The following is a 44,512-nucleotide window of genomic DNA, read 5'->3' on the forward strand; positions in this document are numbered from 1 at the left end:
CCGATGCCCGAAAGTCTTTCTGTCCGAAATCGCCCTCGCGGCTCTCGTCATCTACTGGCTATGAGTCCTGAGCGTAGACATCGGGGTCTTTGATGAAGCTACGAAAAGTTCTGTTTACGCAGCACAGACCCAAGCTGCGAAGGCCAGGGGCATTTCAAACTGTCCGCTGTGCGCAGTTGGCCATGATTCTAACAAAGCGAAGATTTGGGCGATCAAAGAGATGGAGGCAGATCATGTTTCCGTTTGGAGCAAAGGCGGCGCGACCGCTGCGTCGAATTGCGAGATGCTCTGCAGGACGCACAATCGCGCCAAGGGTAATCGGTGAGGCTTTCTGGAAGCCGATGGGGTCGCTCTAAATCGCGTGAAACAGAGGTGACAATCGGATTCATTCTGCTTCGCGAAATACTCGTGATCGCTGCGTTGTAAAAAAACGGTAGTTAACCAGTGGCTTCTTTGGGCCGGTCACATCCCGAAGGCGCACCGGTGTTTGCAGATTCGCAGCGTCCGCTTTCCTGCGCACAGTTGTCATTTGTGGTGCTTGGAGATGCAAACGAAGCGAAGGTCCGGCTTGGTGGCCTGTCCCGAATATTGTGGCCCTACGTCCCGGAGGTCGCGTCCGGCTCTAGTCATCGCCAATAACCGTGGCGCTGTCTGCCAATAGCCTCGCCGCACTACAGTGATCCAATAGGCACACTTCAATCTTTGTCACAGTGCTTCCATATTGCTTCCGGCCAGAAGAAGGTCTCGAACGACGCTCAACGCACACGCTTATACCTTCTTGTTCTTACTTAATAAAGTGGTGAGCCGTGCAGGATTCGAACCTGCGACCCACTGATTAAAAGTCTTATTAGCCCCTTTTTGATAGCATTATAGCCAAATCGATTGGACAGTATATTCTCTTAAATAACAAAAGTTTTAGCGTGCAGAGGTTTCTATAAGACCCTTCCCAACTCTCCACACTTTGCTTACCTTGTGCTTACCCAAGCCGTCCGAGACCAATATGCCCAACGTCAGATTAACAAAATCAAGTGTCGATCGCCTTTCAGCAACAAACCGGGACACGATATATTGGGACGACGGTCTGCCGGGTTTTGGACTTCGCGTGAAAACGACCGGCGTCAAAAGCTTCTTAGTTCAATATCGCAACAAACAAACCGGTCGGTCGAAACGCAAGACACTTGGGCGATATGGACCGACCTTGTCTTTGGGCGCCGCCCGCGAAATAGCACGCGCGCTTCTTGCTGACGTGGTACGTGGCGCAGATCCTGTCGCCGAAGCTCAAAGCCTAAGGCATTCACCAACGGTGAATTCACTTGCCACGCAATACATGACCGAACATGCGGAACCGAAGAAACGTCCCGGTAGCGTTCGGAATGATCGGTCAATGCTGGACAGATACATTCTCCCCAAGCTTGGGGATCTTAAAGTCATTGAAGTGACGCATCAGCATGTTCAGAAGCTTCACAATCAAATGCGTGATACGCCCTATCAAGCCAATCGCACTCTGGCGCTCATGTCGAAAATGTTTGAACTGTCTGTGCGCTGGGGTCAGCGTTCTGACAATCCGGCGCGCGGCATAGAAAAGTTCCCCGAGGAAAAGCGGGACCGCTGGTTGTCAGACGGTGAGCTGCAAAGACTTTTGGTGGCTCTGTCAGAGCATCCAAATCAGGTTGCAGCGAACGCTATTCGCCTGCAGCTCCTGACAGGCGCACGGATCGGCGAAGTGCTGAAGGCAAAATGGGAAGACTTCGATTTGGACCGCGCGGTCTGGACAAAGCCGTCGCACCACACAAAGCAAAAGCGACGAGAGCACCTGCCGATTTCGTCAGCAACCTGTGACTTGCTTACGGCAATGAAAGCAGGGGCATCTCCTGAAAGTCGTTGGTTGTTTCCGGGACGCTCTCCGGACCAACCGTACAAAGATCTGAAGAAGTTTTGGAGCTCGGTCACCAAATCAGCAGGTCTTCAAGACTACCGTATCCACGACAATCGGCATACGCATGCGTCGCATCTCGTTTCCAGCGGTCTGAGTCTGCCTATAGTCGGTCGATTGCTTGGACACACGAACCCGTCTACCACGCAACGCTACGCGCACCTCGCAGATGACCCGTTGCGGCAGGCAGCGGATGTGATGGGTAAGAAGATCAGCGGTGGCAGTTCCTGAAACCTGAGAATTTCCTGTGCTGAAGACACGCGAGCGGCAATTAGACTGCAGCTGTCGGCACAGTGTCGATGTTTGGAACGGAAGGGAATGGACGGAGATATAAGATGTCCAAATCTCTACTTCCCGTTGTCACAACGCGTCGTCCGCCTTGGAACAAAGGCAGACTAGTCGGACAGAAGCGGCCATTGCAGTCAAAGCAAGTCTGGGCCATTCGCGCTCGGCTCGAACTTGCAAACAAGCTGAGAGACCTAGCATTGTTCAATCTTGCCATCGATAGCAAGTTGCGCGGGTGCGATCTCGTCCGCCTGAGGGTTAACGATCTCGCCGTCGGCAATTCTGTTCGGGATCGGGTATCCGTTGTTCAACGTAAAACTGCGAAGCCAGTGCAATTTGAAGTGACGGAGAATACACGTGAAGTCGTGTCGCAATGGGTCTCTTCTCAATACATGCATGGACAACGGTATCTGTTTCCAAGTCGTATGCATGCTTTGCCGCATCTTTCGACCCGGCAATACGCTAGGCTTTTCCGGGAATGGGTGTCAGCGATTGGTCTCGATCCGTCCAGTTACGGCACGCATTCGCTTAGGCGCACCAAAGCGGCTTTGATATACAGAAAGACCGGAAACCTACGTGCCGTTCAACTTCTGCTCGGTCACAGCAAAGTGGACAGTACGGTGCGTTACCTTGGCGTCGAGCTTGAAGACGCGCTTAGTATTGCCGAACGTATCAATCTTTAACGATTTAGGCGGGCGGGATCGTCCGCTCGCCGCTCCCAAGCAGACTTTCGGAATCTCCCGTTAATCTTCCGCTTCGAGCCCAAAGCGATCATTGAATATTTACGAAATCCGGACGACTGTGGGATAGGATACCGCGAGAAGCGCTGCAATTTCGCACAGCTTTCGGCAGTAAAAATTTGGCGCCGACAGATGGCCATGGTCTTTCGCGCTGATTGGCGTTTATCGGCTCAAGACTTTGAAAACGGCTTGTTTGTCCAGAAATCAAACAACATTTTCGCTATCTCGGTCTGGTGATGTGCATAGACCACCACATCGAGCTTTTCCTTGCCCAGTTGGTTGCGTAGCGAGATCAATTCACCACTCTCAATTTCCTTGTGCACCATGCTGAACGGCAACCAACCAACACCGAGACCGTTCAGGATCATTTCTTTTGCCCCACTTGAAAAGGCCGTCTGGCAAACGGGGTTTTTGCTGAAATCCGCGGTTCCGAAAGGGAGTTTGCTCTTGTTCAATGCTTCGCCAAAGTAGCTGTTTTCGGGATAGACAATGGCCGGCGTATCCAAAGGTACGTCACCGGTTCCGTGCACTGCGTACCGCAATCCGCCACCGATGACCGGAATGAGGTAGTCGTGACCCCAAGCGCCGCGAAGAATGCCTGCTCCGAACGGCATTGGGGCGACGGTTTGCGTCTCATAGCATAGCAGCATGTTGGTATCGCCGCGCAAGAACAGTGTGACACAATCGTTCAGATTGGCAGTTCTGAGACGAAAACGGAGCCCCTTGAACGTGGCACGCGCACGCAGCGCCATATCGGGGAAGGTGGAGACGACCGATGCATGTGTCGCGGCGATCGTCACAATCGAAACGGTGGGGCCGTGTTGCGCAATTTTTGTGCGCAGGTCATTTAGCCTAACGATCAAAGAGCGGATTTCGGCTTCGTTCGAGGCCAGTGCCGGACTGATCTCTATTCGGTTCGATTTGCGATTGAGAACGTCAATCCCCAGCCACTCCTCAAAACTGCGAATACGCCTTGAGAACGCTGGTTGCGTAATGTTTCTGCGGGCCGCGGCCCGCGTCATGCTCCGCTCTTCCAGAAGGGCCAAAACATCATCAAACCACAGCATATTCATCCGCATCTCCCTAACACCCTAAGAAAATGTATGAGCAGCCTGCAAAATATGCACTGTTTTTCCGCTTTTTCTTTTGAAAGTGTTTGGCTGTAGGCAAAAGCAGGGAGAGTGTAGTGGCTGAGACAATTCAGATGAACGGCGGTGACGCGATAGTCGCGCCGGAGATGGTTTTGAGCTTGTGCAAGGAGCTATCGCTGACGCTGGCGAAATTTCCCCGGGTATCGCTTGGTCATCTTCCTACGCCGTTGGAGCCGATGGATCGCCTGAGCGAGGCTTTGGGTGGTCCTCGGTTTTGGGTCAAACGGGATGATTGCACTGGCCTCTCGTCGGGTGGGAACAAGACCCGTAAGCTGGAATTTCTGATGGCTGACGCAGTCCAGAAAGGCGCAGATACAATCATCACGCAAGGGGCGACGCAATCTAATCACGCGCGCCAGACAGCAGCGGCGGCCGCAAAACTTGGCCTTGCGTGCCATATCCTGCTTGAGGATCGTACGGGTTCCAATGACCCGAACTATATTCTGAATGGAAACGTCCTGTTGGATCGATTGCATGGTGCCAGTGTCTCCAAGCGTCCCGGTGGCGCAGACATGAACGCCGAGATGGAAGCCTGCGCTGCGCAGATGAAGACAGAAGGCAAAAACCCTTACATCATCCCGGGCGGTGGATCAAACCCGATCGGGGCATTGGGCTACGTAAACTGCGCGCGCGAGTTATGCGAACAGGCCGCCAATGCCGGGTTGAAAATTGATGCGCTGGTACATGCGACCGGCAGCTCGGGCACACAAGCCGGATTAGTCGCCGGTCTTGCCGCCCTAGAAAGTGACATTCACCTTTTGGGCATCGGCGTGCGGGCCCCGCAAGACAAACAGGAAGGCATGGTCCATGATCTGGCCGTACGTACTGTCGAGTATATGGAGACGGGTACGCCCATTGCGCGCGAAAATGTGCGCGCAAACTGCGACTACGTCGGTGCAGGATATGGTCTTCCGACCAAAGGGATGATTGACGCGCTCAAGCTGTTGGCCCGCACCGAAGGGCTTCTGTTCGACCCGGTCTATTCCGGTAAAGGGTTGGATGGTCTCATCGACCAAACCCGCAAAGGCTATTTCGACGGCATGGACAATGTCGTCTTTCTGCACACCGGCGGAAGTGCAGCCCTGTTTGGCTATCCCGAAACTTTCGAACTTCCTGGCTACGTGGCCTGAAAATAAACAACAAACCAACAAGGAGATATCAAATGACACTAAAAAAATACTTGATCAGCGCGGCTTTGGTTTCAGCTCTCGGCGCACCACTCGCCGCTGAAGAGGTTAAGATCGGTGTTCCCACTTGGACCGGAGCACAGGCTATTGCCCATGTCTTGGGTGAGATCGTGACCACCCGCATTGGCGGCACAGTGGAGTATGTGCCGGGCAACAATGCCACGATTTTTCAAGCGATGGATCAGGGTAAGGGTGACATCGACGTTCACCCTGATGTATGGCTGCCAAATCAGGAAGCGTTCACCAAGCAATACGTTGATGGTGCCGGCACCGTGACGTTGTCATCGAACCCCTACCAGGGCAACCAGGGTTTCTGCGTCTCCAAAGACTTTGCCGCAGAGATGAACATCACCGACATCGCGGATCTTGGACGCCCCGATGTGGCGGCTGCGATGGACAGCGATGGCAATGGTAAGGGTGAGATGTGGATCGGTGCGCCCGGCTGGGCCTCGGCCAATGTCAACGAGGTGAAGGTTCGCGACTATGGCCTGTTGGATTTCATCGATCCGATCCGCGCCGAGGAAGCTGTGAAGACCGCGCGCATCAAGGACAGTATTGCCAAAAAAGAAGGATATGCCTTCTACTGCTATGAGCCGCATGCTGTTTGGTACATGTTTGACGTAGTGATGCTGACCGAACCGACTTATGACCCTGAAAAATACGTGATGGTGCAACCCTCCGACGACCCTGACTGGTACAACAAGTCGATGGTAGCCAGTAAGGACGCTCTGAAGGAAGTTCAGATCGCCTGGTCCAACTCGCTTGCGGATCGCTCGCCGGCGATTGCGGAATTCTTCGCCAACTTCTCCCTGACCGCCGATGACGTGAGCTCGCTGGCCTTCGAGATCAGTGCCAATGGGCGCGATGCTGAGGAAGTTGCGGCCGAATGGGTTAACGCCAATTCCGAGCGCGTAGATTCGATGCTGGGTCTCTGAGCCAGGCCAAAAAAACAACGGGCAGCACCTAGCGGTGCCGCCCCACTTGAAGGCACGCACGGGTGGGCGGATGAGCGACGAGACTGTAATCGAAATTTCCAACATCTGGAAAATCTTCGGGGCAAAACCCGAGGCCGCTCTTGAAGCCATTCGTGCGCGGGGGCTGACCAAGGCTGAAGTCCTTGCTGAATTCAACGCGGTGGTGGGCGTGGCCGATGTCAGCCTCAACGTCAAACGCGGTGAGATCTTCTGTATCATGGGCCTATCAGGGAGCGGCAAATCCACACTCGTACGCCATTTCAATCGCCTGCTCGAACCAACGGCCGGCAAGATCGAGATCGAGGGCACGGACGTCATGGCACTCGGCACAAAGGAACTTCAGGCTTTCCGCAACCGGAAAATCGGGATGGTCTTCCAGAATTTTGCGCTGATGCCCCACCGTTCAGTCCTTGATAACGTAGCAATGCCCCTGGAAATCCGCCAGGTCGCCAAGAACGAGCGTATGCGGCAGGCAGCCGCCATTCTCGACATTGTCGAATTGGGGGCTTGGGGGTCGAAATTCGCTCACGAACTCTCTGGCGGCATGCAGCAACGTGTGGGGCTTGCCCGTGCGCTCGCGGCCAACCCTGATGTTCTACTGATGGATGAGCCCTTCTCCGCACTTGATCCCCTGATCCGGCGGCAGTTGCAGGATGAGTTCATCCGGCTGTCCAAAATCCTCAAAAAGACCACGATCTTCATCACTCATGATCTGGATGAGGCCGTCCGTATAGGAGATCGGATTGCCATCATGCGTGACGGCAAGATGGTGCAGATCGGCTCGGCAGAGGACATTGTCATGCATCCCGCTGATGACTACGTTGCTGATTTCGTGGCCGGGATATCGCGCCTGAAGGTGGTGCATGCTCATGCGGCGATGCAGCCCTTGGACAGCTACTTCGCCACGCACGGCCCGCTGCCCGCTGACATCGACCGGGTGGACCACAATGAGACACTTTCCGCTTTAATTACGCGAGCCATCGACGATGAACGGCCGGTTCTGGTGTCCGAAGGCGGCGAAGATAGAGGTGTCATCACTCGCGCAGATCTGTTGCGCACCGTGATTGAAGGGACGGAAATGTCATGAGCGAAGATCTTGGTGTGAACCCCCTTGAAGACACAGAAAGCGAAGCCGCGCAGGCCTACGCCGAGGAACGCCGCGAGAATATCCGCACCTTTGTGCGCACAAGTCCCGACTACTACATCCGCAACTTCGACAAGATCGGATCGTCCGCGCGCTTTACGGCAACCTTCAATGTGATGGCCGGGCTTTTTGGTCCGATCTGGTTCGGCGCACGCGGACTTTGGTCATGGGCATTGGCCTTTCTTGTCGTCGAGGCAATCGGCTTTGTGCAGATAGCGCGGGGCCTATTCGGAGATCTGGGAGCGGATGCGCTGGCCCGTGTGACCTCGATCGAAGGTACGCTCGATTTGCGCTACCAGCAGCTTGCTGCAGCTCAAGAAAGCGGCTCGGATCGAGCCGCCGCCATCCAGCGCCAGATCGAAGGGCTGGAGGCCAACATTGAAGGTTTCCGCGCCGAGGCAGAGCTGCTCGCCGCGCAAGGTCCGTCGATTGCACTCACCGGGGTTATCATCTTGCTTGTGGCTAAGCTCATACAGGCTGTGGTCGCCAACTGGGCACTGGAGGCCCGGTTTTCTGACTGGCTCTCAGATCGCGCCATTCGCTCTGGCATGCCGGTCAGTCAGATTGTTTTTAGCGCGGGTTTCATGATCTTGTTGGTCGCGACCGCAATGATCCACTACAGTTTCCCCGGCCGTTTTTCATTTCTTAGCGAGTTTCCGACGGATAACTCAATCCGCCTGGCCAGTATTGACAGCGTAGAGGGTTTTATCGCCTGGTGCGTCGCCAACAGTGTGGCGTTCTTTGACGGTCTCACCGCGGCCATTCGCTGGTTGCTGGATGCCATGGAGGTTGCGTTAGTTCAAACCCCTTGGATAGTGGTGGCCGCGCTGATCGTTCTGTTGACCTGGCTCACGGCTGGGTTGCGCATGGCTATATGGTCTGGTGCCTTTCTGGCCTACATGGGCCTTCTCGGCTTCTGGGAAAAAGCTATGACCACTTTGGCGCTTCTCGGCACTGCGGCACTGCTTTCCATCGTGATTGGCATTCCTTTGGGCATGTTCTCTGCTCGCCGACCGCGGTTCTACGCTGTCATCCAGCCGATCATGGATTTCATGCAGACCATGCCTGCCTTTGTCTTCATGGTGCCTGTGATTGCCTTTTTTGGTGTTGGCAAGCCAGCGGCAGTCATTGTCACTATGATCTTCGGTGGGACACCCGTGGTACGCCTTACAGTTTTGGGTCTGCGTGGTGTTCCTGAGAGCGTGCGTGAAGCCGCGATCAGTTTTGGCGCCAACAAGTGGTACCTTCTCACCAAAGTTGATCTACCGCTCGCCAGCCCCTCCATTCGCGCAGGCATCAACCAGACAATCATGCTGTCATTGGCCATGGTCGTGGTGGCTTCTCTTATTGGCGCGAAAGGGCTGGGCGAAGACGTTCTCGAGGCGCTGCAATACGCCAATGTGGGCCAGGGTATCCTCGCAGGCTTTGCCATTCTCTTCTGCGCGATGATCCTTGATCGGATCGTTCAAGGTCAGCGAAAGTGACCCCCCTTGTCCTTGTTCATGGTTTCATGGGGGGCAGCGCACAATGGGATGGGTGTCGCGATACACTGCGGCAGCATGCAGATGTGATTGCCGTCGACCTGCCCGGATTTGGAGCAAATGCGCATCTGCCGCCAATTGACAGTATTGGCGGATATGCGGATTGGGTCGTCCAGTACCTCCGCAGCCTCGGAGTGGAGAGTTATCATCTGCTGGGTCACTCCATGGGCGGCATGATCGCTCAGGAAATCGCTTTGCGAGATCGTGAGAGGATTAACCGCCTTGTGCTTTACGCAACTGGCGCGGTCGGTGTTTTGCCAGGCAGGTTCGAGACCATTAAACAGAGTAAACAGCGCGCTTCGGAAGACGGCCCGGCGGCCACCGCACGTCGAATCGCAGCGACTTGGTTTCTGCATTGCGAAGCGGCACCGGGATATGAAGACTGCGCCGGGATCGCCGCTCAAGCCAAGCTGTCGGCCCTGGAGGCGGGCCTAGACGCGATGCAAGCCTGGTCAGGGGAACAGAACCTCTGCCAAATCCAGCAGGAGACACTCGTCCTTTGGGGCGATCAAGATCGGACATATCCCTGGAGCCAAATTCAATTGCTTTGGGAAACAATTCCCAATACATCACTAGCAGTTGTGCCAGGTTGCGCTCACGCTCTACATGCCGAGAGACCTGAATTTTTCACACGTTTAATCTCCGACTTTTTGGACCGCTGAGCAATCCCAACAACTTGGACGTTTGCAGGGCGGCAGCCAAGATCAGCTTTGTCCGCGGAGCGGTCATTCAGAAAAATTCGCCCAATGCCTGCTCTGCGGACTTTGCCGACCTTCGCGTAGGTCAAACTAACCGCTGGTTCCGGCCCACTCCCGACCTTCAAAGCTTGGGTAAATGCCGCAACACAGCTTCGCCGAAGCAGCCGTTCGTACAAGTCGCAGCATCTCCCCGACAAAAAGTCCTAGATGCGAACAATGCAGACTTCTGCTTGCGCAAATGTCAACTCCGATCTGCTTGGAGTTAGCCGGTACCAATGGTGTCCAAGAAGAGAGAAAAGAGCTCGCCCTGCGAGTTGATCCTCAGCTTCGAGTAAACGTTGCGGCGGTGAATGCGCACGGTTCCTGGCGAGATGGAGAGCATCTTCCCGATCGCCTCGGAAGAATGGCCTCGAAGGGTCAGTTCAACGATCTGACCCTCCCTTTCAGTGAGAGCGCCATCGCCGATCGTATTAAAGGCGTCTGCAACCCTCTGGTTCAGGATGTCCGATGTCTTCTTGCTGGGGCCCGACCTGTCGACATTCGACCAGTGCCGGCGACAGAGGGCTTCGACGATCGGGTGGATCTCGGACAGCACGCGCATCTCAGTCTTGCTGAACTTCTTTTCTGTCCGCATCAGTGAGACGACGATCTGAAGTTCCTTATCCACATCAATCAGAAACCCGACCTCTTCCGCCAGGCCCGTCTGTGCGTAATAGCTTCGGTAGTACTCACCTTGATAGAAACGATCCGGCGCGATTTCCTTCAGACGCCAGATGCCCGGTGGGGTATCGCCGATGCTCGCCAGAAAAAATGGATCGATGAGGTAAGGGCCCTCAAGGTAATCGTCGACATGGAGCTTTCGCCGTACAGGGGTGAAATCGTCAAATAGGGCAAGCGGCCGCTCTTTCCCGATATATCCGAATATCACTGTAAACTCGTAAGGCATCACGCTGCGCAAGCCTTCGGTGAGCGTTCCGGCAAAGGTCGGACAACCCAGAGCCTCGAGGCATAGCGCGGCTTGGCGGTTCCAATCTGTCGGCATCCTGATCCTCAACTTAAACAAAATGTATATAACAAAATGCATATTTACACAAACGTGCATTTTCCGACAAACTAGTTAAAACGCGTTATAGGCGTGGCCCCGCTTTTCTGCTCAGGTAAGCCATTGTTGGATCACGATCAGCCCACTGAAGGGATCGATACGCCCATCGCCGAGTTGCGCGGCGTCACCAAAAGGTTCGGTTCGCTTGTTGCGGTGGATGACATCGACCTCAGCATAGGGTCGGGCGAATTCCTGTCCTTCCTTGGTCCTTCAGGGTGTGGCAAGACAACCGCGCTCCGAATGCTGGCAGGCTTTGAAACCCCGAGCGAAGGGCAGGTGTTGATCGGAAACGAGGATGTTTCAAACCTCGAGCCGTATCGGCGACCCGTGAACATGGTTTTTCAGAGCTATGCGCTTTTTCCGCATATGACTGTCTCTCAGAACATCGCGTATGGGCTGGATCAGAGGCGGCCAAGATTGCCAAAGTCCGAAATCGCCGACCGGGTCCAGCGCGTGCTCGACACCGTCCGACTGGGCGAGTTCGGCACGCGGCGCATTTGGGAGATGTCGGGCGGACAACAGCAGCGTGTCGCCCTTGCACGCGCCATCGTCAACGAACCCAAGCTGCTTTTGCTGGACGAACCTCTTGCAGCACTTGACCGCAAGCTGCGCAAGGAAATGCAGATCGAATTGCAGGATATCCAGCGTCAACTGGGGATCACCTTCATCCTGGTCACACATGATCAGGAAGAGGCGCTCTCGCTATCCGACCGCATCTGCGTGATGCGCGCGGGCGGGATTGTGCAGGCCGGCAGCCCACAGGACCTCTACGATCGCCCGACAACGCGATACGTAGCTGACTTCGTTGGTACATCCAACTTCTTCGATGGTGCGGTCGAGAGAGCCGCTAATGGTGAAAGCGCGATTAAGCTGGGCAACGACCTGACCTATTCCGGTGCACTTGGCAGTGACATTGCTTCCGGCCAGCCGGGATGCCTCAGCATCCGTCCAGAGCAAATCCGACTGAGCCGTACCGAAGTGCCGGGTAGTCTCTCGGCGACGGTGCAGAACCGCATCTTCTTGGGCGAACACACCGAGTACGTTGTCCGTCACGAACATCTTGGAAACATTACCGCACTTGCGCCCCGTCAGGTGGACGCGGGATTATCAGCACTTGGGAAAGGCGACGCGGTCTGGGTCCATTGGACCCCGGATGCAGCCCTAATCCTGAGGCCTGAATGAAGGTCAAAGAGCAGCAACCATCCAACTGGGAGACACGACATGAGAGACAATTCATACATCTCAAAACGGAAATTCATGGAAGAGCTGCGGCGCTATGAAAAGGGCTCAGTCACGCGGCGACATTTCCTTGGCGTCACGGGGCTTGGCACCGCGACGGCAGTGATGGCGAGCGCCTTGCCTGGTCTCAGCCCATCACGCGCGCTGGCCGGTAGCCATATCGGCGACCGGGTCGTTCTTGCGACTTGGCCGAACTATCACGACCCTGAGAACTTCGAGATCTTCACCGATCAGACTGGAGCGTTCACGCAGGTAAACGTTTTCGGGTCGAATGAAGAAATGCTGGCCAAACTTCAGGCAGGCGGCAGCGGCTGGGATGTGTACGTGCCCACGAACTACACGATCACGACCTATGTTGAGGAAGACCTGATCGAGCCGCTCGATCTATCGAAACTTCCAAACTACGACCCCGATGCCTTCGACTCTCGCTTTGCCGATGCGGGGATCGTCGACGGGGTGGTCTATGCCGTGCCGAAGAACTGGGGTACCACCGGAATCGCTAGCAACACATCGCATTCGGGTGGTGCAGCCATTGACAGCTGGAAGGCGTTTTTTGACCGCACAATGGATGACTTCTCAGGTCGCACGATGGTGCACGACTACCAGTTGACCACGATCGGTGCGGCGCTGAACTATCACGGATATTCGTTCAACTCCGTCGACGAGGTAGAACTTGCCGATGCCGAAAAACTGCTGATTGACGTCAAGCCGCATCTCTTTGCGATCACGTCGGATTACCAGCCGGCAATGCGGTCTGGCGATGCCTGGCTCACCATCTGCTGGACGGGCGACGGCAAGCAATTGAACACCGACATCCCTGAGATCGCCTTTGCCCTCGGCAAAGAGGGCGGCGAATTGTGGAGCGACTATTACGCCATCCCGAAAGGTGCCCCGCACATGGAAGCGGCCTATGCGCTTATCAACTTCATGCTCGACCCCGAGGTCAACGCGCGCGAAGTCTTGGCCCACGGCTATCCAGTCGCGGACAGCCGCACCAACGCGTTGTTGCCGGAAGAGATCCTAAACGATCCGATCCTTTACCCGGCGGCCGAGCGCCTCAATGCGCTCGAATTCGGGGCGGCGGCAACCCTGACCGACCCGAACCGCGCCGAGTTGCTCGCGCGCTTCAAGTCGGCCTGATCGGACGACGGGGATGACGGAGCGCGAGAGAAACTGGCTTCTGGTCGCACCTGCGGGTGCCTGGCTGCTGGTGATGCTCGTGCTGCCGCTCTCTGTTGTGCTGATCTTCAGCTTTGGAGAGCGGGCGCCTGCCGGTGGATGGGTGCCCGCTTTCACGTTCGAGCAATATGCGAACCTGCCGGCGCGCCTTACCGCGTTCAAGAACACCCTTACACTCGCTCCATTGGGAACTCTCGCCGCGCTGATCATCGCCTATCCGCTGGCCTATCAGCTTGCAGTGCGAACAGATCCCAGATGGAAGACAATCCTGCTTGTTTTGGTGATTGTTCCGTTCTGGACCTCGATCCTTATCCGCAGCTATGCATGGATTTTCATTTTGGGCGGACAGGGACTGCCCGCGCTATTGGAAGTCTTCGGGATCGAAGGGATGCGGCTGATCTACACGCCCTTCGCGGTCACGGTCGGCATCGTCTACGGTTACCTGCCGCTGATGGTCTTTCCGATCTATGTGGCGCTGGACCGTCTTGACAAACGGCTTTTGGAAGCCTCGTCCGATCTTGGGGCGAGGCCGCTCACGACCTTTCTCAGGGTCACGCTGCCGATGTCAATCTCGGGCATCGCAACCGGGTGTATGTTGGTTTTTATTCTGCTGATGGGCGAGTTCCTGATCCCCGCGCTGCTTGGCGGAGGCAAGGTCTTCTTCGTCGGCAACGCGCTGGTCGATCTCTTCCTGCAATCTAGGAACTGGGCCTTTGGCTCCGCAGTGGCGGTCATGCTCATTCTCGTCATGCTGGTGACGGTCACGGTCTACATGCGTCTTATCGCCCGCCTGAGCGCCACGCGTGAAGACGTGTCAATCATGTGAGGCCCTGATCGATGCGCGTCTACTCCCTTTTCGTCTACGTGTTCCTCTACACACCGATCGCCATCATTGCGCTCTTCAGTTTCAGCGCCGGCCGCAGTGCCAGTCAGTTCGAAGGGTTTTCCCTCAAGTGGTATGGACGGGCCCTCAACAATCCGTTCGTGATGGACGCGCTTGGTAATAGCCTCATTGTGGCCTTCGTGTCCGCAACACTAGCCAGCATTCTGGGCACACTGGCGGCCGTCGGTCTGCAAGGAATCAAAGGACCCGCACGCGCATTCTTCGACGCGATCATATACATTGCGGTGATGATCCCGGGCATCGTGATCGGGATTGCGACGCTCATAGCTCTGGTGACGGTTTTCGATGTGGTCAACCCATGGCTGGCCAGCGTCTGGCCGGAAGGCCGCGAGCCGCCGGCCCTGTCGATGGGCATGCCCTCGCTCATTGCCGCCCATACCATGTTCACACTGGCGCTGGTCGTCCTGATTGTGCGCGCCCGGCTGCAGGGACTCGAGGGCGCGTTGTCTGAAGCCTCTGCCGACCTCTATGCACCACCCTTGCGGACGTTTCGGCTGATTACGCTTCCGCTGATCGCACCGGCGATCCTGGCCGGGTTTCTGCTGAGCTTCACCTTCAGCTTCGATGACTTCATTATTGCTTTTTTCGTGGCCGGTTCTGAGACGACGCTACCCATCTACATCTTTTCCTCGATCCGGCGTGGCGTGACGCCTGAGGTGAATGCCATCGGAACCATGGTGATGCTCGCATCCCTTGTCCTTTTGGTGATCGCACAACTCATTCTCCGGCGCAGTGACAAGCGCTAAGTGCCAAATATTGGGAGGTTTGAATGCTGCTTAAGGATCGCGTTGCTTTCGTAACAGGTGCGGGTTCGGGAATTGGCGCTGCAGGAGCTGAGGCGTTGGCACGTGCAGGCGCTTTTGTCGCTGTTACCGACAAGGATGGCGCAGCCGCCGCAGAGGTTGCGTTGCGCATCACAAACGCGGGAAACAAGGCCAAGGCGCTCGAGGTTGATGTCACCAATGATGCTGAACTCGTCTCGGCGATTGCCGATTTGGCGCGGGTCGAGGGACGGCTGGATATCCTTCATTCCCACGCGGGCGTGCAGATCGAAGGCAAGCTGGAACAGGTGGCGGTCGCGGACATGGACCTGTCGTGGAGGCTCAATGTCCGCTCCCATTTCGTTGCCGCCCAAGCGGCGCTAGCGCCGATGCGTCGCCAGGGCAAGGGAAGCATCATCATCACATCTTCGAATTCCGGCGTTCAGTACGACCGCGAGATGATTGCCTATGCCACGACAAAGCACGCGGTTCTCGCGATGACGCGCCAGATGGCCGCCGATTACGCAAAGGAAAACATACGATTCAATGCGCTCTGTCCCGGGTTTATCGACACGCCCTTCAACCTCGGTTTCGAAGTCCAGATGGGAGGACGCGACAAGCTGGAGGAATACATCCGCGATGCTATCCCGATGGGCCGCTTCGGTACTGTCGACGAAATCGCGGATGCCATCGTATTCTTGGCGTCGGACAAATCGTCATTCATGACTGGTCACGCCTTTGTGGTCGATGGTGGCGAATGCATCTGAGTACGCAGTAAGGGAGACGAAAATGACCGGAAGACTGGTTGGAAAGACGGCGGTGATATCGGGTGGAGCCGCAGGCATGGGGCGCGTCACGTCTCTTCTGTTCGCCAAGGAGGGCGCGCGTGTTGCCATCATCGACATTCAGGAAGAGGCGGGCCGTGAAACCGTCAAGATGATCCACGACGCCGGCGGAGAGGCCTGGTTCTATCAGGCCGATGTCGCCAGATCTGCGGACGTCGACCGCGCCTTTGACGCAATCAAGACAGAGATCGGCTCCTACAATGTGCTCTTCAATCACGCTGGCACGATCATCGTGAAACCACTCCACGAGTCCACCGAAGATGATTATGATCGCCTGATGGATATCAATGTCCGGTCCGCGTTTTTGGTCTGCCGGCGCGCCTTACCGGAAATGGCCGCCAACGGTGGGGGATCCGTTGTGATAACCGCCTCGATCGCCTCTGAATTGGGGTATGCTCTCGAGTCGCTCTACTGCATGACGAAAGGCGCTGTGTTACAACTCTCGCGCGCCATCGCCGTTGAGTATCGCGAGCGGGGCATTCGGTGCAACGCTGTCTGTCCGGGTTTCGTGAAGACCGCGCATGGGCTGCGAGAGATCGCCGAACTGGATGCGCAGGGGCAGCACTGGGAAGACGGCGATCTTGCCGCGACCCAGGGGCGCATTTGCGAACCCGAAGAGGTCGCGAACGCCGTCCTGTTCCTTTCATCGGACGAAGCGAGTTTCGTGAACGGGACGGCGCTCTACGTTGATAACGGTTGGTACACGCGCGGCTAAAGAAGCGCATCTCTAAGGCCTGTGAGGTTAAAGAAACTCCACTTCGACAGCACCTAGTAACTGCGGTCTTAGTCATATCTTGCTATAGCAACTTGCGTTTCTGATTTGATCGCCTCCGGCCTCTAAGCGGCCTCACTGCAATGCAGATGAATTCCCGGGTTCAAGGTCAATTGAATGTCGGCTTTCACTGAAGCCACTTGGCCTGTTCGCATATGCAGATAATGACCGGTAACCGCCCTTCATTGCCGTTTATGACGTTTGCCGCAATTGTCACTTTGGGCTCGAAGCCGTCTTCCAAGCATTTTTGATTAACGTCAGCTTTCGGGTCATTTGCAGCCGCTGACTCCCTGCGATTTGGATGGCAAGGTCACGCATTTTGCGGATGGGTCACACCTTTCTGATTCAAGTCACATAATATCAATTATTTAACCCTGGCATGTGTCACGCCTTTATTGGCGGCGGCCACAGATTTTAGAGATCCGAATCCTCACTTTGTTCAACAGAAGCGGACCGAACTTACTCGTGCCGCAGTGAGCAATTGAGGTTGATATGCCCAAGTTGACACAAGATCAGCTGGCGGAGCGGTGGCACATGTCGCCGCGGACGCTGGAGCAGTGGCGCTGGCTCGGAAAGGGCCCCAGGTTTTTGAAGATCGGCGCGCGCGTTTTATACGATGAAGGCGTGATCGAAGCCTTTGAGGAGGCGCAGGTCTGCCAGAATACATGCGGACCGATTTCCGGGGAGGGTGTGTAATGGCAAAGTCCTTCCCCTCACACAAAGTCAAATCGCACCTTGTCTACACAGTCTGGGAGGTGGCGGACGTTTTGGGCTGTCATCGCCAGACCGTCATTCGCTGGATTGGGAACAACGGACTTGCGGCTGATACCAGCAGCAAGCCTTGGTTGATCGAAGGACATGTGCTCAAGGACTTCCTCGGACAAAGACAACGCAAGGCGCGGTGCAAGTTGGCATTGCATCACTGCTACTGCCTCAGCTGCAGAGGTCCGCGCGAACCCGACGGCAAGATCGCTGACTATGTTCAGGAAACAGCTTCCAGCGGCCGCCTAACAGCCCTCTGTCCGACGTGTGGTGCGGTCATGAACAAGATCATTCGCCGTTCAGATCTGGAAGCCATTCAGGCCAAACTGGAGGTCACACTTCAACAAGCCTCCCCAAGATTAGTGTCCTGTACCGAACCCCATTCAAAAGTGACCTTGAAAGAGGAGCCCGAGACCCATGCCAAAACACACCTCGGATAACCTGCGCATCAAGCGCAAACACCTTGTCTGGCTGAAGGACGCAAAGGGGCTGTCGCAATCTTCGATCGACAAAGCCGCAGCATCGATTGCCATCTATGATAAATGGCTCAAAGGTAAGGACTACAGGGCGTTCCATTCAGAAAGGGCGCGCGCGTTCAAACGCCATCTGCAAGGTCTGCGCAATGAACGAACGGGCGCGCCACTGTCAGCAGCTACGATCAACGGAGTGTTGCGCGATGTCATGAAGCTTTTTGACTGGATGGCGGACCAACCGGGGTACAAGTCCAGGATCTCGCGCGCAGACATTGCCTATCTCACGCCGGATCACAAATCGGAACAAGCTCGACGCGCAAATCTTTGGAAGCCCCATCCGTCTCCCGAACAGGTAAAACACCTGTTGTCGGTCATGCCTGTAGATACTGTGATCCGGCGCCGCGACCGCGCGCTGATCGCCTTCCTTTTCCTGAGTGGCTCACGTGAGGGCGCGGCCATCACCGTGCAAATACGGCATGTCGACCTTTCCAATAAATGTGTACAGTTTGACGGGCGCTCCGTAGATACCAAGTTCGGAAAGTCATTTACGACCAGCTTCTTTCCCCTCAGTGATGATGTCGAAAGGATTCTGCGAGACTTGGTAATGGAACTTCGTCAAGACCATCTTTTCCCGAACACGAATCCTCTGGAACTAATGAACCGATTTCGCGAACGCAGGAGGCTGCCTATCGAAATACAAAAAGCGACAGCGACACGCTGCTCAAGTGAATTTCTGAAACACGTTTTGCAACAATGTCTCGATATGTGCCGCTGACTTGTTCGCGCTGACTTTCAGTGAATTTGGGCGCCCGCAGCCATTGCGGAGATCGAGCGCCGCTTTCAGTTGTGCCTTTGCGTTTTTGCCGATGATCGACAAGCCTTCGAGCCGGTCCAAGAAATCGCTCTCTCCCATCTTGCCAATGTCGTCGGTCGACTTCGCAGCTCTCCACTTCTTGCCTATGATGCGCGTCGCTTCCGCGTTGAACGAGGCGAGGTGATGGGCATGGACGTGCTTGTGCAACACGTCAACGGCGCCAAGCCATGACATGACGATTGCTGAGCGATATAGCTCTGCCTCATGGCACCTGATTGCTTCTTCAACGAAGTTCCGAGTGTCGGGATCGGTCACACCGTCCAGATGCGCGCGAAGGTCAACGGCGACCTGCATCGCGGCAGAACTAACCTTTGCGACGCCAAGATTGCGGAGATGTAGCTTTCCCGCGTCTGTCAGTTCCCAACCATCAGAGGTGCGGATCGCGCGGCCTTTGCTGCCACCGAGAGTGTGAGAGATATTCCAGTTTCGATTCTTTGGTTCTCGGAAACCTGCCGAGGCGGCTCGGTCCTTGATATGAGACACGGACAGCGGATCATCTGACGACGCGAGGACCAGCAACAGCTTGTCCAAACGAGAAAGGTCTCGGTGGAGCCAGTCTTTCAGTTCATCCGATTTCAGCAACCTTGGCCTCAATGCTTTGCCGTTCCGAGGCGCTCAGCGCGTAGCGATCTCCAGAAAGATGGTTAAGGCGTTTCGCCTTGGTCAGGGTTGCAAGGCTTTTGCTGAGGTTGCCGCCCATGCTCTTATTGTAGTATGACGAAGCGCCTTTCATTTCATCGAGAATTTCAGAACGGTTCACGCCTGCTTTCTTCTGCACAAGTTCGAGTTGCGCCACCGCACACATGACCAAATCCGAGCCCGTTTTGGCTTTAAGATGAGCGGCTATGGTATTGGTCGATGCATCAACGCCGTTGTTTTCCGATGCCGGTTCAGCAGCCATACTTGGTGTCGGGCTTTCATCAACGGGTTCATCCGGTACGCGCCCGGCAAGTTCGCCCATGGTAGTGAGCAAGTCTTCGATCCCGCCGGTTAAAAACGACGGGTCGCCTTCATACTCAAGTTCCATGGACCCACCCTTGATCCGAATCTTTGAACTGCTTATAGTGACCTCAACAAATGCGACATTTCTACCTTACTACTACTAGATGTAGTTGTCGGCGAGATTTCGCCATCATGTTTATTTTCTGGTATAAGATTGAGATATACAATTCCATTCTCATGGAATGATACCCGGCCGAGCTTGAACGCCGTTGCAGTGATCGACCCAAGTACCGCGAACAAGAATGAGCGTGTGCGATGCGTTCTTTCCGCAGTCGATCGGCCCTTCAACCGGGCGGTCATGGGAATGTGACGGCACTTTTCCGGTCCGTACCGTTTGCTCAACGCTGAGATCAGCCGTTTCTGGACCGGCGCTATTTTCGTGGACGAGGCATGACTGACCAAAGCAACCCGATGCTTCTGTTCCACGATTTCTTCCACAGCGCCCGCAAAGGAATCGAGCCCGCCGGAAAACATCAAGACACGGTGGGGCTTCCATGAACTATTTCGGCCGAATTTGAAGAAGCGCGATCGCTCTGCATCCGGTTCGTCTTTGGTCGAAAAAGAAAATTCAAAGCGGTCGCCGGATAGAAACATCAACGTTTCTTCCAGAACCTGTATTACGCTCTCACGTTGCCAGAAATCCAGATCGCGTACCGGCATGGTGGCTACGAACCGTCTGTGCCACTTCTCACCCATCTTCTGATCCGCCAGGCCACCACGGCTGACTGCCGCGTCCGCACAATAGACAAGCGCGGCAATCTCCAGCAAATCGAGCGCACGATCCTGCAATCCCTCGACCAATTGACGGTTCAATTGTCCAATCCGTAGCGTCATTGCGACTTCGCGGCCAGCAATGTCGAGACGCAGGACTTCATCACCGCCGCTTTTTGTCAGGGGCGGCAACCATCTGACTTCAACTTCAGGCAACGGCGCGACGGCGCCCAAACTCCGAGCGCATCTTTTTGAACGCGTAAGCTGTGAACTTGTCTATTGCACCGCGATCAAGCGCCTGCTTCTGCCAGACGGTTTTGCCATACCAGCCGCCCGCATATTCTTCGACAATTCTAGACACTTCAAATGTGTGCTGGGCGAGGGCTTGTTGAAATGCCACTCGCTGTGCATCGGTGGAAAAGCGTCGATCCTCGCCAGTGTGATTGGCGAGTTCCCGGCTCAGATAGTAGTCTAGAGAGCGGTATGTCAGCCGGGCAAAGAAATCCCGCGCGAGTCTTGCAAAAGCATCGCCCGAGGCGAAACTCGCGAGTGCTTGGCGAATTTCTTGCGGTGTCGGTTCAAACAGGGATGGCAACCGGTCGTGCAGCTGAACGGAAAGGCTTTCCAAGAGCGCGGCCTTCGCCAATTCTCCTGCATCTGAGGAACTTCGGAGATCGAAGCTCCTGCCATCAACGGCACGATCCAAACCGGCCAGCAAGCCGGTCACTGAACCGAGTTCCGACGTCGCAATGCCCAAGTCAGCCAAAGCGTCTTCGAAGCCCGGAGCCCTTGCAAGCAAAGGCAGCCTCACGAGGAGATCACTTACAAACTGAAACCTGGGGTCACGACTCGCCCGTGCGAGATCGCTCTCAGATGCATCCGCTGCGGCCTCGGCGATCTCTTCGACTGACGCATCGGTTGCGATCAGATCAACGACCTCGCGCCACTTCCTGGACCGAGGCAAAGTGCCAAGCCTGATGTGTCCCATCAGTTCCTCCCTTGTCTGCAGAGTCATGCAACCCTCGGGCGAATGTAAAGGGAAAAATCGGCATCTACGCTTACCCTACGCTTACCCGAAGGGAGTGTTAGGCATGAGATCGCCTCGTAAGTCTTTGAAAACAGTGGTGAGCCGTGCAGGATTCGAACCTGCGACCCACTGATTAAAAGTCAGTTGCTCTACCAACTGAGCTAACGGCCCACTCTATGTTTGATCTTTCGATCTTGCGCGCTCACTAGGACAATTTGCCAACTGGGTTCAAGCCCTAAATTTGCGCATCGTTTTGCCGTTACACAGCGTGTATCCGGCGTCCCGATAGGCGGCCTAATTAGGCAGGTGGCGCGGGGGGGTCAACCCCTTTTTTCAGGAATCTTCACCGCAGGGTGGATTCCTTTCTGGCGCAAGGTTATATGCGCGCCATGCAAGGAATATTCACCTCTGGTTTGCCATTCATGAAAATGCACGGGCTGGGCAACGACTTTGTTCTCGTGGATGCGCGTGCGCAAGCGGTTGAGATCACGCCCGCAATCGCTCAGGCGGTCGGGCACCGGCATTTTGGCGTTGGCTTCGATCAGCTGGCCGTAATCGAAAACGGCGCTGCGGATGCGCATTTGGTGTTTTTCAATGCAGACGGGTCCACCTCTGCCGCTTGCGGGAATGCGACCCGCTGTATCGCCCGCTTCCTGATGGAGGAAACAGGCAGGTCGGAACTAACCCTGACCACCGAGCGCGGCACGCTTCATGCGCGCGATGCGGGGGATGGTCTGACCTCGGTCAACATGGGGCAGCCGCAACTGGACTGGCACGAAATTCCCCTGGCTGAAGAGACCGACACGCTGGAACTGCCGATTGAAGGCGCGCCAACTGCCACTGGTATGGGCAACCCCCACTGCACTTTCTTTGTGGAAGACGCCGAGGCGATCCCCCTGGCTGAGTTTGGGTCGCGATATGAGCATCACCCGCTTTACCCCGAACGTACTAATGTTCAGGTGGCGCAGATCATCGGGCCGGATCACATCCGCATGCGCGTATGGGAACGTGGCGTCGGGATCACGCTGGCCTCTGGGTCATCGTCCTGCGCGACGGCTGTTGCTGCCGCTCGGCGTGGTCTGACCGGGCGCAAGGTGCAGATTGATCTGGATGGCGGCACCATCTGGGTCGACTGGCGCGACGATGGCGTTTGGATGACCGGGCCCACCTGTCATGTCTTCTCGGGTACGCTGACGCCTGAGTTTCTGAGGACACTGGGATGAGTGTTCCGAAATTCACCACTCTGGGCTGCCGTCTGAACGCCTATGAAACTGAGGCGATGAAAGAGCTGTCGCAGCAAGCGGGTCTGTCCAACGCGGTTGTGGTGAACACCTGCGCAGTAACCGCCGAGGCCGTGCGGAAAGCCCGGCAAGAAATCCGCAAACTGCGCCGCGAAAACCCCGATGCCCGGCTGATCGTGACCGGCTGTGCCGCACAGACCGAGCCTGAGACGTTTTCAGCGATGACAGAGGTCGACGCCGTCATCGGCAATACCGAAAAGATGCAGCCTGACACCTGGAAAGGCATGGCTGCGGATTTCATTGGCGAGACTGAGGCCGTGCAGGTCGATGACATCATGTCGGTCACTGAAACTGCCGGTCATCTGATTGACGGGTTTGGAACGCGGTCTCGGGCCTATGTGCAGGTCCAGAATGGATGTGATCACCGCTGCACCTTCTGTATCATCCCTTATGGCCGTGGCAACTCGCGCAGCGTCCCTGCGGGCGTGGTGGTGGACCAAATCAAACGGTTGGTGGACAAGGGGTACAACGAGGTCGTTCTGACCGGTGTGGACCTGACCTCATGGGGTGCTGACCTGCCCGCGCAGCCCAAGCTGGGCGATCTGGTAATGCGGATTCTCAGGCTTGTACCCGACCTGCCGCGCCTGCGGATCAGCTCGATCGACTCGATCGAAGTGGACGAGAACCTGATGCAGGCCATCGCGACCGAGCCGCGCCTGATGCCGCATTTACACCTGTCACTGCAGCATGGTGACGACTTAATCCTCAAGCGGATGAAACGCCGCCATTTGCGCGACGACGCCATCCGCTTCACCGAAGAGGCGCGCAAGCTGCGCCCCGGGATGACCTTTGGCGCCGATATCATCGCAGGCTTCCCGACCGAGTCAGAGGCGCATTTTGAGAATTCACTAAAACTGGTCAGCGAATGTAATCTGACCTGGTTGCATGTCTTCCCCTACTCTAAGCGTGCAGGCACCCCGGCCGCCCGCATCCCGCAGCAGATCAACGGCAAGACTATCAAGGACCGGGCAGCCCGCCTGCGCAAAGCCGGTGAGGCGCAGGTTGCCAAACACCTGGCCGCTCAGATCGGGAAAACCCATCACATCCTGATGGAGAACCCGCATATGGGCCGGACTGAGCAGTTCACCGAAGTGGCGTTTGCATCGCCTCAGCACGAGGGGCAAATCGTGGCTGCCAAAGTGCTGGGCTTAACCAAAACACAGCTTATTGCCTGAAGCAGCCTTATTCAGCTCATGGCGGCGGATACCGCAGCCGTATCGTAGAATTCATCATACTCGCAGATCAGACCATCGTGGAACCTGCATATAATCACGATGGGCGTTTCCATCGTCTTACGGGTGCCTCTATGCCTCCAGGCGCAGACACCGATACCAACGACGCGGTCGTCCTGTGCGATGGTGTCTTTTAGCGTCCAGTGCTGCATCTCAAATGCTGTTGTCAGCTCTGTAAGGTATTCCAGCATCTGAGTCTGACCATCGCGTGCGCGGCTGAAATCCAGTCGGTTTTGCCCCTGACCCAAGGAGCGCAATCTCAGATCCGTGGTCGTGTATTTTTTCCACATCCTGATATCCGACGCCTTGCAGTCATTCCATTCTGTGAAGGCTTTCCGCATCGTTTCAACATTGCTTTGCGTGCTCATGATCAATCCTCCCAATGAATACAACTGAAATGCGCTTGCCCCAAAATACGAAAGGGCCGGGCAAGTATAGCACCGGGAAACGGGGAAACAAAAAAGGCCCGGTGCTGTGCACCGGGCCAATTGGGATTTATCGGGCTTTCCGATCAGCTGATCTTTTTGCCTTTGTGCGGTGCCCACAGGCGCTTGTTTACAAGATACAGCAGCACCGACAGCACCGACAGAAAGATCACGCCGACAAAGCCCGAATACTTACGCTCCATCATCTTTGGCTCGGCTGTCCACATCAGGAACGCAGCGATATCCTCGGACATGGCTTCTACGGTGGCTGGATGACCATCGGCGAATTCCACCTGATCTTCAGCCAGCGGCGGCGCCATCGATATCCATCCACCGGGGAAGGCTTTGTTTTCGTACAGGATGGTGCCTGCCTCTTCCTTTTCCTCACCGGTATAGCCATCCAGCAATGAGGCGATGTATTCCGCACCACCCATGCCTTTAAGCAACTGATTGATGCCCAGTCCGTACGGACCGTGGAAACCGGCGCGAGCCTTGGCCATCAGGCTTAGATCAGGTGCGCCCACCGCATCGTTTGCCGGAAAGTGATCCGTCGGAATCGCAGGGCGGAAATCATCCAACTCGGGGTCGAAAACTTCGAAGTTTTCCGCCGAGTAGGCAATGACTTCTTCTTCCGAATAGCCCAACGCTTCCAAGTCGCGTAGCGGAACGTATCTCAGGCCGTGGCAGGCTGCGCAAACCTCGGTATAGACCTGAAGGCCACGCTGCAACTGGTTCTGATCCCAGGTGCCGAACGGTCCTTCGAAGGAGAAATCGAAATCCTCGATATGGGTGTCTTCGGCCCCTGCCGCGAAGGACGCAGCAGGAGTAAAGGCCAGAGCAAACGCGGCGCCGATTGCAAGTTTCTTGAACATGTTTCCGGTCCCTCTTGTCATTCGGCCGGGGCCGCTGCGGGTGTGGCATCGGCATCAGCCTTGCCATAATGCGCGTTGAAGTCTTCTTCGATGGTCTCGGGCTGCGGCAGCGGCTTCTCGATGACGCCAAGGATCGGCAGGATCACCAGGAAGTAGGCGAACCAGTATGCCGAAGCGATGAGCGAGAAGGTCGCATAAGGTTCTTCCGCGGGCATGGCGCCCAGCCACATCAGCGCAAAGAAGTCGATGACCAGCAGGTAGAACCACCATTTGAACATCGGACGATACTTGCCCGAACGCACGGTCGATGTGTCCAGCCAGGGTGCCAGAGCCATCGCCAGGATCGCACCAAACATCGCCAGAACACCAAAGAACTTAGCGTCGATGATGCCGCCGGTGATGAAGCTGGCGAACTGCACAACCCAAACCTCGGATGTGAAGGCACGCAAGATGGCGTAGAACGGCAAGAAGTACCATTCGGGCACGATATGTGCGGGCGTAACCAGCGGATTGGCCTCAATATAGTTGTCCGGGTGGCCCAGATAGTTCGGCATAAAGCCGACAATGGCCCAAAACACGACCAGGATTACGGCAAGCGCAAACAGGTCCTTGATCACGAAGTACGGCCAAAACGGCAATGTGTCCTTCTCGGCCTCGGCTTTGGAAGTCCGACGCACTTCAACACCAGTTGGGTTGTTATTGCCGGTGGTGTGGAAGGCCCAAATATGCACAATTACCAGTCCGGCAATGATGAACGGCAGCAGGTAGTGCAGCGAGAAAAAGCGGTTCAGCGTCGCGTTGTCCACGGCGGGTCCGCCCAACAGCCAAGTCTGGATCGCCTCGCCAACAAAGGGGATCGCGCCAAACAGGCCGGTGATCACGGTCGCACCCCAGAAGGACATCTGACCCCAGGGCAGTACGTAGCCCATGAAGGCGGTGCCCATCATCATCAGGTAGATCAGCATGCCGATAATCCACGTGACCTCGCGCGGGGCTTTGTAAGATCCGTAGAACAGGCCGCGGAAGATGTGGATATACACTGCGACAAAGAACAGAGACGCACCGTTTTGGTGCAGATAGCGGATCATATAGCCGCCATTCACGTTTCGCATGATGTGTTCGACGCTGGCAAAAGCCAGGTCAACATGCGGCGTGTAGTGCATCACCAGGACGATACCGGTGATGATTTGCAACGCCAGACAGAATGTTAGGACGATGCCCCAGATCCACATCCAGTTCAGGTTTTTGGGCGTGGGAATCATCAGGGTGTCATAAAGAAGGCCGACGATTGGCAAGCGGCTGTGCAACCACTTTTCGCCGTTTGTCTTCGGCTCGTAATGATCGTGGGGAATTCCGGACATGAGTTGGGTCTCCCTTAGCCGAGTCTGATTGTGGTTGAGTCAGTCCATTCCGCAGGCGGAACAGGCAGGTTCTCAGGGGCGGGGCCTTTGCGGATCCGGCCAGCAAGATCGTAGTGCGATCCGTGGCAGGGGCAGAACCAGCCACCAAATTCACCGGCATCGCCAAGTGGGACGCAGCCAAGGTGGGTGCAGACGCCCATCTGGACCAGCCACGCACCAGGCGCTTCGCCTTCGGGCGACGGCATTACGCGGTTCGCATCGGTCGCGGGTGCATCTGCGGGCAGGTTCACATTACGTGCCAGCGGGTCAGGCAGCGCCTCTACACCGTCGGCGTCTTGCTCTTGCGCCGCCTGAATCTCGGCTTCGGTGCGGTGACGAATGAATACAGGTTTCCCCAACCATTTCACCGTCAGCTGCGTACCCTGTTCGACGCCGCTGACATCCACGCGGATCGAGGACAGCGCCTGAACGTCTGCCGAGGGATTCATTTGGTTGATCAGGGGCCATACGGCTGCACCCGTGGCAACGACACCTGCGCCGCCAGCGACGTAGTAGAGGAAATCTCTGCGGGTGCCTTCGTTGTCTTCTGCGTGGGACACGAGGTTCTCTCCGATTTGTAGCGCCCGAGCACGGGCATATAGCTCGCGCACCGCACGAATGCGGTGTCTCAAGCCGCGTATCTAGCCGGGAGAAATCGGTTCGTCCAGCGGTCATAGGCGCGCACTACGCCGCATCTGGGCATTCATTTCAGTATCGAGGGCAAAATTTTCAATGCCTGGCCCGGTTTATGGGCAAAAATCCGGGGTTCAACCGGATTTTGGCCAATGTGATTCGGTGAAATAATTCGTTGCCACAAGCGCCTGAATCGGAACCTGTCGCCAAGGCTGAGTGTTGGGTTTGAAAAGCCTGCCGCGCGGCGGCGCGATTTCACGCATCGCCACATTTAGCCGCCATACGAAATCTTTCGGCTTGTTGCCTAACTTGGCGGACGGGTGGCGACCATGCTGGGTCGTTCGCTGAATGCGGTATACCAAGCCGCCAGCGCATCATTGCCGGCGCGCCAACCACGTGCATCATGGCGCAGGTCCAGATAGCCCAGCGCACAAGCCACAGCGATCTGACCCATATCCAGCGACCCTGACAAATGCGCCATCCAGCGCTGGTTCAGCGCAGCACAGGCGCGTTCAATCTTGACCCACTGCGCCTCGACCCACTCATCCCATTGCTTGTCCTCAGGGCGCAAGCGGGCTTCGTATGTCATCAACAAAGCAGCATCCAAGATGCCATCAGCCAATGCTTCAAGCGTCAGAACGTCCCAACGCCGCGCGCCTTCAGGAAAAAACCCCGCTTCGGCACGTGCGTCGAAGAACGCGCAGATCACGCGGCTGTCAAACAGGGTTGGGCCGTCCGGGCGTTCCAACGCTGGAACTTTCGTTAACGGGTTCTTACCTTCCAGAGGCGCAGCAGGCGAGAGCGGCGTTCCCGCAACCGTTTCCAGCTCAACATCTTGCAACTGGTTGGTTTCGTGCAGCAACACCATGACCTTGCGCACATAAGGTGACGTCTGGCTGTGATAGAGTTTCATTCGCGCTCTCCTTGGATGGGCCGACCTTACAGCACGGTGGCTGAAACGAAACCCGCCATTTTCGCGCTGCACGCCTCTTGCAGAGACACGCGTACCTTGGCAAAGTCGCCGCGTTCTCAGGGCGGGGCGGAATTCCCCACCGGCGGTATGCGGGCGATGATCCGTAAGCCCGCGAGCGGCCTCGGACTTGTTCGGGGTGTCAGCAGATCTGGTGAGAGGCCAGAGCCGACGGTTACAGTCCGGATGAAAGAGAACGCGCAACGCGCCATGGATGCGGCGTGTCTGCTCGTGATCGCCTTGGGTGAAGTGTCTGTTTTGCTAAGGAGATCATGATGACACACACCCGCTATGCCTTCGTCAAAGCCAACTGGCATTCTGATATTGTCGACCGCGCGCTCGATGGGTTTCTGCAACTCATCCCCGCCGGGCACGTCGATGTGTTTGACGTCCCCGGCGCGTTCGAGATGCCCCTGCTGGCGCGCGACCTGGCCCAAACCGGGCGCTACGCGGCTGTTGCTTGCGCTGCCTTCGTGGTGGACGGCGGTATTTACCGGCACGATTTTGTGGCGCAGGCCGTGGTTGACGGTCTGATGCGGGCCGGATTGGATACAGGCATACCGGTGCTGTCAGTGTCTTTGACCCCGCACCAGTATCAGGAAACCGACCACCACAACGCCATTTACCGCGATCACTTTGTGCAAAAAGGTCGCGAAGCGGCCCAGGCGGCGCTGCAAATCACCAAGACGCGCGCCGGATTAGCCGTCGCCGCGTGACGTGACCAAAGGTTGAGGCTGTAACGCCTCAACCGCAAATCCCCTTGAGGCCGCGGGCCTTGCCCGCTAATCACGACGCGCAAAGGAGCATGCCCCATGTCGATGAACAGTTTTGGACATCTTTTCCGCGTCACCACTTGGGGCGAAAGCCACGGACCCGCCTTGGGCGCCACGGTGGACGGCTGCCCGCCGGGTGTGGAAATTGAAGAAAGCATGATCCAACACTGGCTGGATAAACGCAAACCGGGGCAAAACAAATTCACGACGCAGCGGCGAGAGCCCGATCAGGTGAAAATCCTGTCCGGCGTGTTTGAGGGGCAGACCACCGGAACACCCATCCAGCTGATGATCGAGAACACCGATCAGCGCTCGAAAGACTACGGCGATATCATGGACAAGTTCCGACCGGGCCATGCCGATATCACCTATTGGCAGAAATACGGCATCCGGGATTATCGCGGCGGCGGGCGCAGTTCGGCCCGCGAGACTGCGTCGCGGGTGGCGGCTGGTGGGCTGGCACGCGAGGCCATCAAACAGATCGCGCCAAATGTTCAAATCACCGGCTATATGACGCAAATCGGACCAAACAGGATCGACCGGACAAATTTCGACTGGTCCCAGATCGAACAGAACCCGTTCTGGACACCTGATGCGCAGGCGGCCGCGGATTGGGCGACCTATTTGGACGAACTGCGCAAATCCGGCAACTCGGTCGGCGCGGTCATCGAAGTCGTCGCGCGCGGTGTACCTGCTGGGATCGGAGCGCCCGTTTACGCCAAGTTAGACACTGATCTGGCCGCTGCAATGATGTCGATCAACGCCGTCAAAGGTGTTGAGATCGGCGAAGGCATGGCCGCCGCCGAACTGACGGGTGAGGCCAACGCAGACGAGATTTTCATGGGTCAGGACGGCCCGCAATACAGCTCGAACCACTCCGGCGGTATTCTGGGCGGGATATCGACCGGGCAGGACATCGTGGTGCGGTTCGCGGTAAAACCGACCTCGTCCATCCTGACCACCCGCAAGACGATCACGAAATCCGGCGAGGAAACCGAAATCATCACCAAGGGCCGCCACGATCCTTGCGTGGGCATCCGTGCGGTGCCGGTTGGCGAAGCAATGATGGCCTGCGTGATCCTGGATCACCTGCTGCTGCACCGTGGTCAGATCGGAGAGAACCGTGGACGGATCGGCTGATCTGCGTTCGCGCCTGCGTGCTGTAGTTGCGCAGCGGATGGAGACCGATCCAGCGCATGATCTGGCGCATTTGGACAGGGTTTGGGTGAATGCTCAGGCCATTGCAGACGCGCAGACCAATCTGCCGGTTTTGCTGGCGGCCAGCTATCTGCACGATCTGGTGAACCTGCCCAAGGATGACCCCCAGCGGCAACTGGCCTCTCGGCGCTCGGCTGTGGAGTCAAAGCCGATATTAGGCAAACTTGGCTATAGCGCGGATCAAATCCACGCCATTCAGCACGCAATCGAAGCGCATAGCTTTTCCGCGAATATCACACCTTTGTCACCTGAGGCCTGTATCCTGCGCGACGCGGACAGGCTGGATGCGCTGGGTGCGATTGGCATTGCGCGAAACTTTTCCGTCTCGGGCGCACTGGGGCGGGCGTTGTACGACCCGGCCGATCCGTTTGCTGCGAATCGCGGCCTGGATGACCTGACCTACTCTCTGGACCATTGGAAGGTAAAGCTGTTGGCGCTGCCCGGCGACATGCTGACAGACGGTGGCCGCGCAATCGCTCAGAGGCGTGTTCAACGCATGATCCGCTTTTTAGAGGAGTTTTCCGAGGAAATCGGCGCCGCACTGCCCGCCGATTGGATCACGCGCTGAACCCGCTGACTTGCCGTTGATCTTTCCTGCGTAAAAGCGCAGGGTCGCGCGCATGGTGAAATCGTTAACATCGCATCGACCTCTGCTGGCCGTCGCTCTTAAGGTGGGCGCGGTGTTTCTGTTCACCGTCATGGCCGCGCTGATCAAGGCGCAGTCCGATCACTTCCCACCGGGTGAGATGGTGTTTTTCCGGTCGCTGTTTGCCATTCCAGTCATCGTGATCTGGCTGGTCGCGCGCGGAGAATTGGCGCAAGGCTTTGTCGTGCGCAAACCGATGGGGCATTTCTGGCGCGGTGTTCTTGGGACAACGGCGATGGGTCTGACATTCACCGGCTTAGGTCTAATTCCCTTGCCGGAAGCCACTGCCATTAGCTATGCAACGCCGATTATTACCCTTGTCCTGGCTGCGATCATGCTGGGTGAGAGTATTCGTGCAATTCGGATCGCCGCAGTCTCAATCGGGTTGCTTGGGGTTCTGATCATGATCTGGCCCCGTTTGGATGGTGACACGATGCAGGCGGCAGCCACACTGGGTGCCCTGTGTATTTTGGGTGCGACCGTCGCCCGTGCCTTTGTTCAGATTCATATCCGGCAACTGGTGCAGGTCGACCATCCCGCCGCGATCGTATTCTATTTTTCGATGACGGCGACCATCCTGTCGGGGATGACCGTGTTCTGGGGTTGGGTGCTGCCGACGTGGGACCAAGCCGCTATACTGGTTCTGGCCGGCCTCATCGGGGGCGTTGCGCAAATCCTTGTCACATCGTCCTATCGATTTGGTCAGGCGTCTATGCTGGCGCCTTATGACTATACCTCGATGCTTTTCGCCATTGTTATCGGCTATGTCTGGTTCAGCGAGCTGCCAACACTGGTGATGCTGGCTGGTGCAGCGCTGGTAATTGCTGGCAATATCGTGGTGATCTGGCGCGAACATCAGTTGGGGCTTGAACGCGGCAAGGCCCGCGCCGTGACCGACCCCAAAGCATGATCTTTAGCCGTGCCGAACATGCCATGGAATGTGACCAGCACAAGTTCAGGGTTTATCACCAGCGACGCGCAGGATGTTTAAAACTGTGCAAAATCAACATCGCAATGCGCTACGAATATCGATTAGGTTATCGGCGGGTTGAATGTACGGTCGGACAAGATCAGCGTTCTCCAGACGGGGCGTGATGCCCCGCAAGCGCGGTGGGGATATCCAGGATTTAAACCCAAGCGGCCCTTGACCGGATCCGTTAGCGGAACGCGTGTTCGAATAGATGACGAACTGACCCGCGACGACTGGCAGCGCGTTCGGGCAGGTGTTCTGCCTCGTCTGTTTTTTCAAGTGTTTTCTTCTTTTCGACATAGGCGCAGAAGTCGTCATCACAGCAGCATCCGCAAGCTCTTGCGGCTTCGTACATTGCCAAGATTTCGTCCAGCTTTTCGTCCATGTCAGTAATCTAACCGTGCCAAGCGGTGATCGTTTCCAAGGCGGCGAAACGTTGTCACCAAGTTTTGCGCTACGTACGCAAACCACATCGAAGCCCTGTGCCGTGTTGCTACGCATCCGGCACTGGCTATTATCTGATTTTTTTTGTCGGACAAGGCAAGAGGAAAAGTAATCGCGCCATTGCAACGTATGCGTGAGCTTTACGTGATCAGAGATCGCGCAATTGCGGGTCGAGCGTGACTGACCACAGCTCGGTATCGGCCCGGTCCATCAGGCGCACCGTCATCTGCTGCGTCTCCCCGTCGATATCGACAAGGCCGAAAAATTGCAGCCCGGCGTTTGGTGGTAAATTAGGGCCCTGCTCTTTGCTCGGGGCTTTGAAAAATTTTGCTTCGGGCCCAAAGGTTCCATCCAGCACCCGAGGCCCAAATGTCCCGGCGTGCAGCGGGCCCGAGACAAATTCCCAGAAAGGCTCAAAATCCTGAAATTGGGCTTTGTTAGGGTCGTAGTAGTGCGCCGCGGTGTAGTGAACATCCGCTGTGACCCAGACAGTGTTTACGATACTCTCAGCCTTGATAAACCGCAGCAGGTCCGCGATCTCAAGCTCGCGCCCCTTCGGCGGACCGCTATCTCCGTTCGATATCGCCTCAACCCATTTTTGGCCTTTCCAGCGATCCCAAATGATCAATCCGATCGGCATGTTTGAGGCGATCACCTTCCAGGTTGCCGGCGACGTGGCCAACGCACTTTTCAACCAAGCCAGTTGTTCCGCCCCAAGAATACGGGACTGATCCGTAATCTCTGCTTCCATCGACGGCCCATTCGGCCCGCGATAGCTACGCAGGTCCAGAAAGAACACATCGAGCATCGGACCGTACGAAATTTTGCGGTAAACCCGACCCGGTTCGACTGGGGTGAACCGCAAGGGTGTCATTTCATGGAATGCCCGGCTTGCGCGAGATTGCAGCACGTGAACCGATTTCTCGGTGTATCTCTCATCCTCTGTCAGATCCTTGGAGCCGGACCAATTGTTGACCACCTCGTGATCGTCCCACTGGAAAAAGGTTGGGCAGACAGCATTCATCGCGCGCACATGCTGGTCCATCATGTTGTATTTCCACTGGGCACGGAATTCGGGCAGCGTCTCGGCCACCTTGCGTTTCTCGTCGATCAGGGTGGTGTTTTTCCAGATCAGTTGCCCGTCTTTTTCGACCTCGTCTTGCATAGGGTTGTCGGCATAGACAGTATCGCCGGAGTGAATGAAGAAATCCGGCCTGTGCTGCGACATGGTGGCGTAGGTGCGCATCCCATCGTCATCGATGCCCCAGCCCTGACCCGCCGTGTCGCCTGACCAGACGAAACGGATGTTTCTGCGGCTGGTGGGCGCGGTACGGAATTGGCCTGTAATAGGCTCTGACAGAACGTTTATGTCGCTCAGGTCCGCTGCAACGAACCGATAGAAGATATCCTGACCCGAGGGCAGCCCTTCGATCAGCCGTTTGACGGCAAAATCGCTGTTTGGGATAGCATCTATAGGGGTCAGCTTGCGGGCATTGGCAAAGCTTTCGGTGGTCGACACCTCCATCATCACGCGCGCAGGCCGGTCTGTTCGGGTCCAGATCATGCCGGTTGTAGTGTCAACATCCCCGGATTGTACGCCATGCGTAACCACCGGTCGCGCGCTGGCGCGACTGATCGCAGGCATCGACAATGACACCGCAAAGGCAACGCTGCCAGTCAAGAGTGCACGGCGGTTGGGGCGAAGAATTCGGGTCATTACTGCGCTCCTGTCTGGCGACCGTTTCAAGGCCCCGCGATTGGTGAGCGGCAGTAAGCCGCCTGTCAGACAACAGGCGGCTCATAATCATGAAAGTATCACGACGGTGAGGTGATACTGCTTGAAAAAATCGCTCAAGCAGTTGCCCTTTGTTCCGGCGCGCTGAGCGAGATAACGGCGACCACCGCCGCGCCGTTCAGCCAGTAGTATATCGCATCAATGCCCGAAAACCCAAACAGGCTGGGTGCGGCCAAGAATGTAAGCCCAACCAGAAGATCGACAGCCAGGTGGAATTTATAGGGCAGCACCCGCCACATTCCCAGGTGGTGATCGGTCAGAACGGTCAGTACAAACGCCGCCACACCGGTGACAACCGACAACCAGAAAGCCATCGGGTTCGAGTCCCCAAGACCCAGAACAAAAGGCAGCGCCATCAGCGCCACGGCCACTGGATAGTCCAGATAGGCGTGAATGGTGCGGGTAACGAAACGAACGGACATTAAGATTTCCTTTCCTTGCTTGGCATGGCTTCAAGCTAGGTTAGGGGTTCCGTACGTTTAAGTCTGGATCGTCCAGAAAACATTGCAGATCGTTCAGAGTTGAGTCCGATCAGTACATTGACCGGTATGCCGCCGGTGACAGGCCGATCTGTTTCTTGAAAACGCGGGAAAAGGCGGCCTCGGACGCATAGCCCACCTCTGCTGCGGCGTCGGCCACGTTCCAGCGATTTTCGGTCAACCCGTGACAGGCGATCTGCATCCGCCAGTCGGTCAGGTATTGCATTGGCGTGGTTCCGATCTTCTCGGCAAACAACTGCGCGAAAGCGGTACGCGACATGCCGGCCTCACGCGCCAACGATTCGACGCTCCATTCTTGCGCCGGAGATTGATGAAACGCAGTCAGCGCCCGTGAGACCCGGGGATCGGCAAAGCCAGCAAGGGCAGTATCACTGGGACATTGACGCTCAAGATGCGCGCGGATGGCTTGCGCGAAAAGCACCTCGGACATTTTCATCGCAATAAGGTCACCACCGATCCGCGCGCCGTTGATCTCCGACCCGATCATCCGCAGGGTGGCCTCAATCCAAATGCCCGCATCTTCACCATAATTTTCGATCAGGATGTAAGGCGGCAGGCGGTCGATCAGCATATGACCGGTGCCTTGCCGGCCGGGCGGGCTGGTAAACGAGAAATGACCGCAAATCAGTTGCGTATCCCGATCTTCGTCCCCACCACCGTGAATCAGGACGCCGTCACCCTTGTAGCCCGCATCTTCCAAAACCTGCTCTAACGGCAAAGCGTCCAGCGGCGTGACCTCATTGCACAGCAATGCATGAGCCGATCCGTGCGGTATCAGAATCAGGTCTCCTTGCTTCAGACGCAGAGTTTCCCCAGCGTTAGAGACGTGAACCTTCAGCTCACCGCGTTGTACAAAATGGAAACGCGCAACGTTCTGAAAGGCCGGAACCTGAATACCAAAAGGCGGCGTAAAGGACGTTCGAAAATAGAACGTCCCACGTAGAGACAGGCGAGTCAGGATATCGCTGAGCAGGTCCAACATGAGAGTAACGTACACGCGGCTGCCCATTCGTCCAGCCGTTTGAACCATCTGCACAAAAGCTTGAACGGCTGGCAAGGAAAAACCCCCGCGAACAACGGGGGTTTTGAGAAATTGCGGATAGCGCGGATCAGGAGCGGACCAGCGCCTCGTAATCTGCGGCGATCTCGCGAGTAATATCACCCACCTCGAACGTGTAATCACCAATCTGGCCGACGGGCGTGACTTCGGCTGCAGTGCCCGTCAGCCAGCATTGTTCAAAGTCAGCCATCTCTTCGGGTTGGATGTGACGCTCGATCACGGTGATGCCCTTGTCTTTCAGCATCTGGATCACTGTCTGGCGCGTGATGCCGTTCAGGAAGCAATCCGCCAGGGGTGTGTGAACGTCACCATTCTTGACAAAAAACACGTTGGCGCCCGTCGCCTCGGCCACATAGCCGCGGTAGTCCATGAACAGAGCATCCGAGCAGCCTTTGGCCTCGGCCTTATGTTTGGAGATCGTGCAGATCATGTAAAGACCCGCCGCCTTGGCATGGACCGGGATGGTTTCGGGGCTTGGGCGCTTCCATTCGGCGATGTCAAGCTTGGCACCCTGCATCTTGGCGTCACCGTAATAGGCACCCCAAGGCCAGACCGCGATGGCCATGTGCACCGGGTTACGGGCAGAGGCTACGCCCATATCCTCACCCGATCCGCGCCAGACCAGAGCGCGAACATACGCATCCTGCAAGCCACTGGCTTCCAAAGCCTCTTTCTTGGCGGCTTCGATCTGATCAACGGTGTAGGGCATCGGCATGTCCAGTGCCTCGGCCGATGCAATCAGGCGTTCGGAATGCTCACGGCTTTTGAAGATCTTGCCGTTATATGCGCGCTCACCCTCGAAAACCGAGGATGCATAGTGCATTGCGTGGGTCAGGATGTGAACATTGGCGTCACGCCACGGCACCAGCTTACCATCCATCCAGATCACGCCATCACGATCATCATACCCCGCCATCCGAAACCTCCTGAACCGGGTTGAATTTTTCAATTGTTGCGTCATTTTACACGTTTGCGGAAGCAAAGTTGCGCAAAAACTTCGGCTCGATACCTGTCCGCTCTTGGAATGTCAATAACGCTGACATAAAGTCGACTTATGTAACGAATGAGGCAAACTATGTCGGATACTCGCCCCGCCCAAGTCTTTGGCGGAGAAAGCCTTTTGTTTTTGACTGACGAACAGTTGCGGCAAGGGATCGAGGCGATGTTTTTCGCTTACCGCGGGTTCACTGCCGACCCCGATCGCATTCTGACGCAGATGGCCTATGGCAGGGCGCATCACAGGGCCGTCCATTTCATCAACCGCGCACCGGGCACAACGGTCAACAACTTGCTGGCCATTCTTGGGGTTACGAAACAGTCGCTGAACCGCGTTCTGCGAACCTTGATCGAAGATGGCCTTGTCGAAAGCCGCGTGGGCACCACTGACAAGCGCGAGCGGCACCTGTTTCTGACTGAAAAGGGGAAGGCGCTTGAGGCTCGGCTGTCCGAAGCCCAGCGTGTACGGATGCGTGCCGCTTACAAGGAAGCTGGCCCCGAGGCAGTATCAGGATTTCGCAAAGTGCTTGAAGCAATGATGGATGCTGATATGCGTCATGCCTATACAAAACTGCGGGACACGACCTCATGAGCGATATGGACGCCCACCTGCTGATCGTCGACGACGATGAGCGTATCCGTGATCTGCTCAAGAAATTCCTGATGAAAAACGGATTTCTGGTGACGGCTGCCCGTGATGCGGCCCATGCGCGGCGGGTCTTGTCCGGACTGGATTTCGACATGATCGTTTTGGACGTGATGATGCCCGGCGAAGATGGCGTAAGTCTGACCAGAACGCTGCGCGACACCCATACGACGCCGATCCTTCTTTTGACCGCGCGCGGCGAGACCGAGCATCGTATCTCCGGGCTTGAGGCGGGGGCAGATGATTACCTTGCCAAACCGTTCGAGCCAAAAGAACTGTTGCTGCGGATCAACGCGATCCTGAGGCGCATGCCGGAAACGCCTGCGCAGGATACTGCAAGCAAGATCCTGAACCTCGGCCCAATCCGCTATGATGTTGAGCGCGGCGAGATGTGGCAGGGCGAAGAACCCGTGCGCCTGACCGCAACAGAAAGCCAGTTGATGAAGATTTTCTCGACTCAACCCGGCGAGCCGATCAGCCGGGCCAAGCTTGTCGAGGATCTGGGGCGCGACAAGGGTCAGGCGCAGGAACGTGCTGTCGATGTGCAGATCACTCGCCTGCGCCGCAAGATCGAACAGGACCCGAAACAACCGCGATACCTGCAAACGGTGCGCGGCGCCGGATATATGCTGGCACCGGATTGATTTTGCTACCAAAGACGGTTTTATGTCCTCTGCATGAGTATTTTAGCCGAATGAACAGGGGATCGTGATGAAGACCGCGCTGTTAACCCATGCGGATTGCCTCAGGCATGTCACGCCGGACGGGCATCCTGAACGGGTGGCGCGGCTGGAGCATGTTTTGCATGCGTTGGAACCGCTGGACCTTCGCCGGACAACTGCACCTTTGGCAGCCGATGACGATCTCTTGCGGATTCACCCGGAAAGCTACATCCGGGATATTCGCGATTCTTGCCCCATTGATGGTTTTGCGCAAATTGACGGCGATACATTCATGTCTGCCGGTTCTGTCGATGCCGCGTATCGTGCAGCAGGGGCTGTGGTACGCGCAGTGGATATGGTGTTGGGCGGAGAGGCTCCGAATGCGTTTTGTGCGATCCGGCCTCCGGGGCACCACGCTGAATCAGAGACTGCAATGGGTTTCTGCCTGTTCGGCAATGCAGCGCTGGCGGCCAAGCATGCGCTGGACCATCACGGGTTGAACCGGGTCGCGGTGGTTGATTTTGACGTGCACCACGGCAACGGCACGCAGGATTTACTGTGGGATGAAGGGCGCGCGCTGTTGATCACCAGCCAACAGATGCCGCTTTGGCCCGGTTCCGGGCGAGCGGATGAGACAGGCGCGTATGAGACCGTTCTCAACATACCGCTATCACCGGGAACCGGCGGGGCCGAGATGCGCGCGGCCTATGAAAATCAGGCCTTCCCCCGCCTGCGCGCTTTCAAGCCCGAACTAATCATCATCTCTGCCGGATTCGACGCGCATCAGGACGATCCGCTGGCTAATCTGAACTGGTCTACTGGCGATTTCGCTTGGATCACGGCTGAGTTGTGCAAGATAGCCGATGAGATGTGCGACGGACGTATCGTCTCGACTCTGGAAGGCGGGTATGATCTGAACGCACTGGCCGAGGCCACACGCGCCCATGTGGAAGAATTGATGAAGGCAGCCCGATGACCGATACCCCCGTAGACCAGATGACATTCGAACAGGCTATGAAAGAGCTTGAGGCCGTGGTTGGCCAGCTTGAGCGCGGCGACGTGGCGCTGGATCAGTCGATCGCTCTTTACGAACGCGGTGCTGCGCTGAAAAAGCGCTGCGAGGATGAGCTGAAACGGGCCGAGGAAAAGGTCGCCGCGATCACCCTGGACGCCAACGGTCAGCCAACCGGGACAACGCCTGTCGAAGGTCAGTAATGTTTCGCGAAAGACTGGCGCAGGATGCGGCGCGGATTCAGAAGCAGTTTGATCTGGTTCTGGGCGCGCTGAGCGACGTGGATGTCACGCAGGCGATGAGCTATGCCACGCAAGGGGGTAAGCGGTTGCGCGGCTTTCTAGTGCTTGAAAGTGCACGTGTGCATCAGGTGGACATTGACCGCGCAATCTGGCCCGCAACGGGGATTGAAGCGTTACACGCCTATTCGCTTGTACATGACGATCTGCCCTGCATGGATGACGATGACCTGCGTCGTGGTCGCCCGACCGTGCATATGAAATGGGATGAGGGCACGGCTGTTCTGGCAGGTGACGCGTTGCACACGCTGGCATTCGAACTTTGTACGCGGCCCGAGGTTGGCTCAGCCGACGTGCGCGCTGATCTGGCCCTGACACTTGCCCAGGCCAGCGGCGCTCAGGGGATGGTGTTGGGGCAAGCCTTGGATATTGCCGCTGAGACGGCTGCATCCCCGCTTACGCTGAGCGAGATCACGCGTTTGCAGGCCGGCAAGACCGGCGCATTGATCGAGTGGTCAGGCTGCGCAGGCGCTCGGCTGGCGCAGGCTGACCCCGCGCCGTTGCGCCAATATGCCCGGGCGCTTGGTCTTGCCTTTCAGATCGCAGACGACATCTTGGATGTCGAAGGTGATACCGAAAAAGCCGGAAAACGCCTGCAAAAAGACGCCAGGGCCGGTAAAGCCACCTTTGTTTCGTTACTGGGCTTGGATGCAGCCAAGGCCCGGGCTTCGGAGCTTGTGGAACAAGCCTGCGCCGCCCTTACAGGCTATGGCGCATCGGCTGAAACCTTGAAGGATGCTGCCCGCTTCGTTATTGCCCGGGACAGCTAAGCCAGGATCGCCAATGACTGACCGCCCGAAAACGCCTCTGCTGGACCTTGTAAACCGCCCTGCGGATCTCAAACAGTTTTCAGATGCGCAACTGACCCAGCTTGCACAGGAATTACGGTCCGAGACGATCTCGGCCGTTTCGGTCACAGGTGGGCATCTGGGTGCCGGGCTTGGCGTGGTGGAACTGACGACTGCGCTGCATGCCGTTTTTGATACCCCGCGTGACAAGATCATCTGGGATGTGGGGCACCAATGCTACCCCCACAAAATCCTGACCGGGCGGCGCGATCGTATTCGCACCCTGCGCATGAAAGACGGCCTGAGCGGTTTCACCAAACGCAGCGAAAGCCCCTATGACCCGTTCGGCGCGGCACATAGCTCAACCTCGATCAGCGCAGCGCTTGGGTTTGCGGTTGCCCGCGATCTGGGCGGTGTCACACCGGAAGGGCTGGGTGACGCGATTGCCGTGATTGGCGATGGCTCAATGTCGGCGGGCATGGCTTTTGAAGCGATGAACAACGCGGGCCATCTGAAAAAGCGCCTGATCGTGATCCTGAACGACAACGACATGAGCATCGCGCCACCTGTTGGCGCGCTGTCGAACTATCTGTCGCGTATCTACACCGAAGCCCCGTTCCACGAGTTGAAAGCCGCCGCCAAGGGCGCGGTCTCGCTGCTGCCCGAACCGTTCCGCGAGGGCGCCAAGCGCGCCAAGGAAATGCTGAAAGGTATGGCCGTGGGCGGCACTTTGTTCGAAGAGTTGGGGTTTTCCTACATCGGCCCGCTTGACGGGCATGATATGGACCAGCTTCTGCCGGTGCTGCGCACGGTAAAGGCACGGGCGACCGGCCCGATTCTGATCCACGTGCTGACCAAAAAGGGCAAGGGCTATGCCCCAGCTGAGCAGGCCCGCGACAAGGGCCATGCCACCGCGAAATTCGACGTGGTGACGGGTGAACAGAAAAAGACGCCGTCCAACGCACCATCTTATACCTCGGTCTTTGGCAAGACGCTGGTGGACGAGGCCGGGCGCGACGACAAGATCGTCGCTGTCACCGCCGCGATGCCGGACGGAACCGGCCTGAATCTGTTTGCCGAACGCTATCCTTCGCGCTGTTTCGACGTTGCGATTGCCGAACAGCATGGCGTGACTTTCGCCGCAGCGCTGGCTGCCGGAGGGATGAAACCGTTCTGCGCAATGTACTCTACGTTTTTGCAGCGCGGGTATGATCAGGTGGTGCATGATGTAGCGATCCAGCGCCTGCCGGTACGCTTTGCCATTGACCGCGCCGGTCTGGTCGGCGCCGATGGCGCAACCCATGCGGGGTCGTTCGATATCGCCTACCTGTCCAACCTGCCCGGTATGACAGTCATGGCGGCTGCGGATGAAGCCGAACTGATGCACATGGTCGCCACTGCGGCGGCTCATGATGAAGGCCCTATTGCCTTCCGCTACCCGAGGGGTGAAGGCGTGGGCGTCGATCTGCCCGAACGTGGTGAAGTTCTTGAGATCGGCAAAGGCCGCCTGATCCAACAAGGCGCACGCGTGGCGATACTTTCGTTCGGAACCCGTCTGGCAGAAGTTCAGAAAGCAGCAGAGGCTCTCTCGGCCCGGGGCATTACCCCAACCATTGCCGATGCTCGGTTTGCCAAACCACTGGACCGAGATTTGATCCTTGAACTGGCCGCGAACCACGAGGCTCTGATAACCATCGAAGAAGGTGCCATTGGCGGTTTCGGCAGTCACGTGGCGCAGCTTTTGGCGGATGAGGGCGTGTTCGATCACGGGTTGAAGTACCGCTCAATGGTGCTACCGGATACATTTATTGATCAGGCCAGCCCATCCGACATGTACACTGTTGCGGGCCTGAACGCCCAACAGATCGAGGCCAAGGTTCTGTCGGTCTTGGGCGTTGCGTCCCTTGGTGAAAAACGCGCGTGACGCGTCGGAACTATCAGACATCAAAACGCAACCTCTAATGAGAATTCCTTTTCGGCTGCACCTCAGGTTGAATGCCTGCCTTTGAAACCCAACGCGCCGCTACGGCCCCGTTTACGGAGGCAGGCTGATTCACTTCGGGTGAGTTATTGAGAACACAGGATTCTCTCATATTCTTCCGCAATATTTTTGCGCATATGTTTTTCTGCTACAGGTAGTCAAAACAAAAAACCACCCTTGAGCAGGCGGGCGGATGAGAAACATGATTGCGGCGCTGGTGGCACTCTTTCTGACGAGCGTGCCAGCGGCGTCAAAAGATATACAGGTCGGCAACGATTCTGGCGGGCGTATCTTGGACCGTTTGATCCAGATTGAAATCGCCAACCGGACCAATACACAGTTCTGGATAACCGGGGACTTTTGTCATTCCAGTTGCACTATGCTTCTGGGTGCGGATGATGTCTGCATTTCTCGCAAAACAGTATTTGGTTTTCACGGCCCCTACCGGGTGAATCGCACGGAAATGACGGCCAGTGAATTCGAAAGAAAAAGCGCATCTCTATCCAGCTACTACCCGACTCCGGTCAAAAACTGGTTTATGTCCAAAGCCAGATACGCCGGACCCAGCGAACTTTTTCTTGTTTCCGGTGACTATCTCATACGCCTTGGCGTGCAGGAATGTCTTTAGCCGCTGATGCGCTTTGAGCCTTGGCAGACTGTCACCCAACGTGAATTTTTCACAGACTTGGGAAAATGGTGCCTAAAGAGGGCACTGAATTCCAATATGTAGATGTCTCGAAAAATCTCAGATAGAGATTAAGTATATGAAAAAATTTAATTTATCTCTATCAACTCGCCTCAATTGATCTCGACTAGTGGCAGCACGTACCATACCTAGGGGTGGACCAATAGGTGGACTGGTAGAGAGAGATATATAGCGAAAAACAAATTGAGCGCGCGTGGCGTCATTGCGCTTGAGGCTGGAAAGCACTGCGATGGCGCTGGGCTCTGGCTTGTGAAGGCAGATTCCAAAAGCGGTAAATGGGTTCTTAGACTGACGGTTTTCGGCAAGCGACGGGAGTTGGGCCTCGGGAGGTGGCCGGATGTTGGCTTGGCGGAGGCGCGGGAAACAGCTGACGCAGCCCGGCGCCAACTGCGGGAAGGCCGAGATCCGATCAGAGAGCGGCAGAAACGACGTGTTGAAGCCCAGCGCAATTTGCATCTGTTTAGAGACATCGCTCGGGATGCGTTTGAAGCTCGGAAGTCCGAGTTGCGGAGTGGCGGAAAAGCGGGGCGTTGGTTTAACCCGCTGGAGTTACACGTTATACCCAAACTTGGTCATGTGCCCGTTGCTAAAATTACTCAGATCGATCTGCGGGATTGCCTTGCGCCTATCTGGAATGAGAAAGCCGAGACGGCTTGAAAGGCGCTGACGCGGACATCTATTTGTCTGGAGCATGCAGCCGCGCTGGGCATTGATGTAGACTTGCAGGCCCCCAGGAAGGCGCGTGCATTGCTTGGCAAACCGCGTAAGGCCACCACCAACATTCCGTCGCTTGCCTGGAGTGAAGTGCCCGAGTTCTACAAAAGTTTGGACGAAGGTACAGTCACCCACCTTGCTCTGAAACTTCTGATTTTGACCGGGGTACGGTCACGGCCAATACGGTACTTGAGGGAAGAGCAGGTCGATGGTGATGTCTGGACTATTCCGGCAGAACAGATGAAAGGGCGTGAGGGCGCTACCGCTGAGTTCCGTGTTCCGCTTTCGAATGAAGCGCTTCATGTTCTTGGAGACGCGTGGCGACATGCTCGCGACGGCTATCTGTTTCCGAGTATTCGGAAAGGGGTGATCTCAGACGCCACGATGTCGAGATTGATGGAGCGTCGTGGCATGAGCGCCCGTCCGCATGGATTTCGTTCAAATCTCCGCGTGTGGTTGGCGGAGGCAACCGATGCACGTCATGAAGTTGCAAAAACCATGCTTGGCCACGTTGTTGGCAGCTCTGTCGAACGCGCATACCGCCGAACCGACTTCCTGGACCAACGTCGTGTATTGCTGGAGCGCTGGGCGTCCCATCTCCTCGGCAACACCGATACCGTCGTAAAACTGGCCACCGCATGAAACAGGATCGTCGTTATCTTCCCTTGTTCAACGAAGACGGCAGCTGGATAGCCCGCCCAGATCTTTATGTTTTGGTTCGAATGGGCGCTCCAGACAACGAAAAAGAGAGCACCATCTGGGAGGCCTACCGACACATGTCAGAGATCTCAGATAACAGTAGCGTTGAATTGAACCCGTTAGACGCAATACTCGAAAGAAAGTTCGTAAGGTCTAACATGTCCGAACGTAGATACGCTGCAATGGTGGTGCACGAGGTCGCGCGACTTTATTTCAACGGCGTAACGCCAACTTTGGGCAAAGCAGTAAAGCTGGTTACACGGCCATTGCTGGAGGAACAAAGCGCCAGATTAGAAAGTTCGGTCTCTGAGCAAGTGAGAAAGGCGTTCAGTCGGTTTCGCAATACTTGCCACTTGGAAGCTGTTTTTCGATCAGACGCTTCAAGGCCAAGGCTCAGGACCCATTGATTTCCGGCCAATGTCGTGATTCACGGCTTAAACAAACGAGCGGTGACATGTCTGATCTT

Annotated in this window: 49 protein-coding genes, 1 tRNA gene and 1 riboswitch; of the genes, 33 read left to right on the forward strand and 17 right to left on the reverse strand. The window is 56.5% G+C overall.

Going from position 1 to position 44,512, the window contains the following annotated elements:
• Positions 1-220 precede the first annotated feature (220 nt).
• The 3 genes from AC2FIT_RS20315 to AC2FIT_RS20325 all read left to right on the forward strand — a co-directional run bounded on the left by AC2FIT_RS20315 (position 221) and on the right by AC2FIT_RS20325 (position 2,901).
• Positions 221-325, forward strand: a complete 105-nt coding sequence (locus AC2FIT_RS20315) for an HNH endonuclease (protein ID WP_496831949.1) — start codon at positions 221-223, stop codon at positions 323-325.
• A gap of 675 nt (positions 326-1,000) precedes the next feature.
• Positions 1,001-2,164, forward strand: a complete 1,164-nt coding sequence (locus tag AC2FIT_RS20320) for a tyrosine-type recombinase/integrase (RefSeq protein WP_496831951.1) — start codon at positions 1,001-1,003, stop codon at positions 2,162-2,164.
• Positions 2,165-2,268: 104 nt separating this feature from the next.
• On the forward strand, positions 2,269-2,901 hold the full coding sequence (locus AC2FIT_RS20325) for a tyrosine-type recombinase/integrase (protein ID WP_496831953.1): 633 nt from the start codon (positions 2,269-2,271) through the stop codon (positions 2,899-2,901).
• Positions 2,902-3,128: 227 nt separating this feature from the next.
• On the opposite strand, the gene AC2FIT_RS20330 is transcribed toward AC2FIT_RS20325, so the two are convergent.
• Positions 3,129-4,031 carry a LysR family transcriptional regulator gene (locus AC2FIT_RS20330; RefSeq protein WP_496831954.1) on the reverse strand — a complete coding sequence of 301 codons (903 nt, stop codon included), beginning with the start codon at positions 4,029-4,031 and terminating at the stop codon, positions 3,129-3,131.
• Between the two features lie 194 nt (positions 4,032-4,225).
• Between AC2FIT_RS20330 and cuyA the strand changes: the two genes are divergently transcribed.
• The 5 genes from cuyA (at position 4,226) to AC2FIT_RS20355 (ending at position 9,617) form a co-directional block, all read left to right on the forward strand.
• The gene (cuyA, locus tag AC2FIT_RS20335; RefSeq protein ID WP_496832025.1) at positions 4,226-5,239 is read left to right on the forward strand and encodes a D-cysteate sulfo-lyase; all 1,014 of its coding nucleotides are present in this window, start codon (positions 4,226-4,228) and stop codon (positions 5,237-5,239) included.
• A 32-nt stretch (positions 5,240-5,271) separates the two neighbouring features.
• Positions 5,272-6,231 (forward strand): ABC transporter substrate-binding protein, encoded by a 960-nt coding sequence (locus tag AC2FIT_RS20340; protein WP_496831955.1) that lies wholly within the window; start codon positions 5,272-5,274, stop codon positions 6,229-6,231.
• Positions 6,232-6,301: 70 nt separating this feature from the next.
• The gene (locus AC2FIT_RS20345) at positions 6,302-7,357 is read left to right on the forward strand and encodes a quaternary amine ABC transporter ATP-binding protein (RefSeq protein WP_496831957.1); all 1,056 of its coding nucleotides are present in this window, start codon (positions 6,302-6,304) and stop codon (positions 7,355-7,357) included.
• A complete protein-coding gene (locus tag AC2FIT_RS20350; RefSeq protein ID WP_496831959.1) occupies positions 7,354-8,898 on the forward strand; it encodes an ABC transporter permease subunit in 1,545 nt (514 codons plus the stop codon). The genes AC2FIT_RS20345 and AC2FIT_RS20350 overlap by 4 nt, the downstream gene beginning before the upstream one ends.
• A complete protein-coding gene (locus AC2FIT_RS20355; RefSeq protein WP_496831960.1) occupies positions 8,895-9,617 on the forward strand; it encodes an alpha/beta fold hydrolase in 723 nt (240 codons plus the stop codon). Before AC2FIT_RS20350 ends, AC2FIT_RS20355 begins: the two co-directional genes overlap by 4 nt.
• Before the next feature lie 298 nt (positions 9,618-9,915).
• Here AC2FIT_RS20355 and AC2FIT_RS20360 read toward each other — a convergent pair whose 3' ends face one another.
• Positions 9,916-10,695: a helix-turn-helix transcriptional regulator gene (locus AC2FIT_RS20360; protein ID WP_496831962.1), complete on the reverse strand. Its 780-nt coding sequence runs from the start codon at positions 10,693-10,695 to the stop codon at positions 9,916-9,918.
• A gap of 93 nt (positions 10,696-10,788) precedes the next feature.
• Between AC2FIT_RS20360 and AC2FIT_RS20365 the strand changes: the two genes are divergently transcribed.
• From AC2FIT_RS20365 to AC2FIT_RS20405, 9 genes are all read left to right on the forward strand, one after another.
• The gene (locus AC2FIT_RS20365) at positions 10,789-11,937 is read left to right on the forward strand and encodes an ABC transporter ATP-binding protein (protein ID WP_496831963.1); all 1,149 of its coding nucleotides are present in this window, start codon (positions 10,789-10,791) and stop codon (positions 11,935-11,937) included.
• 75 nt (positions 11,938-12,012) lie between these two features.
• Positions 12,013-13,134, forward strand: coding sequence for an ABC transporter substrate-binding protein (locus AC2FIT_RS20370; RefSeq protein WP_496831965.1), 1,122 nt, complete (start codon positions 12,013-12,015; stop codon positions 13,132-13,134).
• 13 nt (positions 13,135-13,147) lie between these two features.
• On the forward strand, positions 13,148-13,999 hold the full coding sequence (locus AC2FIT_RS20375) for an ABC transporter permease (RefSeq protein ID WP_496831967.1): 852 nt from the start codon (positions 13,148-13,150) through the stop codon (positions 13,997-13,999).
• Between the two features lie 11 nt (positions 14,000-14,010).
• A complete protein-coding gene (locus tag AC2FIT_RS20380) occupies positions 14,011-14,823 on the forward strand; it encodes an ABC transporter permease (RefSeq protein ID WP_496831968.1) in 813 nt (270 codons plus the stop codon).
• Positions 14,824-14,846: 23 nt separating this feature from the next.
• Positions 14,847-15,605, forward strand: a complete 759-nt coding sequence (locus AC2FIT_RS20385) for an SDR family NAD(P)-dependent oxidoreductase (RefSeq protein WP_496831970.1) — start codon at positions 14,847-14,849, stop codon at positions 15,603-15,605.
• Between the two features lie 22 nt (positions 15,606-15,627).
• On the forward strand, positions 15,628-16,398 hold the full coding sequence (locus AC2FIT_RS20390) for an SDR family NAD(P)-dependent oxidoreductase (RefSeq protein ID WP_496831971.1): 771 nt from the start codon (positions 15,628-15,630) through the stop codon (positions 16,396-16,398).
• 549 nt (positions 16,399-16,947) lie between these two features.
• Positions 16,948-17,151 (forward strand): helix-turn-helix domain-containing protein, encoded by a 204-nt coding sequence (locus AC2FIT_RS20395; RefSeq protein ID WP_058272705.1) that lies wholly within the window; start codon positions 16,948-16,950, stop codon positions 17,149-17,151.
• Entirely contained in the window at positions 17,121-17,657 is a 537-nt protein-coding gene (locus tag AC2FIT_RS20400) for a helix-turn-helix domain-containing protein (RefSeq protein WP_496831973.1), read from the forward strand. Before AC2FIT_RS20395 ends, AC2FIT_RS20400 begins: the two co-directional genes overlap by 31 nt.
• Entirely contained in the window at positions 17,635-18,465 is an 831-nt protein-coding gene (locus tag AC2FIT_RS20405) for a site-specific integrase (protein WP_496831975.1), read from the forward strand. Before AC2FIT_RS20400 ends, AC2FIT_RS20405 begins: the two co-directional genes overlap by 23 nt.
• On the opposite strand, the gene AC2FIT_RS20410 is transcribed toward AC2FIT_RS20405, so the two are convergent.
• The 5 genes from AC2FIT_RS20410 to AC2FIT_RS20430 all read right to left on the reverse strand — a co-directional run bounded on the left by AC2FIT_RS20410 (position 18,412) and on the right by AC2FIT_RS20430 (position 21,475).
• Positions 18,412-19,146: a hypothetical protein gene (locus AC2FIT_RS20410; protein WP_496831977.1), complete on the reverse strand. Its 735-nt coding sequence runs from the start codon at positions 19,144-19,146 to the stop codon at positions 18,412-18,414. The two genes, AC2FIT_RS20405 and AC2FIT_RS20410, sit on opposite strands and share 54 nt — an antisense overlap.
• A complete protein-coding gene (locus tag AC2FIT_RS20415) occupies positions 19,130-19,591 on the reverse strand; it encodes a hypothetical protein (RefSeq protein WP_496831979.1) in 462 nt (153 codons plus the stop codon). Before AC2FIT_RS20415 ends, AC2FIT_RS20410 begins: the two co-directional genes overlap by 17 nt.
• Before the next feature lie 32 nt (positions 19,592-19,623).
• The gene (locus tag AC2FIT_RS20420; RefSeq protein ID WP_496831981.1) at positions 19,624-20,511 is read right to left on the reverse strand and encodes a hypothetical protein; all 888 of its coding nucleotides are present in this window, start codon (positions 20,509-20,511) and stop codon (positions 19,624-19,626) included.
• Positions 20,486-21,265: a hypothetical protein gene (locus tag AC2FIT_RS20425; RefSeq protein WP_496831982.1), complete on the reverse strand. Its 780-nt coding sequence runs from the start codon at positions 21,263-21,265 to the stop codon at positions 20,486-20,488. The genes AC2FIT_RS20420 and AC2FIT_RS20425 overlap by 26 nt, the downstream gene beginning before the upstream one ends.
• A gap of 134 nt (positions 21,266-21,399) precedes the next feature.
• A tRNA-Lys gene (locus AC2FIT_RS20430) sits at positions 21,400-21,475 on the reverse strand.
• Between the two features lie 209 nt (positions 21,476-21,684).
• Between AC2FIT_RS20430 and dapF the strand changes: the two genes are divergently transcribed.
• Positions 21,685-22,527, forward strand: coding sequence for a diaminopimelate epimerase (gene dapF / locus AC2FIT_RS20435; protein WP_496831985.1), 843 nt, complete (start codon positions 21,685-21,687; stop codon positions 22,525-22,527).
• Positions 22,524-23,780, forward strand: a complete 1,257-nt coding sequence (mtaB, locus tag AC2FIT_RS20440; protein ID WP_496831987.1) for a tRNA (N(6)-L-threonylcarbamoyladenosine(37)-C(2))-methylthiotransferase MtaB — start codon at positions 22,524-22,526, stop codon at positions 23,778-23,780. Before dapF ends, mtaB begins: the two co-directional genes overlap by 4 nt.
• Before the next feature lie 11 nt (positions 23,781-23,791).
• Here the strand turns inward: mtaB and AC2FIT_RS20445 are convergent, their stop codons facing one another.
• The 5 genes from AC2FIT_RS20445 to AC2FIT_RS20465 all read right to left on the reverse strand — a co-directional run bounded on the left by AC2FIT_RS20445 (position 23,792) and on the right by AC2FIT_RS20465 (position 28,080).
• A complete protein-coding gene (locus AC2FIT_RS20445) occupies positions 23,792-24,205 on the reverse strand; it encodes a nuclear transport factor 2 family protein (RefSeq protein WP_496831989.1) in 414 nt (137 codons plus the stop codon).
• Positions 24,206-24,348: 143 nt separating this feature from the next.
• On the reverse strand, positions 24,349-25,134 hold the full coding sequence (locus tag AC2FIT_RS20450) for a cytochrome c1 (RefSeq protein ID WP_496831991.1): 786 nt from the start codon (positions 25,132-25,134) through the stop codon (positions 24,349-24,351).
• A 17-nt stretch (positions 25,135-25,151) separates the two neighbouring features.
• Complete coding sequence (gene petB / locus AC2FIT_RS20455; protein WP_068339584.1) at positions 25,152-26,495, reverse strand: cytochrome b; 1,344 nt, start codon at positions 26,493-26,495, stop codon at positions 25,152-25,154.
• 14 nt (positions 26,496-26,509) lie between these two features.
• On the reverse strand, positions 26,510-27,094 hold the full coding sequence (gene petA, locus AC2FIT_RS20460) for a ubiquinol-cytochrome c reductase iron-sulfur subunit (protein ID WP_496831993.1): 585 nt from the start codon (positions 27,092-27,094) through the stop codon (positions 26,510-26,512).
• A 377-nt stretch (positions 27,095-27,471) separates the two neighbouring features.
• A complete protein-coding gene (locus AC2FIT_RS20465; protein WP_496831995.1) occupies positions 27,472-28,080 on the reverse strand; it encodes a glutathione S-transferase in 609 nt (202 codons plus the stop codon).
• A gap of 108 nt (positions 28,081-28,188) precedes the next feature.
• A riboswitch (FMN riboswitch) is annotated at positions 28,189-28,339 on the forward strand.
• Positions 28,340-28,412: 73 nt separating this feature from the next.
• Between AC2FIT_RS20465 and AC2FIT_RS20470 the strand changes: the two genes are divergently transcribed.
• The 4 genes from AC2FIT_RS20470 (at position 28,413) to AC2FIT_RS20485 (ending at position 31,684) form a co-directional block, all read left to right on the forward strand.
• On the forward strand, positions 28,413-28,853 hold the full coding sequence (locus AC2FIT_RS20470) for a 6,7-dimethyl-8-ribityllumazine synthase (RefSeq protein WP_496831997.1): 441 nt from the start codon (positions 28,413-28,415) through the stop codon (positions 28,851-28,853).
• A 96-nt stretch (positions 28,854-28,949) separates the two neighbouring features.
• Complete coding sequence (gene aroC, locus AC2FIT_RS20475; RefSeq protein WP_496831999.1) at positions 28,950-30,050, forward strand: chorismate synthase; 1,101 nt, start codon at positions 28,950-28,952, stop codon at positions 30,048-30,050.
• Complete coding sequence (locus tag AC2FIT_RS20480) at positions 30,034-30,696, forward strand: HD domain-containing protein (protein ID WP_496832000.1); 663 nt, start codon at positions 30,034-30,036, stop codon at positions 30,694-30,696. The genes aroC and AC2FIT_RS20480 overlap by 17 nt, the downstream gene beginning before the upstream one ends.
• Positions 30,697-30,748: 52 nt before the next feature.
• Positions 30,749-31,684 carry a DMT family transporter gene (locus tag AC2FIT_RS20485; RefSeq protein WP_496832002.1) on the forward strand — a complete coding sequence of 312 codons (936 nt, stop codon included), beginning with the start codon at positions 30,749-30,751 and terminating at the stop codon, positions 31,682-31,684.
• 247 nt (positions 31,685-31,931) lie between these two features.
• On the opposite strand, the gene AC2FIT_RS20490 is transcribed toward AC2FIT_RS20485, so the two are convergent.
• From AC2FIT_RS20490 to AC2FIT_RS20510, 5 genes are all read right to left on the reverse strand, one after another.
• Positions 31,932-32,129, reverse strand: coding sequence for a hypothetical protein (locus AC2FIT_RS20490; protein ID WP_496832004.1), 198 nt, complete (start codon positions 32,127-32,129; stop codon positions 31,932-31,934).
• A 207-nt stretch (positions 32,130-32,336) separates the two neighbouring features.
• On the reverse strand, positions 32,337-33,905 hold the full coding sequence (locus AC2FIT_RS20495; RefSeq protein ID WP_496832006.1) for an alkaline phosphatase D family protein: 1,569 nt from the start codon (positions 33,903-33,905) through the stop codon (positions 32,337-32,339).
• 134 nt (positions 33,906-34,039) lie between these two features.
• On the reverse strand, positions 34,040-34,405 hold the full coding sequence (locus AC2FIT_RS20500) for an SPW repeat domain-containing protein (RefSeq protein ID WP_068339612.1): 366 nt from the start codon (positions 34,403-34,405) through the stop codon (positions 34,040-34,042).
• A 109-nt stretch (positions 34,406-34,514) separates the two neighbouring features.
• Positions 34,515-35,465: an AraC family transcriptional regulator gene (locus tag AC2FIT_RS20505; protein WP_496832026.1), complete on the reverse strand. Its 951-nt coding sequence runs from the start codon at positions 35,463-35,465 to the stop codon at positions 34,515-34,517.
• 127 nt (positions 35,466-35,592) lie between these two features.
• Positions 35,593-36,459, reverse strand: a complete 867-nt coding sequence (locus AC2FIT_RS20510; protein WP_496832008.1) for a branched-chain amino acid aminotransferase — start codon at positions 36,457-36,459, stop codon at positions 35,593-35,595.
• A 159-nt stretch (positions 36,460-36,618) separates the two neighbouring features.
• On the opposite strand from AC2FIT_RS20510, the gene AC2FIT_RS20515 reads away from it, so the two are divergent.
• The 10 genes from AC2FIT_RS20515 to AC2FIT_RS20560 all read left to right on the forward strand — a co-directional run bounded on the left by AC2FIT_RS20515 (position 36,619) and on the right by AC2FIT_RS20560 (position 44,453).
• Entirely contained in the window at positions 36,619-37,131 is a 513-nt protein-coding gene (locus tag AC2FIT_RS20515; protein WP_068339620.1) for a MarR family winged helix-turn-helix transcriptional regulator, read from the forward strand.
• Positions 37,128-37,829: a response regulator gene (locus AC2FIT_RS20520; RefSeq protein ID WP_496832010.1), complete on the forward strand. Its 702-nt coding sequence runs from the start codon at positions 37,128-37,130 to the stop codon at positions 37,827-37,829. Before AC2FIT_RS20515 ends, AC2FIT_RS20520 begins: the two co-directional genes overlap by 4 nt.
• A 67-nt stretch (positions 37,830-37,896) precedes the next feature.
• The gene (locus AC2FIT_RS20525) at positions 37,897-38,823 is read left to right on the forward strand and encodes a histone deacetylase family protein (protein ID WP_496832012.1); all 927 of its coding nucleotides are present in this window, start codon (positions 37,897-37,899) and stop codon (positions 38,821-38,823) included.
• Positions 38,820-39,062 (forward strand): exodeoxyribonuclease VII small subunit, encoded by a 243-nt coding sequence (locus tag AC2FIT_RS20530; RefSeq protein ID WP_058272726.1) that lies wholly within the window; start codon positions 38,820-38,822, stop codon positions 39,060-39,062. Before AC2FIT_RS20525 ends, AC2FIT_RS20530 begins: the two co-directional genes overlap by 4 nt.
• Positions 39,062-39,928, forward strand: coding sequence for a polyprenyl synthetase family protein (locus AC2FIT_RS20535; protein ID WP_496832014.1), 867 nt, complete (start codon positions 39,062-39,064; stop codon positions 39,926-39,928). Before AC2FIT_RS20530 ends, AC2FIT_RS20535 begins: the two co-directional genes overlap by 1 nt.
• A 13-nt stretch (positions 39,929-39,941) precedes the next feature.
• On the forward strand, positions 39,942-41,870 hold the full coding sequence (gene dxs, locus AC2FIT_RS20540) for a 1-deoxy-D-xylulose-5-phosphate synthase (protein ID WP_496832016.1): 1,929 nt from the start codon (positions 39,942-39,944) through the stop codon (positions 41,868-41,870).
• Positions 41,871-42,129: 259 nt separating this feature from the next.
• The gene (locus AC2FIT_RS20545) at positions 42,130-42,555 is read left to right on the forward strand and encodes a hypothetical protein (protein ID WP_496832018.1); all 426 of its coding nucleotides are present in this window, start codon (positions 42,130-42,132) and stop codon (positions 42,553-42,555) included.
• Positions 42,556-42,816: 261 nt separating this feature from the next.
• Complete coding sequence (locus tag AC2FIT_RS20550) at positions 42,817-43,290, forward strand: tyrosine-type recombinase/integrase (protein ID WP_496832020.1); 474 nt, start codon at positions 42,817-42,819, stop codon at positions 43,288-43,290.
• A 63-nt stretch (positions 43,291-43,353) separates the two neighbouring features.
• Complete coding sequence (locus AC2FIT_RS20555; protein ID WP_496832022.1) at positions 43,354-43,989, forward strand: tyrosine-type recombinase/integrase; 636 nt, start codon at positions 43,354-43,356, stop codon at positions 43,987-43,989.
• Positions 43,986-44,453 (forward strand): hypothetical protein, encoded by a 468-nt coding sequence (locus AC2FIT_RS20560; RefSeq protein ID WP_496832024.1) that lies wholly within the window; start codon positions 43,986-43,988, stop codon positions 44,451-44,453. The genes AC2FIT_RS20555 and AC2FIT_RS20560 overlap by 4 nt, the downstream gene beginning before the upstream one ends.
• The last annotated feature ends 59 nt before the right edge of the window (positions 44,454-44,512 follow it).

The sequence above is a fragment of the Ruegeria sp. YTSA135 genome (assembly GCF_059610165.1).

What these genes read in the sequence shown, in the direction of transcription:
- AC2FIT_RS20315 (WP_496831949.1), top strand. Translation starts at nt 221, where the DNA reads ATGGAGGCAGATCATGTTTCCGTTTGGAGCAAAGGCGGCGCGACCGCT.
- AC2FIT_RS20320 (WP_496831951.1), top strand. Translation starts at nt 1,001, where the DNA reads ATGCCCAACGTCAGATTAACAAAATCAAGTGTCGATCGCCTTTCAGCA.
- AC2FIT_RS20325 (WP_496831953.1), top strand. Translation starts at nt 2,269, where the DNA reads ATGTCCAAATCTCTACTTCCCGTTGTCACAACGCGTCGTCCGCCTTGG.
- AC2FIT_RS20330 (WP_496831954.1), bottom strand. Translation starts at nt 4,031, where the DNA reads ATGAATATGCTGTGGTTTGATGATGTTTTGGCCCTTCTGGAAGAGCGG.
- AC2FIT_RS20340 (WP_496831955.1), top strand. Translation starts at nt 5,272, where the DNA reads ATGACACTAAAAAAATACTTGATCAGCGCGGCTTTGGTTTCAGCTCTC.
- AC2FIT_RS20345 (WP_496831957.1), top strand. Translation starts at nt 6,302, where the DNA reads ATGAGCGACGAGACTGTAATCGAAATTTCCAACATCTGGAAAATCTTC.
- AC2FIT_RS20350 (WP_496831959.1), top strand. Translation starts at nt 7,354, where the DNA reads ATGAGCGAAGATCTTGGTGTGAACCCCCTTGAAGACACAGAAAGCGAA.
- AC2FIT_RS20360 (WP_496831962.1), bottom strand. Translation starts at nt 10,695, where the DNA reads ATGCCGACAGATTGGAACCGCCAAGCCGCGCTATGCCTCGAGGCTCTG.
- AC2FIT_RS20370 (WP_496831965.1), top strand. Translation starts at nt 12,013, where the DNA reads ATGGAAGAGCTGCGGCGCTATGAAAAGGGCTCAGTCACGCGGCGACAT.
- AC2FIT_RS20375 (WP_496831967.1), top strand. Translation starts at nt 13,148, where the DNA reads ATGACGGAGCGCGAGAGAAACTGGCTTCTGGTCGCACCTGCGGGTGCC.
- AC2FIT_RS20380 (WP_496831968.1), top strand. Translation starts at nt 14,011, where the DNA reads ATGCGCGTCTACTCCCTTTTCGTCTACGTGTTCCTCTACACACCGATC.
- AC2FIT_RS20385 (WP_496831970.1), top strand. Translation starts at nt 14,847, where the DNA reads ATGCTGCTTAAGGATCGCGTTGCTTTCGTAACAGGTGCGGGTTCGGGA.
- AC2FIT_RS20390 (WP_496831971.1), top strand. Translation starts at nt 15,628, where the DNA reads ATGACCGGAAGACTGGTTGGAAAGACGGCGGTGATATCGGGTGGAGCC.
- AC2FIT_RS20395 (WP_058272705.1), top strand. Translation starts at nt 16,948, where the DNA reads ATGCCCAAGTTGACACAAGATCAGCTGGCGGAGCGGTGGCACATGTCG.
- AC2FIT_RS20400 (WP_496831973.1), top strand. Translation starts at nt 17,121, where the DNA reads ATGCGGACCGATTTCCGGGGAGGGTGTGTAATGGCAAAGTCCTTCCCC.
- AC2FIT_RS20405 (WP_496831975.1), top strand. Translation starts at nt 17,635, where the DNA reads ATGCCAAAACACACCTCGGATAACCTGCGCATCAAGCGCAAACACCTT.
- AC2FIT_RS20415 (WP_496831979.1), bottom strand. Translation starts at nt 19,591, where the DNA reads ATGGAACTTGAGTATGAAGGCGACCCGTCGTTTTTAACCGGCGGGATC.
- AC2FIT_RS20425 (WP_496831982.1), bottom strand. Translation starts at nt 21,265, where the DNA reads ATGGGACACATCAGGCTTGGCACTTTGCCTCGGTCCAGGAAGTGGCGC.
- dapF (WP_496831985.1), top strand. Translation starts at nt 21,685, where the DNA reads ATGCGCGCCATGCAAGGAATATTCACCTCTGGTTTGCCATTCATGAAA.
- mtaB (WP_496831987.1), top strand. Translation starts at nt 22,524, where the DNA reads ATGAGTGTTCCGAAATTCACCACTCTGGGCTGCCGTCTGAACGCCTAT.
- AC2FIT_RS20445 (WP_496831989.1), bottom strand. Translation starts at nt 24,205, where the DNA reads ATGAGCACGCAAAGCAATGTTGAAACGATGCGGAAAGCCTTCACAGAA.
- AC2FIT_RS20450 (WP_496831991.1), bottom strand. Translation starts at nt 25,134, where the DNA reads ATGTTCAAGAAACTTGCAATCGGCGCCGCGTTTGCTCTGGCCTTTACT.
- petB (WP_068339584.1), bottom strand. Translation starts at nt 26,495, where the DNA reads ATGTCCGGAATTCCCCACGATCATTACGAGCCGAAGACAAACGGCGAA.
- AC2FIT_RS20465 (WP_496831995.1), bottom strand. Translation starts at nt 28,080, where the DNA reads ATGAAACTCTATCACAGCCAGACGTCACCTTATGTGCGCAAGGTCATG.
- AC2FIT_RS20470 (WP_496831997.1), top strand. Translation starts at nt 28,413, where the DNA reads ATGACACACACCCGCTATGCCTTCGTCAAAGCCAACTGGCATTCTGAT.
- aroC (WP_496831999.1), top strand. Translation starts at nt 28,950, where the DNA reads ATGTCGATGAACAGTTTTGGACATCTTTTCCGCGTCACCACTTGGGGC.
- AC2FIT_RS20485 (WP_496832002.1), top strand. Translation starts at nt 30,749, where the DNA reads ATGGTGAAATCGTTAACATCGCATCGACCTCTGCTGGCCGTCGCTCTT.
- AC2FIT_RS20490 (WP_496832004.1), bottom strand. Translation starts at nt 32,129, where the DNA reads ATGGACGAAAAGCTGGACGAAATCTTGGCAATGTACGAAGCCGCAAGA.
- AC2FIT_RS20495 (WP_496832006.1), bottom strand. Translation starts at nt 33,905, where the DNA reads ATGACCCGAATTCTTCGCCCCAACCGCCGTGCACTCTTGACTGGCAGC.
- AC2FIT_RS20500 (WP_068339612.1), bottom strand. Translation starts at nt 34,405, where the DNA reads ATGTCCGTTCGTTTCGTTACCCGCACCATTCACGCCTATCTGGACTAT.
- AC2FIT_RS20505 (WP_496832026.1), bottom strand. Translation starts at nt 35,465, where the DNA reads ATGTTGGACCTGCTCAGCGATATCCTGACTCGCCTGTCTCTACGTGGG.
- AC2FIT_RS20510 (WP_496832008.1), bottom strand. Translation starts at nt 36,459, where the DNA reads ATGGCGGGGTATGATGATCGTGATGGCGTGATCTGGATGGATGGTAAG.
- AC2FIT_RS20515 (WP_068339620.1), top strand. Translation starts at nt 36,619, where the DNA reads ATGTCGGATACTCGCCCCGCCCAAGTCTTTGGCGGAGAAAGCCTTTTG.
- AC2FIT_RS20520 (WP_496832010.1), top strand. Translation starts at nt 37,128, where the DNA reads ATGAGCGATATGGACGCCCACCTGCTGATCGTCGACGACGATGAGCGT.
- AC2FIT_RS20525 (WP_496832012.1), top strand. Translation starts at nt 37,897, where the DNA reads ATGAAGACCGCGCTGTTAACCCATGCGGATTGCCTCAGGCATGTCACG.
- AC2FIT_RS20530 (WP_058272726.1), top strand. Translation starts at nt 38,820, where the DNA reads ATGACCGATACCCCCGTAGACCAGATGACATTCGAACAGGCTATGAAA.
- AC2FIT_RS20535 (WP_496832014.1), top strand. Translation starts at nt 39,062, where the DNA reads ATGTTTCGCGAAAGACTGGCGCAGGATGCGGCGCGGATTCAGAAGCAG.
- dxs (WP_496832016.1), top strand. Translation starts at nt 39,942, where the DNA reads ATGACTGACCGCCCGAAAACGCCTCTGCTGGACCTTGTAAACCGCCCT.
- AC2FIT_RS20545 (WP_496832018.1), top strand. Translation starts at nt 42,130, where the DNA reads ATGATTGCGGCGCTGGTGGCACTCTTTCTGACGAGCGTGCCAGCGGCG.
- AC2FIT_RS20560 (WP_496832024.1), top strand. Translation starts at nt 43,986, where the DNA reads ATGAAACAGGATCGTCGTTATCTTCCCTTGTTCAACGAAGACGGCAGC.